A 53,988-nucleotide genomic window follows, 5' to 3' on the forward strand; every position below is an offset into this window, starting at 1 on the left:
GATTTGAAATAAATTTGGGTTCGCAAGTGCGGCAGTTGTCCCAATAACTCCGTCACTAAAGAAGTCGATCTGTGCATTAACAGGGTCGATATTGTTTCTCCATCACCAAACGCAACTACCCACTTTGGGGAGAGCCTCTCCATCTATCCTACAAAAAAGCAGGGTTAGCAGCACATGTTGCTGCTTAATCTTCAAGATTGATGGCGAGATTCCTCTGAGACCGGTTTACGGTAAGACAGCTCGCATATAGCTGCCCCAGAGTTGGGCGGCTTGAGTGCTACTGCCTTGAGTCGGAGAAGGTTGATCATTTCCTAACCAAACGCCAGTGGTTAAATTTTGTCGAGGAACATAGCCAATAAACCATAAATCCACAGCATCATCGGTGGTTCCTGTTTTTCCGGCAGCACCATAACCAATACTAGCAGCGCGTCCGGTTCCTTGTTGAACAACCCCTTGTAACCATTGGGTCATAGTTTGGGCAAGGCGAGGGGCAAAGACACTTTGATCGCGCCCCCCATCCGTTTCATAATCATAAATCACCCGACAGGTTTCATAATCATCGGGATCAGGACAATCACCCCCATCAAAAATTCGTGTAATACCGTGAGGAGGATTCTTCACGCCATTATTGGCAAACACCGTATAAGCCCCGGTAATCTCCAAAAGATTTACTTCGCTTTGCCCGAGAACCAAACCGGGCACAGGATTTAAAGTGGAATTAATTCCGAGGCGTTCTGCCATTTGCACCACTTGATTTAATCCCACATCTCGCGCCACCCGCAACGCGACAACATTTTCCGATTGAGCCAGTCCCCGCGCGAGACTAATTTCACCGGCACTCCGTTCACAACCGCGGTAGCGCTGTCCTTTCCAGGTGAAAGGAGAACAAGGATAGCGGCGAGAAATGCCTTGTTCTAGGGCAGCAGCATAGGCAAAGACTTTAAATGTGGAACCGGGTTGACGTTGGGCTTGGGTTACTCGATTGAACTGGCTTTCGGTGTAACTTTTCCCTCCCACTAACGCTCGAATGGCACCGGTGGTACTGTCTAGCGTCACCATTGCCCCTTGTTGGTACCCATAATCAGTCCCCTGATTATTAATATTCTCGCGGAGGCTCGCTTCTGCTTGTTGTTGTAAGTTTAGGTCAACGGCAGTTTCGACAATAAAATTTCCTTCGGCGGCGAGTTCTGATCCGAGTAATTCTTCTAATTCGAGGAGAACATGGTTATAGAAATAGGGAGCACGAATTTGAGAAAAGTTTTGCTTGGCTTTTGGGCTCACTTCAATGCGAGAACGACGGGCTCGTTGGGCTTCTTCTGCTGTGACCATACCGAGTTTTGCCATCCGATTAATCACGCGATCGCGCAATTGCACTGCTGTTTCATAATCTCGCACCGGATTATAGGCATTGGGAGCTGGCAAAATTGCGACTAAAGTAGCCGATTCTGACAAATTCAAATCACTCGCCGATTTGTTGAAGTAAAACTGGGCCGCATCTTCAAACCCGTAACTCCCCACCCCTAAATACACTCGATTCAAATAGGTCAGCAATAGGCGATCTTTGCTGTAAAAGGTCTCCAACTTCAGAGCAACGATCATTTCCTGGATTTTCCGTTTGGCGGTATTTTCTCGTCCCACATACTCGGGATAGAGACTGCGGGCTAACTGTTGGGTAATGGTACTTGCCCCTTGACGGATATCAGAAGCCGTGAGATTAACCATCAGCGCCCGTAAGATCCCAATGGGATCAACCCCGAAATGCCAATAAAAGCGTGTATCTTCTGAGGCAATTACCGCATCTGGGAGATAAGGGGAAAAGTCAGATAATTGTTTTAATTCGCGATGGGTGCCACTTTGCAAGGGACGTAAGGGGGTTTGTCCATCTCGAGAATAGACGACAACAGGACCTTGGACCCCAACGGGAAGGGGTTGCACAGAAAATTTTGTCCATTCCAAGCCAACAATCACAGCGAACAGAAGGACGACTCCCCCCACACCATAAAGAACAGTGGAAATTCCTTTCAATACTCGCGGTGGGGGATAATGATACCTAATTTCAACGGCATCCGCGACATCAGGGGGACCGAGGGTAAAGCGATCCCCGTGGCGGAGGGAAAAAGAAGATTGTTTGCGTTTGCCGATATAAATTCCGTTCAGTGAGCCTTCATCTTTAATCGCATAACCACCTGCCGGTGTCCGATTAATGGAAAGATGCACTTGCGAAATCAACGAGTTGCGGATGACGATGTCGCAACTGCGGGAACTCCGTCCTAAAAGATAGCGATCACCGATGAGGGGATGTTTGGTAATCTTTTGTTTTCTCCCATTTTTAATCCGTAATTCGGGAACGTTGGCACCAGGTTTTAAGGTGAGGGCTTGTGCTTGTACGGTTTGGATCGCTTGGGTCACCCATTGACTAACAGTTGCTGCCGGATCCGGTTCTGATTGTTTAGGCTTATTCATTGTTATTGGGTTCTCCATTTCTTGGGCGATGAGAACGTTGGAAAACTGGCAAATTAATCAAAATTAAACAGAAAATTCCGATATTAATCCAGATATCAGCAAGATTAAATACGGGAAATTGAATTAACCGAAAATCTAAAAAATCTACCACATAACCAAATAAAAATCGATCTAACCCATTACCGGCAGCCCCGGCTAAGACAAAACCATACCCCAGTTGTTCTAATTTCGGTAAGCGTGGACTCAGCCAAGCATAAATCATCAAGCCAATGGTAACCGCCAGCGATAACCAACGGAGCCATGACCCGTTCTCGGCAAAGAGACTAAACGCTGCTCCCCGATTAATGACATAGGTTAAATGAAAGACATCTTGCCACAGCGCGATCGTTTTTCCAATTTCAACAAAGGACTCAACAACAATTAATTTTGTTGCCTGATCGAGTAGGAAGCCAATAATTGCAACGAGCCAAAATAAGCGATTTTTCTTCATTAATAAAACAGAATATTGCGTAAACCAGATGCCAAAACAGCGACGGCACAAACTAAAACTAACTGTCCTCCCAAAGGTTGCCAAGAATATTGGGCAATTGTTGGCCATAAAAGAAGCGGTGCATCTAAAATGAATAACTTGACATAATGCAATCCCACTAAATACACAATCCCAAAGCTATGAATAATCGCTAACCCGAACAAACAACTCATTGCTAACCATTCCAGTTGTTTGTCTCTACGAAATGCCAAAACGCCACAAAACCAAGCACCGGGGATAAAGCCAAGAATATAGCCAAATGTTGGTTCCAGTAGATACTCAAGGCCTCCTCCATTTGAGAAAACCGGTTGCCAGAATAAGCCCATGGTGACATAAGCCAATTGTGAAAATGCCCCTGCCCGTTTTCCACCCAGACAACCCGTCAATAAAACAGCACCAATTTGATAGGTTATACCCAAAGAATGGATCTGAATGCCTTGTTGGGTCCAAGACCAGGGAAAATTCGTCATGAAGGCTTCAACAAACGTTCCGCCAATCGTCAAAATCAAACCAATTATTGCCCAGAGTAGTTCATTGCTTGGAGACGACACAGCCCATCCTCTAAAGAGTGACCAGCCAACAGTAACCATGAATTCATTGACGATTAACTGCTCACTGATCAGGTTGCATGATTAGTATTCACTTTCAAAACTTTACTCTATCATCTCCTTAACATTTACTCTTGCGAGTCAGCAGACAAAATGCTGTTTTGGGTCCGATCAGTGAGAATTTCATAACCCTCTACGGTGACAAGAACGGTATGCTCAAATTGTGCGGAGAGGGAGTTATCTATTGTCACTACTGTCCAGCGATCGCGCAAGGTGCGGGTAAATTTTGAGCCAGCATTGACAATCGGCTCAATGGCAAGCACCATCCCTGCTTTTAACTTCACATTGGGCAGTTGTGAGGTGCGCGTATTAAACACTGCTGGTGCTTCATGGAGATTACGCCCCACCCCATGACCGGTAAAATTTTCTACGACGCTATAGCCTCGACGGGTCACATAGTCCTCAATCGCACCGGCAATTTCTAACAATTGGGTTCCTTCCTGCACCTGTTTGATCCCTTCATACAGGGCGTTTTCGGCAATTTCCATCAACTCAAGGGCTTTCGGCTTGACTTGACCAATGGCAATGGTAATACAGGAATCGCCATGAAATCCATTTTTATAGGCCCCGGTATCGACTTTTAAAAGATCGCCATTGCGAATGACCTTTTTGGGACTGGGAATGCCATGCACTACTTCATTATTCAAACACACGCAAATGGAACCAGGAAAGCCATGATACCCTTTAAAGCTAGGTGTCGCACCCATTTCTCGAATCCGTTTTTCGGCATAGGCATCTAAGTCCGCTGTGGTCATTCCCGATTCTGCAATTTGTGAAATCTCCTGCAATACCGTCGCTACAATTCTCCCCGACTCGCGCATGAACTCAATTTCTTGAGCGTTTTTAATTTCAATGCCTCGATGACGTTTTCTTTGACGAGATGTTGTTGTTTGCCCTTGAGATGTTCTGGGAGAAAGCAGTTGGGTGAGGAAGTTCATAAATTGGCGATTGGTTAATTAGGACACAACTAAACTATTATAATCGGCGAACAATTTAATCTGAAATGGGTCAAAGATTACGCCTTCCGTTCATTATCTTAAATGGGACGATCTCTCTGTCCCATATCGTTTCATATCTTAATTCAGCAACGCCCAATTTTTTGAAAGCTTGTCTAGTTGCGCGATGTCCTTCGGACGGTAGCGGAGCCACATCGCGGTTTCTTTTTCTGAGGAAAAATTGAACGACGAGGTAAAATTCACAAAAAGGCAAGCATTAAACCTCGAATCCTTTCCCGTGTAAGCTTTCAGATTGATGTTTCCTGGTTGGAAAAATAGCAATACCTTGAAAGGGCTGGCCCTATGGTTTAAATAGCAGACAACATTTCTGAGTTATCTAAACTGGTAGATTTACCATCTACTGCAAATTTAGCTAATGCTTGAATTTCTCGGTTTCTTGATGTATTGCTGTTAATCTTGAAGTGATTTGCGGAAATGTTTAGCTTCATATTTACTTCCGATACTTCCAGCAAACATTCATCAATCCCATAGGATTTATAATCACGTAACCAAAACAAGACATCGGCTAAATGCCAAAGACAAAGAGAATTGCTGTAGTACGGAGAGGGTGAGGAAGCATCCTTTTTAAAGAGCTTCCTAACATTTTGTCGAGTACAGCCGATTAATTCAGCAATATCGCTAATTCCCACTAAATCAGGTTTTGCTTCCGAAAAAATCGCTTGGGGAATTACCATTCGCACATCATTAATTGCACTATGAATCGCTTTATAGGCGGTTTCTGCTTCACGGATAAAGTTGAGTGCTATGCTTCCTTTTTCACCGACTCCGATTAAAGCATCGTCGCAATTCCCCCCATAAAGGGCTTCCACATATTGATCGAAATCTTTCAAGTTAGGGAGGGTGAATGTCAGTGTGAAATCATATTCCTTCATTATCTTTATCCTCTTCTAAAAGCATCTATGGCGATTGATTATTGAAGATACATTTATCAACAACTCGACGAATTTGTTTGGCATGATTGGTAGGATTTCTGGGCGTACTGTGAATACTCATGATACAGAATTCTCCACAGCGACAGTCTTCACTGTTATATGGGCAATATAATTTTCCCCATGCGTGAGCTCCTCCAATTTTTATGCGCCAACCGTTTTCTTCTGCGTGCTGGATTGCAGCTCTAATATCAGGGTTAGGATGCTTTTTTCCCATAACCGCCTGTTTAACTATTAAAAGTTTATCTCTGGCGACTAATGGTTGTCAAGTGACAACCTAAAGATTGATCTTAAACTTAGTCGCAATTAAATCGCCAGAAGCTAGAGAATTCTTGAGTTATAGCTTTTGGTGTAGCTTCCAAGCGAGTTAAATTTCCCCTGCTTGTTAATTCCATTTTTACGAATGTGTTCGGATTGGCACTCTCGACACTGCATTACTTTACACGGCGCTCAATTTTTCCTTCGCTTATTCTAGTTCATAGCTCAGATCAGCAACGCCCTTTTAACTTTCATGGGGTAAATTTCATGGGATAAGCAATTGCTGACTCCCCTTTCCTGATTGTCCAAATAACCAATGACTAATGACACGCTTCTTCTAAAGTTTGGCAAGCGTTTCAGAAAGTTGATTCCAATCTTGAGTTGTATCAAGAGTAACCAGGTAAGCTTGTTCCCTTTCATTAAACGGGTCAGCATTTGCTTGTTGTTTAGCTAATAAATTAGCCGTGGCATCAGAAATATCCCCTTCTCGGTGGGTAAGGCGATCGCGCAATACCGCCATGGGGGCATCACAATAGACAATCTGCAAGGGTAAATGGTGCTTTTGGGCTTGAGCAATCACAGCTTTTCTTAAGTCTTGTTGGTCATATTTGGCATCTAAAATCACTGACCAGCCTTGTGAGGCTAATAAGACCCCCAATTTTAAAAGGCGATCATAAGTTTTTTGCGTCATTTCTGCGGTATAAATGTCGTCACTTCCAGTTTCATCCACAGCAATTCCTGCCAGATGTTTGCGCACTGCATCTGACCGTAAATGAATCGCTTGATGTTGTTTTGCCATTTGTCGCGCGATCGTCGTTTTCCCGGAACCGGATAACCCTGACATCATCCACAAACGCCCCGCTTGCGGTTGGGTATATTGCCACGCTAAGTGATAATACTTGCTCGCTTGTTCCCTGGCGTGTTGTTTTTCTTCCGCACTGACATGAGGATCCTCGAACATCAAAGAATTGACTTTGGCGCGGACATAAGCTTGTCGAGTGAGATAAAGGGGCAAAACTTGTACTCCTTCCCAGTCGCCCGTCTGTTCTAAATAATGGTTAAGAAAAACAGTAGCAAACTCCGGACAACCTCTAAATTGGAGATCCATCACTGTAAACGCCACATCATACATAACATCGACAAAACGAAACGGTTCATTAAATTCAATGCGATCAAACAGCTGCACTTTATCTTGCCACCAACAAATATTTTTCAGGTGTAAATCCCCGTGGCATTCCCGAATGAAACCTTGATCGATTCTGGCTTGGAATAGAGGCTGCTGGGTTTCTAAAAAGCGATCCGTAAACGCTTTGGTTTCCCGAAACTGTTGTTCCGTTTGGGTGATTCCAATATACTTTTCGGTCTGTTGGTAGTTATTGTTAATTGCTTGGGCAATCATTTCCGGTTTGCCAAATTGACGAATATAATCATCCGTTTTGGTTTGTTCGTGAAACGTTGCCACCCGTTTTCCTAATTTTGTGATCAAAAACTCCGATAATTGACCTTCTTTTTGCATCACACTGAGAAGCGCGGATTGTGGAAATTGACGCATTTTTAAAACATATTCCACAACCTCACCTTGACCGTTAATTTCTAGGGTATTTTTCTGTTGTGTGATGGGCAAAACATCAAGATAAATATCGGGCGCGATCGGTTGGTTTAAAGCTAATTCTTGCTGACAATAATACCGTCGCTTCTCAAATGTAGAAAAGTCTAAAAAACCTAAATCAACTGGTTTTTTTAGTTTATAAGCATACTCCCCCGTCAAAAAAATATAGGAAATGTGAGTTTGTAATTGTTGAATTGAATTATCAGTCAAATGAGGATAAAAATCAGGGTAACCCATTTGCTGTACTAAAGCATCATAGCTAAACATGATCTTGATTTATTATTGTCTACACTTTTGATCATAACAAGATTAAAACCAGTTTATGAAAAGTTTAAACAATATGTATTGCGAAACACTTGTAAAATTTAGTTATAAACTTCAGAGATAACTTCTATGTACTAATTTTTCTGAAATATAATTTTTTTACTAACCGAATTTAGGAAAGAAGCAAATGTTTAATGAGCAAGGATACATGATAAAACTTACTCAATCACTGGTTCTTTTTTTAGGGATCATAACTTTAGCTGGGGGGTGCGCTTCTCCAAATGCGGAGGAGTCTGCAACCGAGGAGTCTACAGCCGAAGAGTCTGCAACTGATGCTTCCCCAACAATGATTGAAATTGATGGTTCAAGTACGGTATATCCGATTACGAATGAAATTGCCCAAGAATACCAACTCATTTCTTCAAATCAACCTCAAATCAGAGTCAATGTTTCTGGAACTGGTGGTGGCTTTCGTCGATTTTGTGCCGGAGAAACAGATATTAATAACGCTTCACGCCCCATTAATACGGAAGAAATGACAACCTGTGAAGAAAATGGCGTGAAATATATTGAGCTACCCGTGGCTTATGATGCCCTAACGGTTGTGGTTCATCCAGAGAACGATTGGGTGAGTGAAATGACAACAGAAGACTTGGCTAAAATTTGGGAACCCAGTGCTGAAAATACCCTCATGCAGTGGAATGAAGTGAATTCCCAATGGCCCCGCCGTCCGCTCAATTTATATGGTCCAGGGGCCGATTCAGGAACCTTTGATTATTTTACAGAAGCCATTGTTGGCGAAGCTGAAGCGAGTCGCCAGGATTATATTGATAGTGAAGACGATATGTTAATTGTCCGCGGCGTGAGTGAAGATACTTACGCGTTGGGATATTTTGGCTATTCCTATTACGAAGAAAACCAAAAAGAACTGAAAGCCCTTGCCATTGATAATGGGTCTGGACCCGTAATGCCTTCGCGCGAGACGGTGCGGAGTGGGGAATATCAACCGTTATCACGTCCATTATTAATTTATGTTAATGCCAATTCTCTGGAGAATAAATCTGAACTGCAAGAATTTCTCGAATATTATTTAACCCAGGGGCGTCCTTCTGTGAAGATTGTGGGTTCGATTCCGCTTCCCGATGAAATTTATAATTTAGCCCTGAAACGAATGGAAAATAAACAAACCGGAACTGTTTTTGCAGGGAAAACGCCAATTAATTTCAAGATGGAAGACCTACTGCAAAAAGAAACCGAATCCACTGTTGAAGACCAATCTAATGAATGATTAATGGTAGACCCCCAGTTACGCTGGGGGTGACTCGCCTTATCTAATTTAGACTTGAGCAAGGACTGCCTTGGCTTCTTGCGGTTCTAAACGAGGACCATAGCTGGTGACCAAGCGTGCTGAAGCAGCGGAAGCGAGTTTACCGGCATCAGCATGATTCATGCCGTGAGTGAGACCGTAAAGAAAAGCACCGGCAAACATATCCCCTGCGCCAACGGTATCAACTGCCTTCACTGCATTCGGCGCAATTTCTAATAAATTCTCACCATCATAGACTAAGGAACCTTTGGCACCGCGAGTGATGACAAAGCCTTTACTGAGGGTTTTCAAGTAGTCTGCTGCCTCAGCTAAGTCTTCGGTTTGTCCCATTGTAAGCGCTTCCGTTTCATTGGAGAAAATTAAATCAATGCCATCACCAATGATTTCGAGAAAGCCTTCTTTGAAGAATTTTGCCATATTGAGGTCAGATAGGGAGAGAGCAACTTGATTTCCTGCACTTTGAGCAGTTTCTCGGGCTTTAATCGCTGCACTCTTGCCATTGGGATCGGCAACTAAATATCCTTCAATATACAGATATTCTGAATCTTTGATCGCGCTGGGCACTAACTCTTTTTCAGAAAATTGTGCGGAAATCCCGAGGTGAGTATTCATCGTCCGGTCCGCATCAGGGGTGACAAATACGAGACACTGTCCCGTGATTCCCGGTTCGTGGTCATGATGTTGTAAATTGGTTTCAATACCACAATCAACTAAATCTTGTAAATAGGACTGTCCCATTTCATCATTAGCCACTTTACAGGAATAGAAACACTTTCCACCAAACTGACTAATGGCGAACATTGTGTTCGCAGCGGATCCACCCCCACTTTTTTTGCCCATGTAGTTTTGGAGTTCATTGATCAACGCTTGTTGACGATCAGCTTCAATGAGGGTCATCACCCCTTTATCAATCCCCAGATTTTGCAGGAGATCGGGCGTGACTTTAAATTCAATGTCTAATAATGCGTTTCCCATACCATAGACGTTATATTTAGCCATACACTTTCTCTCCTTATATGATTTGTCAAACAGTCAGAGTAGGCTCCTTCAATACAGGAAGGTGTCATCTCTGATTTGCAGTTATGGGCTGCAACCTTGCTATCTTATCACCTACTGTACCGAGTTAACGGATCATGCACATTTTACTAGTTGATGATGAACGAGAATTAACCAACCCTCTTTCGCGGGTTTTGACACAAGAAGGGTATCAAGTAGATGTGGCGAATAATGGGGTGGTGGGAGAAGAGTTAGCAGCCAAAAATAATTATAATTTGTTAATTCTAGACTGGTTAATGCCGGAAAAATCAGGGTTAGAGTTATGTCGATCGCTGCGATCGCGCGGGGATCAAACCCCTGTTTTATTTTTAACGGCAAAAGATACGGTGGATGATCGCGTCGCGGGTTTAGATGTGGGTGCAGATGACTATATTGTTAAACCCTTTGAATTGAGAGAATTTTTAGCGAGAGTCCGCGCGTTAATCCGGCGTTCGGCTTGTGAAATCCCTGCAAGTTCGCGTCTAAAAGTTGCAGATTTGGAATTTGACCCTGAGAACCAACTGGCGTATCGCAATGGCAGAACCATTGAACTTTCAGAAAAAGAAGCGAAACTCTTACACTATTTCATGCAATTTCCCCAACAATTGTTAACCCATCAGCAAATTTATCAGCATCTTTGGGGTGAAGATAGCACACCAAGTAGTAATGTTTTAGCGGCTTTAGTCCGGTTGTTACGGCGCAAAATTGAAGTTCCGGGTGAGACCACTTTAATTCATACGGTTTATGGAAAAGGCTACCGCTTCGGAGAAATAGCAGAAGGATAATGGGTTTACCAAATAACGCGCAAGTCTAGCTGGAAACCCGGTAAAATCGGTTCCCCAGATAGAAAATCAGGACCGTTCAGAATTTCGACAGCTTGTTGTTGACGATAAATTTCGACTTGCTGATCCTCGCGATTGATCAGCCAACCTAACCTCGTCCCATTTTCAAGATACTCTGCCATTTTACTTTGCAGTCTCAACAAACTATCGTTAGGGGAAGGAAGTTCAATGACAAAATCGGGGCAAAGGGGAACAAATTTTTCTTGTTCGTCTCTGGTTAATTGTTGCCAACGGTGAAGGGAGATCCACGACGCGTCAGGAGAACGATTTGCGCCATTGGGTAGCTTAAAACCAGTGGAAGAATCGAAGGCAATTCCAGTGCCATCTTGATCCGCCCAGTTAAAGAGTTGTTGAATAATACGCCCGTTTCGATTTCCCGTTTCTCCACCAGTGGGAGGCATTACGATTAATTCTCCTTGCGCATTTTTTTCAAACCGAAACTGGGGATTGTTAATACAAAGTTGAAAAAACTGTTCTTCTGTAAAGTGAACTGAGTGGAGATCGAGGGTAATGGGATTCATGATCAGGACTTATTCTCGCAAAACATAACCGACACCGCGCACGGTTTGAATTAAACGGGGTTCCCCTTGGTCTTCGAGTTTCAATCTTAAGTAGCGAATATACACTTCAATGATATTAGAATCGCCCATGAAATCGTAGCCCCAAACTCGTTCTAAGATTTGGTCACGGGTTAAAACTTGTCGAGGATGGTTAAGAAGATAGCGCAAGAGTTCAAATTCTTTGGCAGTTAATTCAATAGCGCGATCGCCGCGATAGACTTCTCTTGTACTAGTATTCAGTTTGAGGTCTCCAAACTGTAAGACATCCGTTTCTTCTTCTTGAGTCCGGCGGAGATGGGCACGAACGCGGGCAAATAATTCTTCAATACTAAAAGGTTTGACCACATAATCATCTGCCCCTGCATCTAACCCTTCTACGCGATCGCTGATCTCGTCTTTTGCCGTTAATAAAATAACCGGAACGGTACTCCCGGTTTGACGTAAGCGGCGACAAATTTCTAAGCCAGAAATTCCTGGTAGCATCCAGTCTAAAATGAGTAAATCCGGTGTGGACTCCCGCGCTTGGGATAATCCGTCAAAGCCATCCGTAGCGGTTGTTACCTCATACCCTTCATACTGAAGTTCTAACTCAATGAATTGAGCCAGCTTGAGTTCATCTTCAACGATTAAAATTCGAGCAGCCATTGTTTCAGGAGAAGCAAATCGTAATAGCTAATCCTATCTTACGTCCTGAACTCAAGTCTGAAAATTTAATCTTCTGAATCATCATTTTTAACGGAGAGGGAGGGATTCGAACCCTCGAGGAGCCTGAACTCCTAGCGGTTTTCGAGACCGCCGCAATCAACCGCTCTGCCACCTCTCCAAGCTTCTCAATTCTAACTTGTCATCAGTAATTGTTCAACTCAAGGCTGGGTGAAGCTTTAACGTGGAAAAGGCAAAAAATTCCTTGTCTAAACTTCGGTAGCCTAAACTCACACGAACCGATCTAAGTTTCATCTGGCGCGATCGCGCACTTTAGCCACTCTCATTTTTGGCTTTCACGGAATCTTTGTCACTCCAATTCCAATTTCAGATAGCCAAAAACTAGAACCAAGACTCAAAATATTTCGTGATGCTATCCGTGCTATTGTATGGTTAATCACGGGACACAGTGGGTCCAGTTTGCACAATCCCGACTATCGCTTGTGAGAATAGTTGTCTGCACCCGTATAAATTTATGTCTTTGCGTATTGTTACCACCGCTACTTTCCTAACTGTGTTACTCTCGCCTTCGGTAGCACTGGCAGAAAATCTGACCGATCTCAATCGACTGTTATCGACTCAAACTTGCCAACGTTGTAACCTCATTAATGCTGGATTAGTTAGGGCTGATCTAGCAGGGGCGCAACTGCAAGGGGCAAACTTGGTTAATGCTAACCTCAGTCGTGCCAATTTAAGTGGGGCGGACTTAAGTGGAGCTGACTTAACTGGAGCATCGTTACATGGGGCAAACTTAACGGGAGCCAATCTCACCGGTGCCACGCTCAATCAAACCGATCTTCGTAACGCTTATTTAGAGAATGCTCAGCTGGAAAATACAACGCTAGAAAAGGCTTATATTCGGGGTGCAACTGGCGTTCCCACTACTGCCACCTCCGCCAAGCAATTTTACCGCATTGCTGCGGCAGAAGCAGAAGCCGGAAATTATGAAGGAGCCTTGAAGTATTGTAATCTAGCGATTAGTGTGGATAGCGAATATGCTCCTGCCTATTTAGGAAGAGGAGTTGCTCGTTTTCGTCTCGGAGATAACACTGGAGCGACTCAAGATGGCGAAGTGGCACTCGAATTATTTACGGAACAGGAAAATGCAACTGGCATCCAAGCTTCCCAACAATTTATGAAAGCGATGGCAATTGCTAGTCAACCCCGAGAAAATAATAATGGTAATGGCGGTGGTCTCAATCGGGTACTGACAAGCGTTGGTTCACTACTGATGCGATTTTTATTCTAAATTGCTCAAAAAAAACTCTGAGAAAGATAATTGTTGTCTCTCTCAGAGTTCAGATAATTCCAGTTCTAGCAACAGACTAAAGCACCGCCAATTAGGAGAAAAGGTAAACCTAAAAATAAACCAATTCCTGGGACTAAAACGGTAGGAATTGTTCCAAGAAGAATGAAGAGTAAGCCGGCGGCAAGGCGTAAAGGCTTGGTTATTAAACCGATAATTTTCTTCATTATTATTTGCTCCTTGTTATAATTATCAGCTTTTAATTTAACAAAAACGGATTGTGTCAGGTGTACTTCTCCTGGGAGAAAAAAATGGCAAACCTCAAGAATTGATAATTCTTAATTATCCCTGGTTTATTTGGGTAAGAGTTTGTCAAAATGGAGAATTGGTACCGATTTGCTTACTTGTCTTTAAAACTGAATCTTATGCAAGTTTCTTCTCAAGCGAGTCCTCAGCTTCGCCACGAAACGCCTGAAACCATTACCCTTGATGTGAATGGGATGAAATGTGCTGGCTGTGTCAGTGCAGTAGAACGCCAAATTGAACAGCGAGCCGGGGTGATTGCAGCGCAAGTCAACCTTGTCACCGCCACGGCAGTTGTCCAATATGAGCCAGATCAAGTTGATCCCGATGAAATTGCCGCGCAATTAACGGCAAAAGGCTTTCCCTCCCAGCTTCATGATACGAACGAAGATGAGGCTGCTGGTAATTATGAAGCCAAACGCCAACAAGCGGATCGAGAAAATTTCCAAAAACTCGCGATCGCAGCAATCCTAATCCTCTTATCGGGGCTCGGACATCTCAAGCATTTCACTGGCTTAGAGATTCCCCTTTTAAGCAATATCTGGTTCCATTGGGGATTAGCAACCCTCGCCCTACTCTTACCCGGACGAGAAATCATTATTGATGGCGCGAAGGGTTTATGGCAGCGCGTTCCCAATATGAATAGTTTAATTGCTTTAGGAACCCTCAGCGCCTACATTGCTAGTTGTGTTGCCCTCCTATTCCCACAACTGGGATGGGAATGTTTCTTTGATGAACCGGTGATGTTACTCGGGTTTATTCTCCTGGGGCGAACTTTAGAACAACGGGCGCGTGGGGAAGCAGGGGCGGCTCTCTCCGCACTGGTTTCCCTAAAACCCCAAACAGCTCGCTTGGTGAAGGAAACGACCCAGCAAGAGCCAAAAAGCATGGAAGTGCCGGTGCGAACGGTGCAAGTGGGACAATGGTTGCGAGTGCTTCCGGGGGAAAAAATTCCCGTTGATGGGGAAATTGTTACGGGAGAAACGACCATTGATGAGTCGATGTTGACGGGAGAATCGGTTCCTGTGGCTAAAGGAGAAAATGATGTTGTTAAAGCCGGAACCCTCAACTTAACGGGTGTCATTACCCTCAAAGCAACGCAAGTGGGTCAAGATACCACTTTAGCCAAGATCATCGCTTCGGTCGAAAATGCCCAGATGCGGAAAGCGCCGGTGCAAAAATTAGCGGATCGAGTAGCGGGCTATTTTGCTTATGGCGTCATGAGTGTTGCTGCCTTAACCTTCCTCTTCTGGTACGGGGTAGGAACGAATATTTGGACAGAAGTAACCGTGGAAACCAGTCCGTTACTACTCAGTCTCAAACTGATGATTGCGGTATTAGTGATTGCGTGTCCTTGTGCGTTAGGCTTAGCAACGCCCACCGCTATCTTAGTGGGAACCGGTATCGGTGCTAAACAGGGCTTATTGTTGAAAGGAGGAGATGTTTTAGAGAAGGTTCACCGTTTAGATACGTTGGTCTTTGATAAAACAGGAACCTTAACGCAAGGACAACCGCAAGTAACGGATTATTTGGTGGTTGCCACGCCCGATATTGAGCGAGAAACCTTATTACAGTTTGCTGCATCCGCAGAAGCGGGAACCCATCATCCTTTAGCCAGTGCAATTGTGAGTGCAGCAACCGAAAAAGGGATTGCCTTATTATCCGCAACTGAGGAAGAAACCCAAGCCGGATCAGGTGTGACAGCAACAATTGAAAGCCAAGCGGTTGCGGTTGGTAACGCCAGTTGGTTACAAAGTAAAGCAATTACCATCCCAGATTCCATTGCGCCTCGAATTCACCAGTTAGAAAGGGAAGGGAAAACCGTGGTTTATGTCGCGATTAATGGCGCTTTAGCGGGACTAATTGCTCTTAAGGATTGTTTACGTCCCGATGCCGTGGAAACCGTTTCTAAGCTGCAAAAAATGGGCTTTCAGGTCATGCTGCTCACTGGGGATAATGAGCGCGTTGGCAGCGCGATCGCGCAACAATTAGATCTTCCAACAGATCAGGTCCTTGCCCAAGTCCATCCGGAGGAAAAAGCCCAAGTCATTGCCACCTTGCAAGAAAAAGGACATCAAGTTGGAATGGTTGGCGATGGCATTAATGATGCCCCAGCCTTAGCCCAAGCAGATGTCGGCATTGCCATTGCCCAAGGCACAGAGGTTGCCCTAGAAACAGCTTCCATTGTTCTCATGCGCGATCGCGTTTCTGATGTTATCACTGCGGTACGGTTGAGTTTGGCCACCTTGAAAAAAATTCGTCAAAACCTCTTCTGGGCACTGGGGTATAACGTGATTACCATTCCCTTAGCGGCAGGGATTTTATTGCCCAAATATGACATTTTACTCAGTCCCGCGATCGCTGCTGGCTTTATGGCACTCAGTTCGGTTATAGTAGTCACTAATTCTGTGCTGCTTAAACAACAAAAAATTGAGGATGGGGCAACGGGCGAGATCTGTCATTAATAGCAAAATCCACGGCACTAGTTATGCTGAAGCTTGTGAAGCCATCCTGGCATGGGCCAAACAAAACGTCAGTTGTTATGTGATTCTGGCTAATGTCCATGTGGTCATGACGGCGCACTGGCGAAAAAGCTATCAAACTGTTGTCAACAAAGCTGCCCTCGTTACCCCAGATGGGATGCCTTTAGTCTGGGCCTTACGCTTACTGGGAATGAGAAACCAGCAGCGTGTCTATGGTCCAGACTTAATGTTAGCCTGCTGCGATCGCGCTCAAAACGAGCAAGTTCCCATTTATCTCTACGGTGCAACGCCTCGGATGCTTGAGAAACTAGAAAGGAATCTCAAGCAATGGTATCCTGACCTCATGATTGCCGGTTCTCATGCCCCGCCTTTTCGTCCCCTGACGCCGCAAGAAGCAAAAAATGAGATTAAACTCATTAACGAGGCTGGTAGCGCGATCGTTTTTGTTGCCTTGGGATGTCCGAAACAAGAGGAGTGGATGGCACAACAAGTCGGCAAAATTCAGGCAGTGATGATTGGGGTTGGGGCTGCTTTTGCCTTTCACAGTAAAGAAACTTCACAAGCGCCCCGTTGGTTAATGCCATTCGGTTTAGAATGGTTATATCGTCTAGCAACCGAACCGAGGCGACTGTGGCGACGATATCTCGTTAATAATCCCACATTTTTATTGTTATTTACCCTACAACTGATTCAATATTGGACAGTCTTTTTAATCGGATTCAAACGGGAAAAAAGTTAAAAATATGGGGTGGTTTACCAATCAAGAAGAATGGGCTCAAAAAAGACAACTATTTAATCTGTGGGCACCGTTTTACGATTTACTGTTGCCATCAGTTTTTTATCAAGCCCTTCATCTTAGACTCCTAGAATATGTGGAATTACCCCAAAAACCGTGGGTTTTAGATCTAGGGTGTGGCACGGGACGCTTATTGCAACGACTCGCCAAATCTTTTCCTCAACTGTATGGTGTAGGATTAGATGCCTCTGGGGAAATGTTACGCCAAGCCAGACAAAAGTCTCGTCGTTACGCACCTCGTCTCATTTATATCGAAGGAGATGCCGCACATTTACCGACTGCCACTGCTCAATTTGATGCTGTTTTTAACACAATTAGTTTTTTGCATTATTCTCAACCCAGACAAGTCTTATCGGAAGTTTATCGCACCCTCAAACCGACTGGAAAATATTATTTGGTAGATTTTGTTTGGGAAGGCGAGGAAGAGGAAGTGGAACGGGCAATGGGCAAGGGAAAAGTTCGCTTCTATCGTTTTTCCCAGCGCGAAAAGTTGGGAAAAGAAATCGGTTTTACCGCTATTGATCATAATTGGTTACTGGGATCAGTCGGACTCACAATTTTTACAAAACCAGAGAAACAAAATTGATTAAAAGTCAAGACGTTTTAAGCCTATTTTTTTACAAATTGTAAATTTTAGATCAGTTGCTAAAGTCGAGGACAACAGAGTTTCCGGTATTCATCCTTCTGAATGAATTCATCCTCAATTTTTTTTTGTAATAATGGAAGTAATAATAACTAAAACGCTTTTCATTAACGGACAAAGCGAATAAAAATTACCAAATTTGGCACAAACAAAAATTAATCAGGAATAAATTATTGATGAATTTTACTTTATTATCTCAATTGTTGCAACCGGCGCCAGTTGTAATGACAGCACTGGTAATGTTGGTGTTAGTAACCATGCCGATGTCCACCCTTTCTGCACAAAAGAATAAAGAAAAGGAAGCAGGTGATTCTGCCAACAATAGGGTGCTTCCGAACGGGATCTATCTTTATGGGCAATCTCAACAACCGGATCAAATTGGACAAGAATACATTGTTTTTGAAGTGAGTGGAAGCAGCTTGGTCGGCGCACTATACATGCCTCATTCAGAATTTAGCTGTTTCCAGGGAACAATGACCGCTAATGAAATAGAAATGACAGTTAATCATCCCTACGATAACACCCAATATCCTTACGCGATCGCGCTCTCAGCAACTTCTCCACTTGCCAGTCAAAATGAAGAAACCCAAGTGCCAGTGACGCTAAAAGGATATCATCCCCTAGAAGAAATCAGTACCAACGATGAAAGAATGCTGGCAACCTGCCAAAAAGAGTTCCAGTAAGTTGCCGAAACATGGGAAAATACACTAGATTGCAAAACCAACTCAGAGTCATGTTCAGAGCAACCCTTGCCCTAATTTTTTTAATCGCTAATTTTACCCTTTTTGGCTGTACCAGTGCTACCAGCGGGCTGCAAGGCTACACGAATAGCACCGCCGGATACAAATTTCTGTACCCAAACGGCTGGCAAGAAGTAAAAGTTGATAATAATACTGCGGGTGTCGATGTCGTTTTTCGCGACTTAGTCGAACAAACGGAAAATGTCAGTGTCGTTATTAACGAAGTCGGGGAAGAGAGAAAACTCGAAGATTTGGGAACACCGTCAGAAGTGGGTCAACGTCTCAAAAATACAATTGCGCCACCAGATTCGGAACGGAAAGGCGAACTCCTTCGTGCTGACGAACTGGAAAAAGAAGGAAAAACTTACTATCTTTTAGAATACCAAGTGACCTTCCCTGATCATCGACAACGACACAATATGGCAAGTGTTGCCGTTAGCCGCGGTAAGTTATTTACATTCAGTATTTCTACACCGCAAGATCGTTGGGAAAGTCTTTCCGAACGCTTTAATACCATTGCCGATTCGTTTGAAGTGTATTAACAATCATGCAGTTGGTTCTTGCTTCCGCTTCTCCCGCTCGTTTACGTCTCCTTCGTTGTGCTGGTATTGAACCGGTCGTCTGCAAAAGTGGCTTTGATGAATCACAAGTGCAAGTCACTGAACCCAGCGCATTGGTGACAGAACTTGCCACTTGTAAAGCCAAAACAGTTGCCCAAAACTATCAAGACAGCCTCATTTTAGGTTGCGATTCGGTTTTGGTCGTAGAGGGTGAAATTTATGGGAAGCCTGAAAATGCAACTCTTGCGATCGCGCTGTGGCAAAAAATGCGAGGAAAAGCAGGATCACTTTATACCGGTCACACCATTATTGATCAAAAACAAGATCAAATTGTCGTGCGTTACGGCTTAACCACTGTCCACTTCAGTTGGATCAGTGATCGCGCCATTACAGATTATGTTGCAACTGGAGAACCCCTCAACTGTGCCGGCGGATTTGCCCTCGAAGGTCGTGGCGGGCTATTTGTGGAAAAAATAGAAGGCTGTCATAGCAACGTCATTGGCTTAAGCCTCCCTTTATTCAGACAACTGCTAACAGAATTGGGCTACGGTATCAGTGATTTTTGGGAATGGGAGAAATAATTTCAACCACTAATTCAGGGATAACCGGACAAGCCGTATCCTCGTCTCATTCGGCGGAGAGGCGTTTGACAGGTCAATCAGGTTTCGCTAATATCTGAATATTACTTCAGATATTCATGTATTTTGAGATGGGACAAAATTGCTGTGGTGGCACTCATGAACATGACTCAAACCAGGGTTACACTGATGATCAAACCGAATTTAGCTGGCAACAGGAACTCATCCCCATTACGTTCTCTGGGGTCTTATTTTTAATCGGTTTAATTTTTCACGAAGCCCTCCGTAACACCCCTTACCACATTGCTGAGTATGTTGTCTTACTGCCGGCTTATGTGATGAGTGGTAGGAGTGTGATCACCAGTGCGGGGCGTAACATCCTCAAGGGACAACTCTTTGATGAAAACTTTTTGATGACCATTGCCACCCTCAGCGCGATCGCGATTCACAAAATACCGGAAGCGGTGGCGGTCATGCTGTTTTTCCAAATAGGAGAATTATTCCAAGGGTATGCCGTAGGGAAATCCCGTCGCTCGATTCAATCCGTACTGGAAGTACGCCCTGATAGTGCGAATCTCAAAACTGAAGAAGGGGTGACAACCGTTTCTCCTGACAGTGTTGAGGTTGGGGCGTTAATCCTCGTGCGGGCTGGGGAAAAAGTGCCTTTAGATGGCGAAATTGTGGAAGGGAACTCTCAACTTGATACTTCCGCCCTTACTGGCGAATCCATTCCGCAAACGGTTCAAGCAGGGGATGAAATTTTAGCTGGATCCATTAATCACGCTGGGGCTTTAACGGTGCGCGTGACCAAACCCTTTGCTGACTCCTCGATCTCTAAAATTCTCGATTTGGTGGAGAATGCCAACAGTAAAAAAGCAGAAACTGAGAAATTTATCACCACTTTTTCTCGTTACTATACCCCGGTGGTTGTTTTCTTATCCCTTGCGGTTGCAATTCTTCCTCCTTTGTTTGTCAGTGGCGCAACCCAAGCGGAATGGACGTATCGCGCCTTAGTGTTACTGGTTATTGCTTGTCCGTGCGGTTTAGTGATTAGTGTGCCCTTAGGTTACTTTGGTGGTGTGGGAAATGCCGCAAAAAACGGCATTTTAGTGAAAGGGGCAACCTTTTTAGATGCCCTCACGCAAGTGCAAACGGTTGTTTTTGATAAAACGGGAACCCTGACGAAAGGAAACTTTCAAGTAACAGACATCGTAACCTACAATGGTTTGAGTAAGCCTGAATTACTGGAATTAGCAGCGACCGTGGAATCCCACTCTAATCATCCCGTCGCGCAGTCGATTCGAGAAGCCCATGGCAAAGGAATTGATGATTCCACTCTGCAAAACTATCAAGAAGTTTCGGGACATGGCATTATTGCGGAAGTAAACCAGCAAGTCGTTTTAGTGGGAAATGATCGCCTCCTGCATCGAGAAAATATTCCGCATCAAGCAGAGGTTTGCCATTTGGAAGGGACGATCGCGCATACAGCAGTGAATGGGGAATATAGTGGACACATTATCATTGCTGATGAGTTGAAAGCGGATGCAGTAGAAGCGATTGCCAGCTTAAGAAGGAAAGACATTAAGGTGGTAATGCTCACAGGCGATAATGCCATGGTTGCTCGAAGCATTGCCCAACAATTAGGGGTAGATCGTTATCAAGCGGACTTATTACCGGAAGACAAAGTCACTGCTGTTGAAGCAATTCTCGAACAAGTTCATCGCCTTCATCGCCAGAAGACGAAAGTTGCCTTTGTCGGGGATGGCATTAATGATGCCCCTGTAATTGCTCGTGCGGATGTCGGGATTGCCATGGGCGGTTTAGGATCGGATGCCGCCATTGAAACCGCTGATGTAGTTATTATGACCGATGCGCCTTCTAAAATTGTACAAGCCATCGCGATCGCGCAGAAAACCCGTCAAATTGTTTGGCAGAATATCGGTTTTGCTTTAGGCATTAAAGGATTGTTTATCTTGTTTGGTGCGATGGGATTAGCAACCTTATGGGAAGCCATTTTTGCCGATGTTGGTGTCGCCCTAATTGCCATTTTCAATGCCGGTCGGATTTTAAGATTTAAGGCTTCATCAGATTCAATAATTGATTGATTTAATTTTTCCAAAAAGCAGATTGGTTTAATCCATTTATAATGATAGCATTACTAACAGAAACCAATTTAATCATTGCAACCGAAATTTTCCTAATCTTTTCCCTTCCTTTAGAATTAGGATTTTCTGACGCAATTTGAAAAAATTGGGAATTAAATAAACTGCTTCGAGAATGAAAAACTAATGATACAGCGCGTAGTGTCATACCATCAAATTAATCGTCAGTATCAGTTACCTTTGCTTGCTCAAATTCATCTTCTGAAAACTGAGAAGATTCCCTTGTGCCAGAAAAACTTCCCTGTGCTGTTTCCAAGTCTTCTTTCGAGACCGGTATTTGCGATGTCTTTTCTGATTTCAGCACATCGAGAGAAATTTGTAATTGGGGTCCTGACCTCGCCAATCGGATCACCATCCCATTTTTAACTAAGGCACGACTAATCCGTTTTCCTTCATAGAAGGTTCCGTTAGAACCCATATTAATCACTTCCCAGTCTTTTCCTTTCCGTCGAATTTCAACGTGATGACGAGAGATAACGGCACTGTAGAGAGTGACCTCATTATTCCTAGATCGTCCAATTCTGATGACAGATTTGGGTTCAAAACGCCAAGTTTGAACCGCAACAGAGTGTTGAGGATGCAGCAGGGTCAAAGTAATCATCGGGGTTTGGTTTTCCGATGAATTGTGAGAGGGTGGAGTTTTCTGCACGTTTTCGCCTTTATCGCCAGAATAAGTAGGTTGAAATGATGCCATTTTATACTGAGACTGTATTCTCGATGTTGGTGGTTGCAGTAAGCAAGGAGATTTCTCGGTAATTTTTTTTCTAATGTTCAAAGCTAAGTTAACTAAGGTTAGTCTTTACTCTGAACTTTCAACTCTAAAAGCCTGGAAACCCACAATTCAATCTGAACTTTAGACATTATACCTCAAAGTTCAATTCTCTCCTGCACTGCTTTCTAAGGTTTAATCAATAGTTAGAATACTCAACCTCCGCTCTCAGAAAACATAATTTCTAACTGGATCAGATTGGGGATCATGACATTTATTTGAAGATGATTAACACGTTGAAATAAATATTACTATTCTAATTAGTTTTTTTTCAAAAAAAAATGAGGAAATTACTTAATATCAGACGTATTTTTTTCTAAAGATAGCAAAGGAAAAAGTAACTAATTTTCCCCTAGAGATGAACCATTCGACTAGCAATGGGCATTCGCCAACCCGTACCAAAGGCGCGATCAGTCACCTTTAAGCCGGGAGGGGCTTGACGGCGTTTAAATTCTGCTTTCTGCACTAATTTAGTCACTTTTTGCACTGTTTCTACGTTAAAGCCGGCAGTAACAATTTGCTGGGGCGATTGATGTTCATGAATAAAACGGTGCAAAATTTCGTCAAGGATTTCGTAAGGCGGTAGCGAATCTTGATCTTGTTGATCGGGCTTAAGCTCAGCACTCGGTGCTTTCGTGATCACATTTTCAGGAATGATCTCTTGGTTTCGATTGAGCCATCGACATAGAGAATAGACGCGGGTTTTGGGAATATCGGAAATCACTGCAAGACCTCCATTCATATCACCGTATAAAGTGCAATAGCCCACTGCCATTTCTGATTTATTGCCGGTTGAGAGTAATAAATAATTAAATTTATTCGCGATCGCCATTAAAAGATTACCCCGAATTCTCGACTGTAAGTTTTCCTCGGCAACGCCAAATTCGGTTCCGGCAAATAAGGGCTCTAGAATTTCATCGTAGGCTGCCATGGCTGATTTGATTGGTAAAGTGATGTGACGAATCCCTAAGTTGTTGACCAGGGCTTCCGCATCAGTAACGGAACTCGAAGAACTATAAACAGAGGGCATCAAAACCCCGAGAACATTCTCTTCTCCAAATGCCGATCGCGCGATCGCGGCAACCAGAGAAGAGTCAATTCCCCCGCTCAAACCAATTACAACTTTTTCAAAGCCACATTTGCAGGCATAATCTTTGACTCCTAACACCAGCGCTTGCCAAATTTCTTCGTCTTCGTTTTCTAAAGCGGGTGCAATTTGGGTCGAGATTAAATCTTGTTGACGGGATGAAAATTCTGTAATGATTAAATCGTCTTGAAAAGGATGAGCGCGTGCCACTAATTTTCCCTCGCGATTGAGGGCGACACTGGTGCCATCAAAAATCAGGTCGTCATTAGCACCGACTTGATTGGCATAAACAATGGGAATGGCATAATAACAAGCACTATGGCTTAGCATCGCTTCTCTTAATTTTTGTTTGCCCGCACTATAAGGAGAAGCCGATAAATTAACAATCAGATCAGCCCCATGAGCCGCTAAATCTTCCAAGGGATTGTGAGCATAATTGCGTTTTCCCCAGAATTTTTCATCATTCCAAAGATCTTCGCAAATGGTGACGCCAATTGTAATTGGGCTGAAAATACCATTGGCTTGTTCCTCTTTAATCACAAAGCAATTACTTTGTTTTCCTGGTTCAAAATAGCGCACTTCATCAAAGACATCATAGGTGGGAAGTAAACGTTTATGAAAATAAGTAACTACCCTGCCTTCTTCGACTAAAGCAATCGTATTATGTAAGGGTTTTTCTCCTTTTTCCGCAGCGTGAGGATTAACTGTTGCCAATCCCACTAAAACCGTTAATTGGGGAGGGAGGGCTTGCGCTAAGCGCTCCAATTGCTGAGACATCTTAGTAATAAAACTGGGATTGAGAAGATGATCGCGAGGGGGGTAGCCACATAGAGAAAGTTCGGGGGTGAGTAATAATTGCGCTCCTGCTTGCACTGCTTTTTCGGCAGCATCTAGAATATTTTGAGCATTTTGGTTTAAATCACCAATGGTGGGGTTGAGTTGCGCGATCGCGATTTTCATCATTCTTCACTTTAAATAAAAACTAGCGGTTTATCTTTTAATAAGGCAAAAGCATCTTCATCAAAGCTATATAAAGTTGCCGGTCGTCCCGCACCGCGCGAGACTTTTAATCCGGTGTCAGTTAAAAAACCTAACTTGAGAAGGCGCGCTCGGAAGTTAGAATAATCAGAAAAATTTTCTCCTAAAACCGTCGTGTAAAACTGATATAAATCGTTTAAAGTAAACGTTTCTGGCAGCACTTTAAACGCGATCGGGCTGTATTCTAACTTATTTCTTAAGCGTTGATAGCCGTAATCTAAAATGCGATTATGATCAAAGGCTAGTTGTGGGGTTTCTTTCAATAAAGACCAAACTGCTTTTTGTCCCTCTTTCGTAATTAATTCGGTATCTTCATATCGAACTAAGGCAAAATAACTGACCGAGAGATACCGTTGATTATAAGAATTTTTAGCTTCTCGCGGGTCCCGTCCGGGTTCCCCAAAGGTATAAAGTTGTTCTAAATAGAGATTTTCAACGGCTATTTTTTCCGATAAAGTCCGATAGGCAGCTGCCTCTAAAGACTCACCCACTCGCACTAATGTCCCCGGTAAACTAAAGGAATGGGCAAACGGTTCATGCTGTCGTTCTACCAATAAAATTAAGAGCCGATTGGAGTGAGTATCCACCGAAAAAATGACATTATCAACACCAACTTTAAACTCAGCAAGAGAGGTTGTAACGGCAGTTAATTTTGAGTTTTCCATCTTAATTTCGCGGTGGGGATTGACAGCATCCGAATGAAAGAATCAGCAGCTCAAGAATATAATTGTTGCTCAAGAATATACTGTTTCACAGAAGAATCGACGACGTCTGGCTTACCGTTTTGGCGATAAGCGGTTGATGAAACCGGCGGGGCATTGAGATCAGCGACTTCATAAGTGCCACCCATTTGGAAAAGCCGATTTAAGTCTTCTTCATGAGGCGGATAGCCGGGACGAGGGATAATTAATAAGTTAACCCGCCGCAGCAATTCTTCACTGGCATACCAACGGGGAATTTGGGCAATTAAATCAGAACCAATAACAAAGGTCAACTCAACATCTTTCCCCCAATGGGCTTCCGCTTTTTTAACCGTTTCTAAACTCCTCGGGCTACTCAGTGTACTGTCGAGGAGGATATTGTCTTTCGGCGTTTCTAGGGAGGCAATCATCAACTCTAACATTTTCATGCGATGTTGAAGTGGGGTTTGATCAGATTTTAAGGGATTATCGGCTGCCCAAACAGCGACTTGATCGTAATGGTGAGAGAGCCATTCTAAAATGATCTTGTGCCCTTGTGTTGGCGGATCGGCACTCGTCCCAAATAAAGCAACTTGTTTCGGTTTTGGCATGATTTTCGGAGTTATATCTCGCTGGTTTTCAATTGTTGAAGTGGGGAAGAGATTTGCACCGTAAGAGGAGTGGGATCGTTTAATTGACGAGCGGCGTCGGGAAGAGTAAGCACAGATTGGCGAGCGCGATCGCGCAAGGTGGCTAAAGATTCTACCGGTACGATCACTTCCCCTTCTTTCATCACTAATATCAACAAAGGGGTTTCTCCCTCGGCTGCTGATTCTGACATTAACCCTAAGCGATCGCGCTGTATCTTGCCTTGTTCCCAACGTCGGAAGATTTGCTTCCGCCCCGGATAGGTTTCCTTGCTGGTCGATTCTTTCTGGGTTCCCCTCCCATCAATTTCTACCAGTTTATACACCCCATTAACGGGCGTTCCGGTGACGAGGTTCGTACCTACCCCATAGCCATCAATGATGGCTCCTTCGGCTAATAACCGTTCAATTGCCCACTCATCCAAATCGCCACTGGCAAAAATTGCCGTTTCTGGCAGCAGCGATCGGACTTTTTGCGATAATTGCGCCACATCCCCTGAATCAATCCGGACACCAGGGACGTGACGCTCTCCCGCTTGCACTTGCTGGGCAAGACGTTCAGCAGCAGCAACAGTATCATACGTATCGATTAATAGGGGCGCTTCGGGAAAATAGCGACTAAAGGCAGTAAATGCTTCATCTTCTCCGCCGCGCAGTGCCGCGATCGCCATAACCAGCGAGTGTGCCATCGTTCCACTGGGCACTTCCCCTAACTTTGATGCTGCTGCCACATTCGAGGTGGCATCAAAGCCTGCTGCTAAAGCCGCTCGTGCTGCCCAAAGAGAAGCTTGGGGGCTAAAAGCACGACGAGTTCCAAATTCCAATAGCTTTGCGGTTTCTCCAGCAACATCTCGGATCCGTGCTGCTCTCGTTGCAATCAAGGTTTGATAGTTCAGGGTATTGAGGAGATAAGTTTCTGCTAGTTGCGCTTGCCAGAGCGGAGCGTCCACTCGCAATAGGGGTTCGTTGGCAAAAACTGCTGTTCCTTCTGGAACTGCCCAAACATCTCCCGTGAAGACTTTTCCTTCCAGGATTGACCAGAACTCTTGAGGGGCATGATTAAAAAGCCCCATCTGTTGCAACTGCTGAATTTGCTCCCGAGAAAAGTGCAGTTGTTGTAAATATTGGAGCGCTTGCGCTAATCCCATTGCAATGAGATAGCCATAGGAAGGAGGTAAACGGCGAGCAAATAACTCGAAACTGGCTGGTTTTTCAGCAATCCCTTCCCCCACATAACACGCTCCCATGGTTAACTCGTAGAGATCGGTTAAAAAGCTGTAGTCTTCGGGAGACACAGTTAAAGCGGGTTCCGACATGACATTCTGCTTGGAGTATAGATAAATCTTAATTTTAATTATAGTGATTTTTACCAAAATTGGAAAGGTCTTTCCTCTCACTCGGGAGGCAGAAATACCAAGCTGATGTTTACTCGCTCGCTTGATTACTGTTACGGGTATTTTCTCTACCAAGCAAGCTCTATCACTAACACCAATGAAGTCTCTCTCGATATTGAACCGCGGAATGAGGAGGGACCCTGCGCGGGTTTCCCGCGCAAAGGAACGCCCGACGATCCGGTGAGCCACAGGCAAGGGGCTGTGTGCGGAAATGAATTCCGCACCTTGAAAGCCCCGCTCCGGAATCAAATTCCGGAGAATGGCTCACTCTACCAACACAGCAGTTCTTTAGCAGAAGGAAAAAAGGATAGCCAATATTAACGAAAAAGGCTCTCCTAGACTAGATATACTAATTTATACATTGATAGCAGCTCAATCCCTAGTCAATTCAGGGGGGGCAACGAAACAAAAATTAAATTTTAGAAAAATTTAATTTTTACAATTCTGTGAAGCTTACCATGCAAGCTTTTTGGGCGTTATTTGCTATTATTTTGTCATAACCACCCTAGGAGAGCCACGAAAAATAGTATTACGGATGATCAAATGCAAGCAAAAAATTTCTGGTGGCTTTCGTAGTGTAGAAAGTGCCCAAAATTTTGCTAAGCCGGTTCCTGCACGTAACATCGCGCAACCGATTACCGATACTGCTGCGATTTGAAAGCAGGAGGAATACCACAAGACAGAGCATCAAGCGTTTGGATCAAACCACTCAATCCATAATTGCTTATTTTTAATCACATTTTAGTTTTGATCAAAATTATGTTTGATAGTTATGGTGCCTTATCGTAAGGGGTTACGCGATCATTGGCGATTATTTTGGAATCACTCGCGATATTTTCTATAGTGACTTCCGTGGAATAAATAATCAACTATTGCTTCTTGTATAGCTTCTTTTGAGTAACCATGTTGCTTACACTCTTTTAATAAAACATTAATTAAGTCTTTATACGGAGGAATATCATCGAAATGAGCATCAACCTTTTTGTAAATTTCGTGCTTTTTTCCTAAAAATGAAGCATTAGCCATTAGATTAACCTCAGTAAAAGTACTGGTATAGTGGAATAAGAACATTTTTATCATTGATTTTAATCAAATTAAGTAACTTTTTTTACGTATTAACACGAAAAATTAAGCTATAATTAAACAGTTTCTTTTTGTGTTGGTCCCGATGGCTGCGACCCCGCTTATGTTCATAAGGAATGGTTTGCCCATCACGAGTGCGAAGGGCATCCACTCGCCCTCGTAGTCGTAACGCCTTGCTGTCCAAATAAAGGTCTTCCCACTCTTCTCCTTCTTGTTTTTCTAACTCGGCATGGAGTCGCCGCCCGGCAAAAACCGCATCATATTGGGTGTAAAGTTCTTCCACTTCTTCGAGGTAGTTAAGTTTGAAGGTATCCAAAAACGAAGAACAAATGACCAATGACTAATGACGAGTAAGTTAAGATAGGTTTACAGAATGTAAGTGAAAAAGCCCTTCTGGATTAAAAAGAAAAGATGAACTCACCGATCCGAGCTGTGCAAGCCCCTTATTATGGAGGCGGAAATACCCGTACTCCTCCACCCGATTTACCCTCCCTTCTATTAAAAGAGCGTATTGTTTATCTCGGTTTACCTCTTGTTTCCCCTGATGAGTATAAAGAGCAACTGGGCGTTGATGTAACAGAATTAATTATTGCCCAGTTGCTATATCTGCAATTTGATGATCGGGAGAAGCCGATCTATATGTATATCAACTCCACTGGCACTTCTTGGTATGGCGGAGAATCCATTGGCTTTGAAACCGAAGCCTTTGCCATTTGCGATACCATCAACTATATTTCACCGCCGGTTCACACCATCTGCATTGGTCAAGCCATGGGAACCGCAGCGATGATTCTCTCTTCAGGCACAAAAGGTTATCGTGCTAGCCTTCCTCACGCGACGATTATTCTGAATCAACCCCGTCAGGGTGCCCAAGGACAAGCCACAGATATTCAAATTCGCGCGAAGGAAGTGTTGGCTAATAAACAAGCCATGTTGGAAATTTTGTCCAAAAATACCGGTCAACCGATCGAGAAAATTTCTAAAGACTCTGACCGGATGTTCTATCTGAGTCCCCAAGAAGCCAAAGAGTATGGACTCATTGATCGGGTACTCGAAAGTACAAAAGAACTTCCTTCCACAGCCGGAGTGCTCAGTTAAGCTGATTTAGAACACTTTTCAGGAATGATCAATTCCTAGACTCAATAACCCATAACCCGTAACAAATCACGAACAAAGGATAAAGTTTATGCCCATTGGTGTCCCTAGAGTTCCCTATCAGATGCCCGGTCAACCCTACAGTGATTGGGTCAATATTTACGATCGTTTGTATCGGGAGCGCATTATTTTCCTCGGTCGCGGAATCAACGATAGTTTAGCGAATCAAGTGATCGCAGTAATGCTTTACCTGGATTCCGAAGACCCCAGTAAACCGATCTATCTCTACATTAATTCCCCAGGTGGTTCAGTCAGTGCAGGCATGGCAATTTATGATACCATGCAGCATATCAAATCGGAAGTAGTGACCATTTGTGTTGGCATCGCTGCTTCGATGGGGGCATTCCTATTATCCTCAGGAACGAAAGGTAAACGTCTCGCCCTTCCTCACTCCCGAATCATGATTCACCAACCGATGGGAGGAACCCAGGGTAGACGACAAGCCACCGATATTGAGATTGAAGCCAGAGAAATTCTTCGGATCCGGGAGCAACTTGACCGAATTATGGCTGAGAATACCGGTCAGACGGTAGAGAGAATTAAAAAAGATACGGACCGCGATTACTTTATGTCTGCGGAAGAAGCCAAGGAGTACGGCATTATCGATCGCGTGATTGAAGATAAAAGCGTCTAGCGATTTCTTTTGTTGCTTACCCAGTAGAGGGTAGCCGAGCGGTTACCTTCTACATTCGCGCTAACGCGTTTAATTTAGCAATTTTGTCCTGGCTTAAACCGTCCAGTTCTTCTAGACTCAGCCATCCTTCTTTCACCAACTGGGAAAAAATAAAGATTAACATCGACTCGCGATCGTCATATTTGCCGTCAATTTCATGCCTCTTGGAACTGAGAAAATCATGTAGACGCCACATATCGTCCAGAGTTGCGATTGAAGCACTAGCACTACGAACTGTTTCGATCAACGTTTCTATTTCGCGCGATCGCGCTTTTTTCAAAGCAACCTGAGCAAGTTCTTTTTCTGCACTAGACCACTGATTTTCAGTCGTTGACATAATTCCATCTAAATGTGTGAACAGACTTATAGCTTATCAAAGGCTGTCTGAGAGTGTCTATGGCTTCAATTAGCATAACTAATGGAGTGAACTACTCACATCCGCTTACGCTGAGATGTGAGCTTCCTACCCAACAAACTGCGAAACCGTAGAAGTCTTTCGACCTCTGCTATCTCGACTAACATCTGGGCGATAGGCGATCTCCCCCGTTCCAGAGGATAAAATACGCAGTCCTTCCTCTCTTATATTCTTGGCAGCATTGATGTCGCGATCATGCTGAGTTCCACATTTTTCACACTGCCAATTTCTAAGATCAAGAGTCAGGTTTCTTACTTGATTTAGACATACATTACAAGTTTTAGAACTAGGGAAGAAACGATTGATTTCTTGATATACTTTTCCTTCCCATTCACATTTGTATTTCAACAGGGTACAGAATTGACCCCAACCTACTTGACTAATTGCCTTTGCTAAATTGTGGTTTTTGACCATGTTCTTGACTGCTAAATTCTCAACACACACAACTTGGTTTTCGTTTACTATCCTGCGTGATAGTTTGTGTTGGAAATCTAACCGACAGTCTGCTATTTTTTTGTGAACTCTAGCAACTTGTTTTCGGGTTTTGTTTCTGTTGTTAGAACCTTTTTCTCTTCTGGATAAACGTTTTTGTTTTGCTTTTAGATTTTGCTCGTGTTGGTTGAACCATTTAGGATTTTCAAACTTAGAACCATCGCTGGTAATAGCAAAATGATTGATGCCCAAATCGATGCCAATTCCTTTTCCATCTGCTGAGTTTTCAGGGGTTTCCTTTCCGTCTTCTACTAAAATAGAAGCCTAATAATGTCTTTGACAATTTTGGGAAACAGTTACAGTTTTAATTGTTCCTTTAATGTCACGATGGATTTTAGCGTAAACTACTCCTATCTTTGGAAACTTCAGACCGTTATCTTCTAAGGAAACATTTTGAGGATAACTAATTGACTGTTGGTGATGTTTAGCTTGGAAATTAGGAAAAGAAGTTCTACCTTCAAAGAAGTTGACGAAAGCCCGAGAAAGATTAAGAGCCACCACCTGTAAGCATTGAGAATAAGGTTCTTTCATCCATTCATATTCTTTCTTGAGATTAGTAATCTCTTTTTGAATAGCGAACCTAGAGAGTCCTTTTCCTGTTGCTTTATCAGTCTCATTGGTTAAATTGAGAGCATAGTTCCAAGCGAACCGACAACACCCGAAACTCTGAGCCAGATGCCGTCTTGGTTCTGCTGTAGGATAGATTCTTATCTTTGTTGCTCTTAGCATTACCAATAAAACTTTTGATGATAAATTTATTGTAGCATAACCTTGTCGGCTTGTGTCGTAAGTTCGCTATCATCCCCAATTCGCTGACGCTGAAATTGGGGACTTCTCGCTCACCTTAGTTAAAGCCCAGATCAAACTTACGCTTCATCGTCAACAACATCAGAGAATTCATCATCTGAAAGCTGATAATTGCGGGCAGTTTGGTCATCAACCAAATCTCCATTACTTTGAATTTCAGCAATATCAGGCGGTAGTGGATAAATACTATTTTGAGCCGGATTGGGCTCTTCATCGATTAAAGAACGTCCGAAGGATTCCTCATGGACACTAAAGCCAGTTCCAGCCGGAATCAAGCGTCCGATAATCACATTTTCCTTCAAGCCTCGTAGCCAATCCGATTTGCCTTCAATTGCTGCCTCAGTCAAGACCCGGGTTGTTTCTTGGAAACTGGCAGCACTAATGAAACTATCGGTATTCAAGGAGGCTTTCGTGATGCCTAACAAGTTCGGCTTGTATTCCACAGGCGCACCACCAATGATATACATCGTTTCATTGTCTTTATGGACATCCCGTAACTCGGCAAGTTCTCCCGGTAAGCGAATCGTGTCACCACCATCTTCCACTTTCACCTTCGATGTCATCTGGCGGACAATCACTTCAATATGCTTATCGGAAATATCAATGCCTTGCGACTGATAAACTCCTTGCACTTCATCAACGAGGAACTGCTGCACTTTTTGCAGACTTAGTAACGCTGCTTCGTGCATTCCTTGTTCTTCCAGGTAGTAATCAAAGAAGACTTCTAGAATTTCATGGGGATTAGCGGGACCATCCGTCAGCGGTGTACCGACATCGACCCATTGTCCGTCAGTAATGAGCATACTTTGTCCTGTACTAATGGGATAATCGCTAATTACCCCATCCGCTTCAATGATTTTCACATCAACAGTTTCGTCGTCTTTGTATTCCACTTGTGCCGTACCAGCCCGACGCGCTAAGATACAAGCTTCGCGAGGCTTCCGTGCTTCTAAGAGTTCTTCAATCCGTGGTAACCCTTGTACGATATCCCCGGTTTTCGAGCGTTCGTAAATCAAAAGAACTAGGTTATCGCCGCGTTGGACAAGGCTACCATTTTCCACATGGAGAACCGCGCCATTAGAAACGCGATAGGGACGAGCATTCCGTAAGATAATCGCATCATCTTGAACGGCGATGACTTTCCCTGATTCTGTCGCAACCACATCTCCAGCAAGGGGATGATTGGCAACCACTAAATCGCCTTCCTCAACTTGCGGTGCTTCTGTAATGGGAATTGTGGTTTTATCAGCTTCTCGAACCACTAAAATCCGACGAATGGCTTCTGCCCCTTCCCGGATCCCACGTACTTCTCCGGCTTCTCGGCACTGAATTTCGGTACGGGCGACGACTTCACCCGGGGGAATTTCTTGCCCATCTTCAACTAAGATCCGAGTTTGCGGACTGCCACTGAAGGAATCGTTTTCATTTTCTCGACGAATGGCAAGGGATTCTAAGATCACCATTTGCAAGACATAGGTATCTTCTTCGTCTTCTCGTTCGGGTAATTCGATATCGACACTAATCGGTAAGGCATCTTTATTGGCGGTGGCGTCTTCATCCTCAATGTTGAGGACTAACTGCGTGCGCATTAATTCTAAGCCATTGACCGACTTCACCCGTTCTCCATCCTTATAGAAGAGACGCTGGGAAGCACGGAGTTCGATTTGTACATCCCCTGACTCATTAATCGAGGTTTGGGAAGGAATATCCGGTTCATCCGGAATGGTATATTCAATGACGGGGCGCAGTAGAATGGCATTCCCTTCTGGGGTTTCCACATATTGCACATAACGCAATTCTTCAGCCGTTAAGCCGGGGATAATTTCTTCACCGGGGTGGACTAATTGGTCAGTGCCACAGGTGGGTTCTTGATCGCTGAGATGAATTTCTCCCGATTTAATGACAATTTCCCGTAAGATGTCATTTTTCTGCACTACTTCCACAACACCGGAAGATTGACAATACATATTTTCGACAATCTCAGCACCGGCTTCCACATATTCCCCATCTTCAACCCGCAGTAAGCCAATATCTTTATTGATTTCGTGGCATTCTTCAGGGATCCAGAGGAGGGTTCCCCCTTGAATCACTTCGTAGCCATTTTTCGCTTTACCGCGTTTTTCCACTTCAACGCCTGCATATTTGACAATGCCGCCGGTTTCCGTGTGATAGGTGTCGTCCATTAATTCGGCAATGACATCCCCATGTCGCACTTTGCTACCCGGGGTAGCTTTGAGGGCAAACCGTTGGTTATTTGCCGAGTAAATGACATATTGTTCACCGCTGCCAATGCTGGAACGACGGATTTGGGCTTGATCGAGCTGGACAGAAGCGGTAATGATTTCAATTTCTCGCTTCCCACTGCCGAGACGAACGACGCCGCCTTTACTGGTAACGAGTTTGGTTTCGGCAAGGATATCGCCAGGTTGGACTTTGGAGCCATTTTTAACCACCGGTTCCGCACCGGGCAGTAAGTTATAGACTTCTCCCGAAAGGACCCAGAGTAAGCCCCCCCGTTGGGCAGTGCGAGTCATGTTGCCCTGACGATCAGTTTTTTCTTCGGGAATGAGATCTTGGAATTGGACTTCTCCTGCTAAATCTGAACAAACGTCTTTGGTTGCTTTTTCCGTGGAACGTTTTTTCGGCGTGGCAACTTCTACAATCAGTTGTCCCGCTTGCACGGTCTCGCCGTTGTTTGCCATCAGGAGAGAACCCGGAGTAACGGTGATCGTTTTTTCTTCGCCATCGGCTAATTTGATGGAAATTTCGCCGGAGACTTCGACTTGTTCTCGTTCTTCGCCATGACGGGTCCGCACTTTCCGAGTACGTAGTTTTTTCGGAACCATTACGGTTCCTTCCCCGGGTGCCGTCACTTGTTGCGCAATATCCCCCGTAAAAACACCGCCCGTGTGGAAGGTACGCATAGTTAACTGGGTTCCGGGTTCACCAATGGATTGGGCGGCAATAATGCCAACCGCTTCTCCTTTATCAACCCGCTTACCGTGAGCAAGACTCCAACCATAACAGCACTGACAAACGGATCGCGCGGCTTCGCAAGTCAGCGGCGATCGCACCATCACTTGGCTCACGGCTTGGGCAATCTTTTCGCCAAGGGGTTCATCGACTTCCTGATTCCGGCGTGCGATCACTTCCCCTGTTTCTGAATCAACCACATCTTCTGCTAAGGTGCGACCAAATAAGCGATCTTCTAGAGGAATTAGCGTTCGTTCCCCGTCCGTCATGCTGGTTAAGGTAATGCCCCGTTCAGTGCCACAGTCTTCTTCCCGCACAATCACATCTTGGGACACATCCACCAAACGACGAGTCAAATATCCTGAGTCAGCAGTCCGGAGTGCGGTATCCACTAAGCCTTTTCGTGCCCCATAAGAGGAAATAATATACTCGGTAACGGTTAAACCTTCCCGGAAGTTGGTTTTAATCGGGAGGTCAATAATTTCCCCTTGCGGATCCGCCATTAGACCGCGCATCCCGACGAGTTGGCGCACCTGAGACAAATTACCTCGCGCCCCGGATTGAGACATCATATAGACGGAGTTTAGGGGATCAGTGGCTTGGAAGTTCCGGACGACTTCATCTTTCAGGGCTTCAGACGTGACATTCCAGGTATCAATCACTTTCTGGAAGCGTTCTACCTCAGTAATTTTTCCAATTCGATACCGTTCTTCGGTATCCGCGATCGTGCTTTCTGCCGATTCCAACATCTCCCGTTTACTGGGAGGCACTTGTAAATCTTCCACACTGATGGAAACCCCAGCTTGCGTGGCGTAACGGAACCCCATGTTTTTGAGTTCGTCGGCCATTGCAGAACAGCTGGCACTCCCATAATTGATGAAAGCCCAATGAATTAGCTTTTTCAGTTGTTTTTTATCGACAACTTGGTTCCAGAAGATTTTTTGGGGTTGATTATTACTCATAATTCAATGTAATGGCGACGGGACAATGGGCAAAGCGGGAATTAGCGGTTCACTTTAAGCGTTCACCAGAGAACTCCCCAATAACGCATCCTGAATTGTTTTGTTGTAAATAATGCGACCGGGCGTGGTCCGGATATATTGACTAATGACTTCTCCCTCAGCGGTTTCCTTCACCCGTCGATTGGGATAGAGTTTGATGACGCTACCATCCTCACGTTTCTCTTCTTCTACAGGTTCAGCTTCTACTGGATCTTTGACTTCACCGTCAAATCGCACCCAAATATAAGCGTGGAGTTTTAAGTAGCCCTGTTCATAGGCGCGTAACGCATCTTCTAAACTGGCGTAATAGCGCTTATCTTGGGGGTCAACGGTGGGATTTTCAGCCGTAAGATAGTAACAGCCTAAAACCATATCTTGGGAAGGGGCAACAATCGGTTTGCCGGTTGCCGGCGATAAGATATTATGACTGGCTAACATTAATAACCGGGCTTCCGATTGCGATTCCAGGGAGAGAGGAACGTGAACCGCCATTTGGTCACCGTCAAAGTCGGCGTTAAACGCCGGACAAACCAGTGGGTGCAGTTGAATCGCACGGCCTTCCACTAAAATCGGTTCAAAGGCTTGAATTCCTAAACGGTGCAGGGTCGGTGCGCGGTTCAGCATCACGGGGTGACCGGCAATTACTTCTTCTAAGACATCCCAAACCGCTGGATCGTTGCGTTGGATGCTTTTCTTCGCTGATTTGATATTGTTGACCACCCCATTGCGAATCAAGCGGTGAATGACAAAGGGTTGGAACAGCTCGATCGCCATTTCTCGCGGTAAGCCACACTGATAAATCTTCAGGTTAGGACCGACTACAATCACCGACCGTCCAGAATAATCGACCCGTTTGCCAAGGAGGTTTTGGCGGAAACGACCTTGTTTCCCTTCAATAATGTCGGATAAGGATTTTAAGGGACGGTTATTTGCGCCAACAACAGTGCGTCCGCGACGACCATTATCAATTAAGGCATCCACTGCTTCTTGCAGCATTCGTTTTTCGTTCCGGACAATGATTTCCGGGGCGAGAATTTCTTGTAAACGGGCAAGACGATTATTACGATTAATCACCCGGCGATACAAGTCATTCAAGTCTGAAGTGGCAAACCGCCCGCCATCCAATTGCACCATGGGTCGTAAATCGGGCGGAATCACAGGAATATAGCTCAGAATCATCCACTCGGGAGAAGAACCAGTGGCAATAAAGTGGTCGATAACCCGTAACCGTTTAATTAATTTGGCCCGCTTTTGCCCTTTAGCGTTGGCAATTTCTTCCCGTAGGGTTTCTGCTTCTTCCTCTAAGTTGAGGTCTTGCAGCAGGCGTTGAATGGCTTCTGCACCAATCCCCACTTCCACACCCATTAACTCACTGTCTTCTGCAAACAGTTGGTCTTCAATCTCCAGCCACTGTTCTTCGGTGAGCAGTTGTTTGTACTCCAGATTTCCCGCGTTACCCGGTTCGAGCACAACATAGGAATTAAAGTACACAATCTGCTCCACATCTCGCAGGGGCATATCTAAGAGGATACTCAAGTAGCTGGGAATTCCTTTCAAATACCAAACGTGAGTGACGGGTGCAGCCAGTTTAATATATCCCATGCGATGGCGACGAACTCTCGATTCGGTGACTTCCACGCCACAGCGTTCGCAGACAATCCCCCGATGACGCACCCGCTTATATTTTCCGCAGTGGCATTCCCAATCTTTAGCAGGACCAAAGATCCGCTCGCAAAAGAGCCCATCCATTTCTGGCTTGAGCGTGCGATAGTTAATGGTTTCGGGTTTAGTCACTTCCCCAACCACTTGACCATTGGGTAAGTTACGCTCTCCCCAATCACGGATCCGCTCTGGGGAAGCAATGCTAATTTTAACGTAATCAAACTGTTGCTCAGGTTGTTTGGATTGTGTCATGGAGATTCTCAATGATTGGAATTAGAGGACGATTCTATTCAGCGTCTTCAGTCGTTGGAGTGGCTTCAACCGGGACAATATCTTCTCGGGATAAGGATTCATAAGTGGGACGAGAGGGTGTCCGCCGGCGTTCGCTATCTGCCATTAAGTCCACTTCTAAATCTTGACTGGTGCCATCTTCATTAGTGTCAACGCGGTGGACGGAAATGTCTAAGCCTAAAGACTGTAATTCTCGCATCAGGACCTTGAAAGATTCCGGCGTTCCAGGTCGAGGAATCGGTTTTCCTTTCACAATGGCATTCAACGCTTCGTTACGCCCTTGCATATCGTCTGATTTGACAGTGAGTAGTTCTTGCAAGGTATAGGCAGCCCCATAGGCTTCCAATGCCCAAACTTCCATTTCTCCAAAGCGTTGTCCCCCTTGTTGAGCTTTGCCACCAAGTGGTTGTTGCGTGACCAAGGAGTAAGGACCAGTAGAACGAGCGTGAATTTTATCATCCACCAGGTGAACCAGTTTCAACATATAGGCTTGTCCTACGGTAATCGGGCGGTCAAAGGGCTCTCCCGTTCGTCCATCATAAAGGGTAATTTTACCCGGATGATTTTCGTTATAAATCCAGTTTTTTCCAGGACGGTTGGCAGCTTCTTTGAGCTTAGCGTCAACGGTATCTCGGGAAGCTTGTTCCCCATACATTTCGTCAAAGGGCGTGATTTTAAAGCGAGCATTGAGGTTTTCACCAGCCCAGCCCAGAAGGCATTCAAACACCTGTCCTACGTTCATCCGTGATGGTACCCCTAGGGGATTCAGCGCCACATCAATGGGACGACCGTCAGGGAGATAGGGCATATCTTCCACAGGGAGGATGCGGGAAATAATTCCTTTATTGCCATGTCGCCCTGCCATTTTGTCGCCGACTTGAATTTTCCGTTTTTGGGCAACGTAGCAGCGAACCACCATATTTGCCCCAGGCGGTAATTCATCGCCTTGTTCCCGGGTGAAGACACGAACATCAACGATGCGACCTTTTTCGCCATTGGGAACGCGCAACGAGTTATCCCGGACATCGCGTGCTTTTTCTCCAAAAATCGCACGGAGCAGTTTTTCTTCCGGAGGTTGATCCGATTCCCCTTTCGGCGTGACTTTTCCGACGAGAATATCTCCGGCTTCGACCCAAGCGCCAATGCGGATAATCCCGCGTTCATCGAGTTGTCGCAGGGCATCTTCTCCCACGTTGGGAATTTCCCGCGTAATTTCTTCAGGTCCCAGTTTGGTTTGACGCGCTTCAATTTCGTATTTTTCAACGTGGATACTGGTGTAAACGTCATCTTGAACGAGACGCTCACTGACTAGGATGGCATCTTCGTAGTTATAGCCTTCCCAAGGCATATAAGCAATGAGAACATTCTGACCCAGGGCAATTTCTCCCCCTTCTGTTGCCGAACCATCGGCGAGAACTTGTCCGGGAACCACGTCTTCTCCGGCAAAGACAAGAGGACGTTGATTCAAACAAGTATCTTGGTTAGACCGTTGGTATTTTTGCAGGGGATATTCCAGAATTTGTGGTTCTTGTTGGGCTTCAGCGGTTGCATCTCCTTGCAGTTGCGGTTGTTCCCCTGGCGGAGGACTGACTTTGATGCGGACAACGGTAGCATCCACATAATCCACTGTGCCGTAGGTACGAGAGACCACAACCATCCCAGAGTCACGGGCTGCTTGGGCTTCCAACCCAGTTCCCACCAAAGAACGTTCTGGACGTAATAACGGAACCGCTTGACGCTGCATATTTGACCCCATCAGCGCTCGGTTCGCGTCGTCGTGTTCTAAGAAGGGAATGAGTGAGGTTGCCACTGAGACAATCTGTAAGGGAGAAATGGCAACATAGTCCACTTCTTTGGGACTGGTGGTGGTAAATTCTTGACGATACCGGACGGCGACAGTGTTGCCAAGGATATATCCTTCTTCGTCAGTGGCAATGTCACCCGGGGCCACCCGTTTATCATCTTCTTCATCAGCAGTGAGATAAACCGGATCGCGATCGCGCAATACCCGACCCTCTTCCACGGGATAATAGGGCGTGGCAATAAAGCCAAAGTCATTCACTCGCGCACAAGTGGCCAAAGACCCAATTAAACCAGCATTCGGACCTTCTGGTGTCTCTACCGGGCAAATCCGTCCGTAGTGAGAGGGATGAATATCCCGCACGGCAAAGCCCGCCCGTTCCCGGGTTAACCCCCCGGGTCCTAAGGCACTAATCCGGCGTTTGTGGGTCAACTCAGCTAAGGGATTGGTTTGATCCATAAACTGCGACAACTGAGAGGAACCAAAGAACTCTTTAATGGCTGCTACCAAGGGCTTGGGATTGACCAGAGAGGTAGGGGTCAAAGACTCGGCTTCAGAAACCGTCATCCGTTCCCGAATAATCCGTTCTAAGCGGTTTAAACCCACCCGCACTTGGTTCTGCAGCAGTTCTCCCACTGAACGCACCCGACGATTTCCCAAGTGGTCAATGTCATCGGTGCTACCGAGGTCAAATTCGAGGTTCACGAGATAATCAATCGCTGCCAAAATATCTTGCGGGGTGAGAACGCGCACTGTTTCTGGTGTGCTTAAATTAAGCTTGCGATTGAGTTTGTGACGACCGACTCGTCCCAAATCATAACGTTTGGGGTCAAAGAAGCGAGAGTCTAAAAGTTGTTGTCCCCCGGCAACGGTTGGCGGTTCTCCGGGACGGAGTTTGCGATAAAGTTCTAAGAGGGCTTCTTCTTCACTGGGATTCCCTTCTTTATCTAACGTTTTTTGATAGTAGTCAGGATGACGCAAACCGTCGTTAATTTCATTATCTTGTAAACCAATCGCCTTCAGAAGCACTTGCGCACTCAGTTTCCGGGTTTTATCGATGCGCACCCAAACTAAGTCGTTTTTGTCGGTTTCAAACTTCAGCCACGCCCCGCGGTTAGGAATCAGCGAAGCAGAGTAAGTCCGGCGGTTATTTTTATCGGTTTCCGGTTTGTAGTACACTCCGGGGGAGCGAACGATTTGGTTAACAATCACCCGTTCAGCACCATTGATAATAAAGGTTCCCCGTTCTGTCATTAGGGGTAATTCACCGATAAAGACTTCTTGTTCTTTAATTTCCCCGGTTTCTTTGTTGATTAAGCGGGTGGGAACATACATTTGGACAGAATAGCTACTATCCCGCCGTTTCGCTTCGTCAACATCGTATTTCGGCTGTTTGAGTCGGAAGTTTTCGCCAATAAAGCGGAGTTCAAGTTTTCCGGTATAGTCAGAAATGGGGGAAAAGCTATCTAACTCTTCAATTAACCCCTTTTCTAAAAACCAACGGAAGCTGGCGCGTTGAATCTCAATTAAGTCGGGTAGCAGATTGGTGGCTAGATTACTCATTGATTAATCTTATATTTTGGCTTTGGCGATTCAGGTGGATATCCCTGCGATTGCGGATCAGGGACAATAATTTTTTAGATTTCCCTTAAGACAGACTCGGCAGGGAAAAGAGTGTACGAGCGTTTTCGGTGGTGGTTTGCGCTAACGTCTCCAAGGGGGTATTCCGGATTTTAGCGACGGTTTCCGCAACATAGCGCACATAACTCGGTTCATTACGTTTTCCTCTTTTGGGTACGGGGGCGAGAAAAGGACAGTCGGTTTCAACTAACAGCCGATCATCAGGAACAATTTTTACTGATGCTTGCACTGACTTGGCATTCTTAAAGGTCACCAATCCACTAAAACTGATGTAAAATCCGAGGTCAAGACACTGTTGGGTTTCTTCGGGAGTTCCCGCCCAGCAATGCATGACCCCTTTCACCGCTCCCTTTTCTTGTTGAAATTGGCGAACCAATTCCACCAGATCGGAGGCGGCGTCTCGACAGTGGATGATGACGGGTTTGTTTAGGCGTTGCGCGATCGCGAGTTGTTCCCAAAACGCCGTTTTTTGTTGAGTGACATTTTCTGCCTTATAAAAATCGAGCCCAGTTTCCCCTATGGCAACCACTCGCGAATCCGACTGCGCCAGTTTTTCAACTTCAGCAGCCAGTTCTGGGGTCCAACTTTGAGCTTCTAGGGGGTGTAACCCCACGGCAAAAGAAACTTCGGGAAATTGATCGGCGATCGCGCTGATTTGCTGAAATTCTTGCGGTTCAACACAAGAATGAACCAGTTGTACGACCCCTTGTTCTTGCCAACGGGCTTTTAAGTCGGCCAATTCAGCTTCAAAAACATCAAAGTTGATGTGAACATGGGTATCAATTAGCTGCATTACCAATCTCTGCTGCTTAACCTCATTGACTTATTGTCAGTCAAACCTCTTCCTCAATTGATATGAGAAGAGGTTATCTCTGATCGGGTTTATTCACTACTCTCTCACGTTTTTCCCAAATTTTAATCTTGCTTACAGGAGAGTTAGGCCCTTAAGCGGGGGTTGCTTTTTTGAGAGCTTTGGCTAAACGGGCTTTCTTTCTCGCGCCATTATTTTGGTGCAGTGCTTTGACTTTTACTGCTTTATCGATTTTGCTATAAGCCGCTGACATGGCTTGCTGAACCTGTTGCTCTTTTTCGGAACTGGGATTGCTAGCATACTCATCAACCGCTGCAAAGTACTTTTTCATCAGGGTTTTAACCGCTGATTGATAGGACTTATTTTGGAGACGGTTGCGTTCTGCGATTTGAATACGCTTCTTTGCGGATTTAATATTTGCCACGGTTATCCTTCAAAGAATAAATAATTTAACTTTGTTGATCTAATCTATAAAATTTCCGCTTGCTTGAGCTGTCAAGATAACGGAACTATGATTATAACACGCTTTGCCTAAAATTGTTGTAAACTGAAGAGAAATGCTTAAAAAATCAAATTGACGCTCCTATTCAAAAATATAACATTTCTTTTCTGGCTTTGGGAACGGAGGTTCAGAAAAATTCAGGTTAAGCTAGATAAAGGAAAGCTGGGCAATTAGAATCATACCATCGTTTCATCGAGTCTCCCAGCCCCTGCATCTCACCAAGACAGATCACGCTCTGTCTTTGATTCAGGGTCGAACGATAAACGAGGGTAGTCGCTTAGAGGGGTATTTGGGCTCCATGCTGCGGATCATCAATCAAGTCGCGGAAGCAACAACAGAACTGCAACGGATTTCTCGCCGAACCCACGATCAACAAATCGCGGGGAAAGAAGAGGCAGTGCATGAAATTATTCAAACGGTGAGAAAACAAGGGGATCAAGCACTGCTCGATTACACAGCAAAATTTGATCAACTGACCCTAACCGTCAATCAATTACGAGTCAATGGCTCAGAATTGGATGCTGCTTATCAAAAAGTCTCAAAAGAATTAATCGACGCGATCGCGCTAGCGAGACAACAAATTGAAGCCTTCCATCGCCAACGCACCCCTAAATCCTGGGTTGAATTTGGTGAAAACCAAACCGTATTAGGAAAACGCTACACGGCGGTTGACCGGGCCGGGTTATATGTCCCCGGCGGACGCGCCGCTTATCCGAGTACCGTTCTCATGAATGCGGTGCCAGCGAAAGTAGCGGGGGTTGAGCGACGGGTGATGGTAACGCCCCCGGGTCCCGATGGCAAAATTACGCCGGCGGTATTGGTCGCAGCGCAAGAAGCAGGGATTGAAGAAATCTATCGGGTGGGGGGTGCGCACGCGATCGCCGCTTTGGCCTATGGGACAGAAACGATTCCAGCAGTGGATGTGATTACCGGTCCGGGGAATCTCTATGTCACCTTAGCCAAAAAAATGGTTTATGGTACGGTTGGCATTGATTCTTTAGCCGGTCCTTCTGAAGTACTGATCATTGCCGATCACAATGCCAATCCAGTTTATGTGGCAGCTGATTTATTGGCACAAGCAGAACACGATCCCATGGCAGCAGCTATTCTGTTAACCACAGAAGAAAAATTAGCGCACCAAGTCCAGCAAGAAGTGCAAAAACAATTAGTGGATCATCCCCGGCGCACGTTAACGGAAAAAGCGATCGCGAATTACGGAGTCGTTGTTGTGGTGAATTCTCTCAACGAAGCAGCCGAATTATCAAATTTATTTGCTCCAGAGCACTTAGAGTTAGAAGTAGAAGAACCCTGGGAAATGCTGCATCTCATCCGACACGCGGGGGCAATTTTTATGGGACATTCTACTCCAGAAGCGGTGGGAGATTATTTAGCCGGTCCTAATCATACCTTACCCACTTCTGGCGCAGCCCGTTATGCCTCTGCTTTAGGGGTGGAAACGTTTATGAAGCATTCGAGTTTAATTGAATATTCACATACTGCCTTAGATAGGGTATCGCAAGCAATTCAGACCTTAGCCCAAGCTGAGGGATTACATTCTCATAGCGAATCAGTGCGCTTACGTCGAGAAAACAATCAAGAACAGTCGTAATTAATGACTAGTGGCCAGTCAGCGGTTATCATCTAGGAAAAAGGGTAAAGGTGCCAGGGCAATTTTCGCTCTACCTTTCCCCTTTCTTTCCTTTAAACTGACGGAAAAGGCTTAGGATGCTCCCAAATTGGGAGGGCAAACGGTCAATCTGAGCCATGATTGAGTCATTTGATAGCAATGATTCATTGTTAATTATTAGTTTTAATTCTATCTTAGTTATGCCAGTAGAAACTGATTTTTTAGCTTCACTCAATGCGTCGCAGCGTCAAGCCGTTCAGCATTTTTGTGGTCCTTTATTAGTCGTTGCTGGGGCAGGATCTGGGAAAACTCGGGCGCTGACGTATCGAATTGCCCATTTAATTTTAAATCACCGGGTTAACCCAGAAAATATTTTAGCAGTTACTTTTACGAACAAAGCGGCTAAAGAAATGAAAGAGCGGATAGAGCTCATTTTTGCCCAACGCTTAGCCCAAGAAAGAGAAGGACAACGCTTAGAATTACTGCCGGAACATCAACAAGTGAAGCTGCGATCGCGCGTTTATAAAGATATTACCAAACACTTGTGGATTGGCACGTTTCACAGTTTGTTTGCTCGCATTTTAAGGGACGATATTAATAAATACCAAGATCCCAAAGGGTATCAATGGACGAAAAATTTTACGATTTATGATGAGTCAGATGCCCAAAGTTTAGTAAAAAATATTGTTACGAAGCAACTTAACTTAGACGATAAAAAATTTAATCCCCGCTCTCTTCGCTACAGTATTAGTAATGCCAAAAACCAAGGCTTGTATCCTGAAGATGTGCTGGCGCAACAGCCGAATTATCGAGGCAGAGTGGTTTCAGAAGTTTATCAAGCGTATCAAGGGCAACTGGCTGCCAACAATGCCCTTGACTTTGATGATTTAATCTTAATTCCCACGCGACTTTTCTCTCAAAATGAATCGGTTTTAGGATACTGGCATCAACAATTCCAACATATTTTAGTGGATGAATATCAAGATACCAACCGCATTCAATATCAAATCATTAATCTTTTAACCACGAATGGGGAACCGAAGAAACAGGAAATGAATTGGAATAATCGGTCAATTTTTGTCGTTGGCGATGCCGATCAATCCATCTACTCCTTCCGCATGGCAGACTTTACCATCTTACTGGAATTTCAAGAAGATTTTGGCGATGGTTTGCCCGATGATGATACCCGCACCATGGTGAAGTTGGAAGAAAATTATCGATCGCGTGAAAATATTTTAGAAGCAGCGAATATTCTCATTGAAAAAAATAGCGAACGTATTGATAAAATCCTCAAACCGACGCGCGGGTATGGTGAAGAAATTTATTGTTATAAAGCGGAAAATGAAATTGAAGAAGCCCGCTTCATTCGCAATCAAATCCTGAATTTAACGCGCGAAAATCCCGAATTGGGATGGGGGAGTTTTGCCATATTATATCGGACGAATGCCCAATCTCGCGTGTTAGAAGAAGCCCTCCGCGCTGATATTCCTTACCATATTGTCGGTGGTTTAAAGTTCTATGATCGTAAAGAAATTAAAGACGCACTGGCTTATTTACGACTACTAACAAATCCCAATGATACGGTTAGCTTACTGCGCATTATCAACACACCACGGCGCGGCATTGGACAAAAAACCCTGGATCAACTCATTAGTGCATCGCAAGAACTGAATGTTCCCTTATGGGAAATTATTAGCGATGAAACCTCTGTCAATACCTTAGCCGGACGTGCTGCAAAAAATGTCAATGAATTTGCCCAAGTGATTAAATCTTATCAAGCGAGCGTTGAACATCTCCCCGCAGCCGAACTTTTAGATGGAATCTTAGAGGCTTCCAACTATCGACAAGATTTACAAAATCAAGGAACAGAAGAAGCAGAGACTCGACTGGAAAACTTGAAAGAGTTAGACAGTGCGATGATGCAGTTTGCCGAGGAAAATGAGGATAGTAGTTTAGAAGGCTTTCTCGCCAATGCGTCTTTAGCATCTGATTTAGATAACTTGAATGAAGGAGAAGAAAAAGTTTCTTTAATGACCCTCCATTCAGCAAAAGGGTTAGAATTCCCTGTGGTTTTCCTAGTGGGATTGGAACAAGGCTTATTTCCTAACCGACGTACTTTAGATGACCCCGCAGCGCTAGAAGAAGAACGAAGATTGTGCTACGTAGGGATTACCCGCGCCCAAGAACAACTCTTTTTATCTTATGCCCAAGAACGCCGTTTGTGGGGATATCGAGAACCGGCGATTCCTTCCCAGTTTCTGGGCGAACTTCCCGATGAATTGGTAAGTCATAGTTCTCCGCCGCTTAAAGCCCGTCGTCAGCAGCAACCACAAGCGAAACAGAAAAAACAACCGCAAGCCACTTCTCATAGTTGGCAAGTGGGCGATCGCGTTTTTCATGATACCTTTGGCGAAGGCAACGTGACTCATGTTCTTGGCAGTGGGAAGAAAACGAATCTCGCCATTGAATTCCCAGGCTTAGGGCGTAAAATCATTGATCCCAATATTGCACCCTTACAACCGCTTTAAATTTATAGCAATTTGTAACAATTCATATCGTTTTTTGCCCAAAATACTGCACAGTAGTGAGAGAGTATTCTCTATTGAGAGGAGATTATCAATCATGCCATTATCAGAAACCCAAGTTTTAATTGCTTTAGTTGTTGCTTTAGTTCCGGGTGTACTTGCCTTTCGTTTGGCAACAGAACTTTACAAATAACATGATGGTTGGCTGAATCCACTAGTCAACCTTTGATCCCGCCTGCAGCATCGTTCTGTAGGCGGATTTTTGATCGTCAATTATGATCGCTGATGAAAGAAAACGGGTAGCATAGGGCTAAAAAGTTACTTTCTTTATCGTATTATGCCTGCTGTACAAGTCACTCCTACTCCTCCCGTTCCCAAAGACGTTTCTTATCGTTCAAAAAAAGCTTCTTCGCGCCCAAAAAAGAGAACACGTCGTCAGTTACCGCGTCATCGCGGTTTAACCCTCGAAATTAGTACAAAGGTTGTAGTGAATCTTGTCATGATCGCTGCTGCAACGACTGCGATTAGTAAACTGATTCCGAATTACCAAACTCAACGTTTGCGCCTCGAAGAAGTACAAGAAGAGGTAGCGCAAACGCAAGCCCGTGTCGATGAATTAAACCGCGAATTTACTCATAATTTTGATCCCTATCAAAGCGAGATCATCATGCAGGAACAAACCAATCAAATTAAACCCAATCAGCGTCATATTGTTTGGTTAGAACCGAATAATGAATAATGTACAATGGATAATTGGTCTGTCTCTTAGCTTCAATTCGCCCTTAATCTCGGTTCAGATTAGGAAATGGAATAGGAGCAATTCTTGATCGAAATGGAGTGAATGATTAGACAGATTTAACTCCTCAATCAATTGTTGATTTTACATTATTAGTTAATTTTTCATGTCTGATGCTGCCCCTGTCTTGTTATTAGTTGACGGTCACTCACTAGCGTTTCGTGCCTATTATGCTTTTGCGAAGAGTCGAGACGGGGGATTAAAAGCCTCAGATGGCACACCGACAAGTATCTGTTTCGGCTTTCTCAAATCCTTGTTACTGGTGTTAGAAGCGGAAAAACCAGAAGCAGTCGCGATCGCGTTTGATTTAGGGTTACCCACCTTTCGTCATGAAGCGGATGCCACCTATAAAGCCGATCGCGCTGAGACGCCAGATGACTTTATCCCTGATTTAGCCAATTTACAAGAAATTCTCGCTGCCCTAAACTTGCCAGTGGTAACCGCGCAAGGGTACGAAGCCGATGATGTGTTGGGCACCCTTGCTAGGCAAGGAAAGGAGCAAGGATACATTACTAAAATTATAAGCGGCGATCGCGATTTATTTCAACTCATTGATGAAACCCAACAAATTAGCGTTCTTTATTTAGATAAATCGGTTTTAAAGGGAGCGAAAACCATCCGTGAATATCACAGCACAGATGTGGAAGAAACCCTAGGCATTCAACCGCAGCAAGTGATTGATTATAAAGCCCTGTGTGGGGATAAATCGGATAATATTCCGGGGGTGAATGGCATTGGGGAAAAAACTGCCGTTAAACTCCTCCAGCAATATGGAACCCTCGATCAAATTTATGAGCATATTGCTGAAATTAAAGGGGCAATGCAAAAGCGATTAACTACGGGAAAAGAAGATGCAGAACATTCCCGTTATCTGGCAACGATTAAAGATGATGTGCCTTTAGAGATTCGTTTTGATGAGTTTAAACTGAAAGGAATTAACGTCGCGGAACTTAAACCGCTACTGGCAAAACTTGAACTCAAACAATTTTTAAAGCAACTCGATTATCTCCAACAGCAACTGGGGGGAAATAGTAGTTTAGAAAGTGACGCAGAAGAAGAAATAGAAGATGAAAGTCTCTGGTTTTTCAGCGCAGAAGAAACAAAACAGCAACAAAAAAACTTAGTAACCGTCCAACCGGAAATTATTGATACGCGAGAAAAACTGGACAAGTTAATTGCCATTTTAGACCAACATCAAGATGCTGCTTTTCCGGTGAGTTGGGATACTGAAACCACCGCTTTAAAACCGCGCAATGCAGAACTGGTTGGGATTGGTTGTTGTTGGGGAAATGAGGTTAATGAAACCGCTTATATTCCGATTAATCATAAGCAAGGAACGGCTTTAGATGCAGCAGACATTACAGCAGCTTTATCTCCTATTTTAGAAAGCGAAGACTATCCCAAGACGCTACAAAATGTCAAATTTGATCGCTTGATGTTGCGTCATTTTGGAATCAAATTAAAGGGTGTGGTCTTCGATACAATGTTAGCGAGTTATGTTTTACATCCCGAACGGAATCATAATTTAAGCGATTTAGCCGCCCGATATTTACCGGATTTATCAACCCAAAGTTATCAAGAATTAGCGATTCCTAAAGAGGGTACGATTGCTGATTTAGATGTGGCAACGGTTGCTGAATATTGTGGGATGGATGCCTATGTCACTTACCAACTGACGCAGTTATTAGCAGCCGAATTAAAAGTAATTCCGAAATTAGATCAATTATTTCGAGAGATTGAACTCCCCTTAGAACCGGTTTTAGCGGACATGGAATATTGGGGAATCCGAATCGATACCGCTTACCTCGAAACCCTATCTCAAGAATTAGGAAATAAGTTAGAACGCATTGAAACCGAAGCCTATGATTTAGCGGGAGAAACTTTTAATTTGAATTCTCCTAAGCAGTTAAGTGAAATTTTATTTGAGAAACTGCAATTAAGCACGAAGAAGTCTCGGAAAACGAAAACGGGTTATTCTACTAATCATGCGATTCTCGAAAAATTACAGGGCGATCATCCCATTATTGATCTAATTTTAGAACACCGTACCCTTGCCAAATTAAAATCAACTTATGTCGATGCTCTTCCCAGTTTAGTGAATCCAGAAACCCAACGCATCTACACTGATTTTAATCAAGCCATTACAACAACCGGAAGACTTTCTTCCTCGAATCCCAACCTACAAAATATTCCCATTCGGACTGAGTTTTCTCGTCAAATTCGTCGGGCGTTTCTCCCAGAAGATGATTGGCTACTCGTCTCTGCAGACTATTCACAAATTGAACTGAGAATTCTCACGCATTTGAGTCAAGAACCGATCTTACTGGATGCTTATCAAACCGGAAAAGATGTCCACCGGCTGACAGCACAATTACTGTTTGAAAAAGAAGACGTTACTGATGAGGAAAGACGCCTCGGGAAAACCATTAACTTTGGTGTCATTTATGGGATGGGGGCGCAACGGTTTGCCAGAGAAGCAGCTGTCAGTAATCAACGGGGGAAAGAATTTATTGAAAAATATCAAGCCCGTTATCCCCTGGTGTTTGCATATTTAGAAAATCAGAAAAAACGCGCGATCGCGCAAGGTTATGTAGAAACATTACTCGGACGCAGGCGCTATTTTTACTTTACGGGTTCGCCCCTCGATAAACTCAAAGGAAGCGATCCGGATACCATTGATTTAAACGAAATAAAAGTGGGCAAAGATGAAAGCGAAACCCTCCGTGCAGCTGCTAATGCACCGATTCAGGGGTCAAGTGCGGATATTATCAAGATTGCCATGGTCAAACTCAATGAACTCTTAAAACCCTACCAAAGCCGTTTATTACTCCAAGTTCATGATGAGTTAGTTTTTGAGATTCCTCCCCAGGAGTGGGAAGAACTGCGCCCACAAATTCAAGCAACCATGGAAAATGCCGTTGCTTTAAGTATTCCCCTAGAAGTGGAAATGAATGTGGGGAAAAACTGGATGGAAGCTAAGTGAAATCCTGAAACCTTTGTAAGGGCGGGCGTTATCGCCCGTCCCCTGTAGCGACTGGTTAGTGGGTTCTTTCAAGCCACTTAACGTAGAACAGCTCGGGATCTCCCTCGTCGAGATTGTATATCGTGCCGCTCGGTTCGTAAGACATGCTCTGCATCAGCTCTTGCATTGGCTTGTTAGATTCATTGGTGGATGTGAACAACTTGTCGGTCTCGCACATCTTCTCAAGATGTTTGACCAGGGCCGTAGCTACACCTTTCCGTCTGCTGGCCCTGTCCACCATCAGCATCGAGATGAAACCGTTTGAGAAGAAGGTGTATTCGAGCACTGCATAGCCAACCACAACTTCGTCAATGAGAGCAACAATGGCTCGCCCTGCATCAACCCAGTTGCGAATGTGTTGCCTGCGGCTGCCTTTCTCGGCGGCCATATGGTCAACCGCATACATGGCCACCACATCAGATTCTGTTGCGTCTCGTATCTTCATATAGCGCTACGGATTAACATTAGGACATAAGTTATGGTTTTAAGAACTGATACTATCACACGACCACCGAAACAAAATGTCCTAACCTCATTGCGTACTGCTATATCATTCCCGCTAACGGACTAGCTCAACCGCAGCCGCTTCGCGCCTCGGTTAGCTCTTTTCGCTGCATTCGGCTGTCGGTTGCAGCGAAGTGTTGCTGTGGCTGGCGACAATTTTAGTATTCCCAAACAGTAATATTAATGGCTCTTCTAGAGTGAGTATGATAAGTTAATACCAATTAAAAAGGAAGAATAGAGACAATCATATAAAGTGATATTCCCCTAAACCTTGCTAAATTTTGACTTAAAGCAGCCATTGATGGTAAAAGAAAATAAACTATTGCTTCATCAAAGTCACTTTTTAATAAAATGCCGTCTAACTCATTATTACATTTTATCGCTAACGTCATTAATTTTGAAGGATTTAAGGCAACTAATTATCATTTCATCAGTGAGGAAGAACTGCTCATTGTTGTAGAAAATCAATCCCGTATCGCGTCGATCCGTTTGTGATTGGGGATTGGGAAGATGTACAATCGGTTCGGTGGTCCACACCGCTTCATTACCAATGACCACACCACATTCATTCGCACCCATTTCTGCGCCCCACATCCACTTCGGTTGGGAAATAATCACAGCGAGGGTCTGTTCGACTTGAGGAATGGTGATGTAGGTACACTCAACAGAGGTTTGAGTGGTATAGCTTTAAGCAGGAATGACAATTGCCTCTTGAATTTCTCCTGCTGGACGATCACTATTCTTCCCAAAAATTACCTCTCCTGCTTTCGTCACATCGGGTAGAGCCACCAGAGAATCACACATTCTTCTTCCTCCTGCTATCATTGATTCTCTCGCCATTTAAACTAAGATATACTGACTTGCCAACTCTGAAACAACTCCCCAGAAGAGGTTTTGACAATTTTTCCCCCTGCTTGGCGCACGAGACATTGCCACTCACTCAACGGCGTTAATAACACTTCTGCACCTAAATAAGTTTCCAAAATTGCCCAATCTTCAGCGAGAGGACTTTCAGGATCAATCACATCAAAAATGAAGCTGCCCTTGGGTTTGAGTACGCGCTTGACTTCAGCTAGAACCAGTTTCCAGTAATCGAGAGGATAGTAACAACTCCAACCCGTAGCAATCACACCATCAAACTGGCTGTTTTCGTAAGCTAAGCGATGACCCGCACCTAATTTTACCCCGCGAAACAGTTTGGAATTGAGTTGGGGTCCCCGACTCATTAAGATCTCCCGTGCTGCGGTACTCACTTCCTGTCCATAAAAAAATGCATCCCACTCGTACCAAGGATAAATCAAAAAACTCAAACCACAACCAATGTCTAACCAGGCTTGCTTTTTCTTTGGAGTTTTTAATTCCCAAAATTTAGAAGCAATACGGTTTTGGAGACTTCCCTCCTGCCATTGCTTAAAAATAGACATCGCTTCGACTTCTACCGGGAGAGCAAAATTTTCTTGACGGTATTCGCGATTAAATCTCTGAGTCGTATTTTCAATTGCGCTTTGCCAATCTTTGGGAATACTGGATGAGAGAGAGTGAGGAGAAGATAAATTTTGCTGTTCTTGTTCTGATTTATGCTTTGCCAATGGGTATGTTTTCCAATTGTTGTGTTACCTTAATTGGGGAGTCCAATGCTTAGTTCGGGTGGGCGAACACACTACAATTAAAGCAGATCCCTTGAATCAATAACAAGCGGGCGCGATGCGTTGTCACGCTCGGTCGGCGACCTACGCGAAATTACTAACATCCCTTACAGCAACTATTTACCTGAGTTTTCTCCGAATCTCCTCTGGAAGCTGAAAGCGACCCTCTGGATCAGGATTGAAATCAACAACATCAACCACTACCTTCAGATTGATGCTACCGTAAACGTAAGGAAAGAGATCCTGTACTCCCTCACAATTTTCGTACTGAACTTTAGGTGATGCCATGTGTGGGAATAGGAAATTCAAGTTTGTAGCGCGTCAAAGATTACGATCGCGCCTAGAACGAAGTTCGTGTCGAAGATATCGCGCATCAAAAACGCCTCATCGAACTGCTAGAAGAACAGAAATCTATTAGCAGCCATTTTGACACATTGAGACTTAATGATGATGAACGTTTCTAACGCTCCTTCTCAATAGGAAGTAGAATTAGTCAAGCCTAACTTTTGTCAGTTAATCACGATCCAAGCATAGATAGCAAATACTAAGAAGCCTATACCGATGAGATTGCTTTTCTGTTGGGCTAGCCAGTTTTGTGATATGTATCTCATATAGTTGAAAGTAGAACGACGTTCTTGAGCCAGTTCTGCCATTAGTTCTGATACTCTGCGATCTACTTCTTCGTGTGAGATTTTATCTTGCTGATAAGCGGATTCTAATTCGTCTAGTTTGCGCCAATATTCTTGAGTTGCCTTAAAAAGATTTGGAAACATAAATCATTAATTCGGACTAGATTTGCGGAGAAAGAAGTAACCATTCTTCTAGAAGTGATTACCTTGTCAAAGTGAATCGACTAAAAGTCAAGTTTGATGTGAAACTAACTGGTTTGATGAATTTTTTAAATTGCTTTACTTTAAAAAGTGTAACAAACTATCAACTTTTATAACAATGACTTGACAATAGGGAATAAGTCGTAATGACCGAACTCGGGAGATAGAGCGACAAGGATGATGCTGCTCCCTTGTTGGGGTGTTATAGCAGTACGCAAGGATGTTAGGACGTTTTAAGTGAATTGGTAGTACGACTGTCTCGGTTGCTAGCTTTTTGTAATGTCCTAACCTGAACCAGTAGCGCTATAGCCCTCTTTCAAGAAACATCAGCAGAAAAGGTTAATTTAGGGACAAGTTCAAGACCGAGGGACTCAGCTTTTTTCTGAAGTTTTTTGAGCATTTGCTCCTGGTATTTTTGTTCGTAGTAGTCCACACCCGGGTCAGAATAAGATTCACCCGTGGT

At 44.3% G+C, this 53,988-nt stretch carries 42 protein-coding genes, 1 tRNA gene and 4 pseudogenes; 18 read left to right on the forward strand and 29 right to left on the reverse strand.

Annotated elements, in window-relative coordinates; all coding sequences use genetic code 11:
• Positions 1-225: 225 nt before the first annotated feature.
• From GVY04_14040 to GVY04_14070, 7 genes and pseudogenes are all read right to left on the reverse strand, one after another.
• Positions 226-2,463, reverse strand: a complete 2,238-nt coding sequence (locus GVY04_14040) for a PBP1A family penicillin-binding protein (protein ID NBD17212.1) — start codon at positions 2,461-2,463, stop codon at positions 226-228.
• Entirely contained in the window at positions 2,456-2,953 is a 498-nt protein-coding gene (locus tag GVY04_14045; GenBank protein ID NBD17213.1) for a lipoprotein signal peptidase, read from the reverse strand. The genes GVY04_14040 and GVY04_14045 overlap by 8 nt, the downstream gene beginning before the upstream one ends.
• Positions 2,953-3,543 carry a biotin transporter BioY gene (locus tag GVY04_14050; GenBank protein NBD17214.1) on the reverse strand — a complete coding sequence of 197 codons (591 nt, stop codon included), beginning with the start codon at positions 3,541-3,543 and terminating at the stop codon, positions 2,953-2,955. Before GVY04_14050 ends, GVY04_14045 begins: the two co-directional genes overlap by 1 nt.
• Positions 3,544-3,668: 125 nt before the next feature.
• Positions 3,669-4,538 carry a type I methionyl aminopeptidase gene (map, locus tag GVY04_14055; protein NBD17215.1) on the reverse strand — a complete coding sequence of 290 codons (870 nt, stop codon included), beginning with the start codon at positions 4,536-4,538 and terminating at the stop codon, positions 3,669-3,671.
• A gap of 470 nt (positions 4,539-5,008) precedes the next feature.
• Positions 5,009-5,488, reverse strand: a pseudogene (locus GVY04_14060) (DNA-binding protein).
• Positions 5,489-5,513: 25 nt separating this feature from the next.
• Positions 5,514-5,762 (reverse strand): hypothetical protein, encoded by a 249-nt coding sequence (locus tag GVY04_14065; protein ID NBD17216.1) that lies wholly within the window; start codon positions 5,760-5,762, stop codon positions 5,514-5,516.
• Positions 5,763-6,140: 378 nt separating this feature from the next.
• Positions 6,141-7,679 (reverse strand): AAA family ATPase, encoded by a 1,539-nt coding sequence (locus GVY04_14070; GenBank protein NBD17217.1) that lies wholly within the window; start codon positions 7,677-7,679, stop codon positions 6,141-6,143.
• 184 nt (positions 7,680-7,863) lie between these two features.
• On the opposite strand from GVY04_14070, the gene pstS reads away from it, so the two are divergent.
• Positions 7,864-8,964, forward strand: coding sequence for a phosphate ABC transporter substrate-binding protein PstS family protein (gene pstS, locus GVY04_14075; GenBank protein NBD17218.1), 1,101 nt, complete (start codon positions 7,864-7,866; stop codon positions 8,962-8,964).
• A 48-nt stretch (positions 8,965-9,012) separates the two neighbouring features.
• On the opposite strand, the gene GVY04_14080 is transcribed toward pstS, so the two are convergent.
• A complete protein-coding gene (locus tag GVY04_14080) occupies positions 9,013-10,002 on the reverse strand; it encodes an adenosine kinase (protein NBD17219.1) in 990 nt (329 codons plus the stop codon).
• A gap of 134 nt (positions 10,003-10,136) precedes the next feature.
• Here GVY04_14080 and GVY04_14085 point away from each other — a divergent pair, with 134 nt between their 5' ends.
• Positions 10,137-10,823, forward strand: a complete 687-nt coding sequence (locus GVY04_14085) for a response regulator (GenBank protein ID NBD17220.1) — start codon at positions 10,137-10,139, stop codon at positions 10,821-10,823.
• Between the two features lie 5 nt (positions 10,824-10,828).
• Here GVY04_14085 and GVY04_14090 read toward each other — a convergent pair whose 3' ends face one another.
• From GVY04_14090 to GVY04_14100, 3 genes are all read right to left on the reverse strand, one after another.
• Positions 10,829-11,401 carry a Uma2 family endonuclease gene (locus GVY04_14090; protein ID NBD17221.1) on the reverse strand — a complete coding sequence of 191 codons (573 nt, stop codon included), beginning with the start codon at positions 11,399-11,401 and terminating at the stop codon, positions 10,829-10,831.
• A gap of 9 nt (positions 11,402-11,410) precedes the next feature.
• A complete protein-coding gene (locus GVY04_14095) occupies positions 11,411-12,085 on the reverse strand; it encodes a response regulator (GenBank protein NBD17222.1) in 675 nt (224 codons plus the stop codon).
• A 91-nt stretch (positions 12,086-12,176) separates the two neighbouring features.
• Positions 12,177-12,263: transfer RNA gene (locus tag GVY04_14100), tRNA-Ser, on the reverse strand.
• Positions 12,264-12,617: 354 nt separating this feature from the next.
• Between GVY04_14100 and GVY04_14105 the strand changes: the two genes are divergently transcribed.
• The 8 genes from GVY04_14105 to cadA all read left to right on the forward strand — a co-directional run bounded on the left by GVY04_14105 (position 12,618) and on the right by cadA (position 21,596).
• Positions 12,618-13,391 carry a hypothetical protein gene (locus tag GVY04_14105; protein ID NBD17223.1) on the forward strand — a complete coding sequence of 258 codons (774 nt, stop codon included), beginning with the start codon at positions 12,618-12,620 and terminating at the stop codon, positions 13,389-13,391.
• A 422-nt stretch (positions 13,392-13,813) separates the two neighbouring features.
• Positions 13,814-16,156 carry a heavy metal translocating P-type ATPase gene (locus GVY04_14110; GenBank protein NBD17224.1) on the forward strand — a complete coding sequence of 781 codons (2,343 nt, stop codon included), beginning with the start codon at positions 13,814-13,816 and terminating at the stop codon, positions 16,154-16,156.
• Positions 16,128-16,913: a WecB/TagA/CpsF family glycosyltransferase gene (locus GVY04_14115; protein NBD17225.1), complete on the forward strand. Its 786-nt coding sequence runs from the start codon at positions 16,128-16,130 to the stop codon at positions 16,911-16,913. The genes GVY04_14110 and GVY04_14115 overlap by 29 nt, the downstream gene beginning before the upstream one ends.
• Before the next feature lie 4 nt (positions 16,914-16,917).
• The gene (locus GVY04_14120) at positions 16,918-17,556 is read left to right on the forward strand and encodes a methyltransferase domain-containing protein (GenBank protein NBD17226.1); all 639 of its coding nucleotides are present in this window, start codon (positions 16,918-16,920) and stop codon (positions 17,554-17,556) included.
• Between the two features lie 233 nt (positions 17,557-17,789).
• Entirely contained in the window at positions 17,790-18,296 is a 507-nt protein-coding gene (locus GVY04_14125) for a hypothetical protein (GenBank protein NBD17227.1), read from the forward strand.
• A gap of 50 nt (positions 18,297-18,346) precedes the next feature.
• On the forward strand, positions 18,347-18,895 hold the full coding sequence (locus GVY04_14130) for a photosystem II oxygen evolving complex protein PsbP (protein ID NBD17228.1): 549 nt from the start codon (positions 18,347-18,349) through the stop codon (positions 18,893-18,895).
• A gap of 5 nt (positions 18,896-18,900) precedes the next feature.
• Positions 18,901-19,494, forward strand: a complete 594-nt coding sequence (locus GVY04_14135; protein NBD17229.1) for a septum formation inhibitor Maf — start codon at positions 18,901-18,903, stop codon at positions 19,492-19,494.
• Between the two features lie 128 nt (positions 19,495-19,622).
• Positions 19,623-21,596 (forward strand): cadmium-translocating P-type ATPase, encoded by a 1,974-nt coding sequence (gene cadA / locus GVY04_14140; GenBank protein ID NBD17230.1) that lies wholly within the window; start codon positions 19,623-19,625, stop codon positions 21,594-21,596.
• Between the two features lie 214 nt (positions 21,597-21,810).
• Here the strand turns inward: cadA and GVY04_14145 are convergent, their stop codons facing one another.
• From GVY04_14145 to GVY04_14165, 5 genes are all read right to left on the reverse strand, one after another.
• The gene (locus GVY04_14145) at positions 21,811-22,254 is read right to left on the reverse strand and encodes an FHA domain-containing protein (protein ID NBD17231.1); all 444 of its coding nucleotides are present in this window, start codon (positions 22,252-22,254) and stop codon (positions 21,811-21,813) included.
• Positions 22,255-22,774: 520 nt separating this feature from the next.
• Positions 22,775-24,469 (reverse strand): NAD+ synthase, encoded by a 1,695-nt coding sequence (locus tag GVY04_14150; GenBank protein NBD17232.1) that lies wholly within the window; start codon positions 24,467-24,469, stop codon positions 22,775-22,777.
• Between the two features lie 11 nt (positions 24,470-24,480).
• Positions 24,481-25,212: an NUDIX domain-containing protein gene (locus GVY04_14155; GenBank protein NBD17233.1), complete on the reverse strand. Its 732-nt coding sequence runs from the start codon at positions 25,210-25,212 to the stop codon at positions 24,481-24,483.
• 50 nt (positions 25,213-25,262) lie between these two features.
• Positions 25,263-25,838, reverse strand: a complete 576-nt coding sequence (locus GVY04_14160) for a nicotinate-nucleotide adenylyltransferase (protein ID NBD17234.1) — start codon at positions 25,836-25,838, stop codon at positions 25,263-25,265.
• Positions 25,839-25,849: 11 nt separating this feature from the next.
• Positions 25,850-27,190 (reverse strand): nicotinate phosphoribosyltransferase, encoded by a 1,341-nt coding sequence (locus GVY04_14165; GenBank protein ID NBD17235.1) that lies wholly within the window; start codon positions 27,188-27,190, stop codon positions 25,850-25,852.
• 105 nt (positions 27,191-27,295) lie between these two features.
• Here GVY04_14165 and GVY04_14170 point away from each other — a divergent pair, with 105 nt between their 5' ends.
• Entirely contained in the window at positions 27,296-27,589 is a 294-nt protein-coding gene (locus GVY04_14170) for a hypothetical protein (GenBank protein NBD17236.1), read from the forward strand.
• Between the two features lie 501 nt (positions 27,590-28,090).
• Here GVY04_14170 and GVY04_14175 read toward each other — a convergent pair.
• Both GVY04_14175 and GVY04_14180 read right to left on the reverse strand, forming a co-directional pair.
• Positions 28,091-28,294 (reverse strand): hypothetical protein, encoded by a 204-nt coding sequence (locus GVY04_14175; protein ID NBD17237.1) that lies wholly within the window; start codon positions 28,292-28,294, stop codon positions 28,091-28,093.
• 85 nt (positions 28,295-28,379) lie between these two features.
• Positions 28,380-28,688 (reverse strand): annotated as a pseudogene (locus tag GVY04_14180) (Dna2/Cas4 domain-containing protein).
• A 74-nt stretch (positions 28,689-28,762) separates the two neighbouring features.
• Between GVY04_14180 and GVY04_14185 the strand changes: the two are divergent.
• Together GVY04_14185 and GVY04_14190 are read left to right on the forward strand one after the other, a co-directional pair.
• Positions 28,763-29,449 carry an ATP-dependent Clp protease proteolytic subunit gene (locus GVY04_14185; protein NBD17238.1) on the forward strand — a complete coding sequence of 229 codons (687 nt, stop codon included), beginning with the start codon at positions 28,763-28,765 and terminating at the stop codon, positions 29,447-29,449.
• Between the two features lie 88 nt (positions 29,450-29,537).
• Positions 29,538-30,140, forward strand: a complete 603-nt coding sequence (locus GVY04_14190) for an ATP-dependent Clp protease proteolytic subunit (protein NBD17239.1) — start codon at positions 29,538-29,540, stop codon at positions 30,138-30,140.
• A gap of 49 nt (positions 30,141-30,189) precedes the next feature.
• On the opposite strand, the gene GVY04_14195 is transcribed toward GVY04_14190, so the two are convergent.
• From GVY04_14195 to GVY04_14225, 7 genes and pseudogenes are all read right to left on the reverse strand, one after another.
• A complete protein-coding gene (locus GVY04_14195) occupies positions 30,190-30,516 on the reverse strand; it encodes a hypothetical protein (protein ID NBD17240.1) in 327 nt (108 codons plus the stop codon).
• A gap of 126 nt (positions 30,517-30,642) precedes the next feature.
• Positions 30,643-31,815, reverse strand: a pseudogene (tnpB, locus tag GVY04_14200) (IS200/IS605 family element transposase accessory protein TnpB).
• Positions 31,816-31,952: 137 nt separating this feature from the next.
• Positions 31,953-35,828 carry a DNA-directed RNA polymerase subunit beta' gene (locus tag GVY04_14205; GenBank protein ID NBD17241.1) on the reverse strand — a complete coding sequence of 1,292 codons (3,876 nt, stop codon included), beginning with the start codon at positions 35,826-35,828 and terminating at the stop codon, positions 31,953-31,955.
• Positions 35,829-35,882: 54 nt separating this feature from the next.
• Positions 35,883-37,781: a DNA-directed RNA polymerase subunit gamma gene (locus GVY04_14210; protein ID NBD17242.1), complete on the reverse strand. Its 1,899-nt coding sequence runs from the start codon at positions 37,779-37,781 to the stop codon at positions 35,883-35,885.
• A 34-nt stretch (positions 37,782-37,815) separates the two neighbouring features.
• Positions 37,816-41,184, reverse strand: a complete 3,369-nt coding sequence (gene rpoB, locus GVY04_14215; protein NBD17243.1) for a DNA-directed RNA polymerase subunit beta — start codon at positions 41,182-41,184, stop codon at positions 37,816-37,818.
• Positions 41,185-41,269: 85 nt separating this feature from the next.
• Positions 41,270-42,055 carry a YchF/TatD family DNA exonuclease gene (locus GVY04_14220; GenBank protein ID NBD17244.1) on the reverse strand — a complete coding sequence of 262 codons (786 nt, stop codon included), beginning with the start codon at positions 42,053-42,055 and terminating at the stop codon, positions 41,270-41,272.
• A 151-nt stretch (positions 42,056-42,206) separates the two neighbouring features.
• On the reverse strand, positions 42,207-42,497 hold the full coding sequence (locus tag GVY04_14225) for a 30S ribosomal protein S20 (GenBank protein NBD17245.1): 291 nt from the start codon (positions 42,495-42,497) through the stop codon (positions 42,207-42,209).
• A gap of 376 nt (positions 42,498-42,873) precedes the next feature.
• Here GVY04_14225 and hisD point away from each other — a divergent pair, with 376 nt between their 5' ends.
• From hisD to polA, 5 genes are all read left to right on the forward strand, one after another.
• Positions 42,874-44,184 carry a histidinol dehydrogenase gene (gene hisD / locus GVY04_14230; GenBank protein NBD17246.1) on the forward strand — a complete coding sequence of 437 codons (1,311 nt, stop codon included), beginning with the start codon at positions 42,874-42,876 and terminating at the stop codon, positions 44,182-44,184.
• Positions 44,185-44,402: 218 nt separating this feature from the next.
• Positions 44,403-46,730 (forward strand): DNA helicase PcrA, encoded by a 2,328-nt coding sequence (gene pcrA / locus GVY04_14235; protein NBD17247.1) that lies wholly within the window; start codon positions 44,403-44,405, stop codon positions 46,728-46,730.
• A 94-nt stretch (positions 46,731-46,824) separates the two neighbouring features.
• Complete coding sequence (locus tag GVY04_14240; GenBank protein ID NBD17248.1) at positions 46,825-46,920, forward strand: photosystem I reaction center subunit XII; 96 nt, start codon at positions 46,825-46,827, stop codon at positions 46,918-46,920.
• Positions 46,921-47,064: 144 nt separating this feature from the next.
• Entirely contained in the window at positions 47,065-47,466 is a 402-nt protein-coding gene (locus tag GVY04_14245) for a hypothetical protein (protein ID NBD17249.1), read from the forward strand.
• A 163-nt stretch (positions 47,467-47,629) separates the two neighbouring features.
• Positions 47,630-50,506, forward strand: coding sequence for a DNA polymerase I (gene polA, locus GVY04_14250; GenBank protein ID NBD17250.1), 2,877 nt, complete (start codon positions 47,630-47,632; stop codon positions 50,504-50,506).
• A 55-nt stretch (positions 50,507-50,561) separates the two neighbouring features.
• Here polA and GVY04_14255 read toward each other — a convergent pair whose 3' ends face one another.
• The 4 genes and pseudogenes from GVY04_14255 to GVY04_14270 form a co-directional block, all read right to left on the reverse strand.
• Positions 50,562-50,990, reverse strand: a complete 429-nt coding sequence (locus GVY04_14255) for a GNAT family N-acetyltransferase (protein NBD17251.1) — start codon at positions 50,988-50,990, stop codon at positions 50,562-50,564.
• A 578-nt stretch (positions 50,991-51,568) separates the two neighbouring features.
• Positions 51,569-51,853 (reverse strand): annotated as a pseudogene (locus GVY04_14260) (peptidase C69).
• 41 nt (positions 51,854-51,894) lie between these two features.
• Entirely contained in the window at positions 51,895-52,473 is a 579-nt protein-coding gene (locus GVY04_14265; protein NBD17252.1) for a methyltransferase domain-containing protein, read from the reverse strand.
• Positions 52,474-53,204: 731 nt separating this feature from the next.
• Entirely contained in the window at positions 53,205-53,468 is a 264-nt protein-coding gene (locus GVY04_14270) for a hypothetical protein (GenBank protein NBD17253.1), read from the reverse strand.
• Positions 53,469-53,988: the final 520 nt, after the last annotated feature.

The sequence above is a fragment of the Cyanobacteria bacterium GSL.Bin1 genome, from assembly GCA_009909085.1.
Classification (GTDB): domain Bacteria; phylum Cyanobacteriota; class Cyanobacteriia; order Cyanobacteriales; family Rubidibacteraceae; genus Halothece.

Excerpts from the sequence above, each read along its gene's own strand:
- GVY04_14155 (NBD17233.1), bottom strand. The coding sequence starts at position 25,212 with ATGGAAAACTCAAAATTAACTGCCGTTACAACCTCTCTTGCTGAGTTT.
- GVY04_14095 (NBD17222.1), bottom strand. The coding sequence starts at position 12,085 with ATGGCTGCTCGAATTTTAATCGTTGAAGATGAACTCAAGCTGGCTCAA.
- cadA (NBD17230.1), top strand. The coding sequence starts at position 19,623 with ATGGGACAAAATTGCTGTGGTGGCACTCATGAACATGACTCAAACCAG.
- GVY04_14135 (NBD17229.1), top strand. The coding sequence starts at position 18,901 with ATGCAGTTGGTTCTTGCTTCCGCTTCTCCCGCTCGTTTACGTCTCCTT.
- GVY04_14210 (NBD17242.1), bottom strand. The coding sequence starts at position 37,781 with ATGACACAATCCAAACAACCTGAGCAACAGTTTGATTACGTTAAAATT.
- GVY04_14270 (NBD17253.1), bottom strand. The coding sequence starts at position 53,468 with ATGTTTCCAAATCTTTTTAAGGCAACTCAAGAATATTGGCGCAAACTA.
- GVY04_14080 (NBD17219.1), bottom strand. The coding sequence starts at position 10,002 with ATGGCTAAATATAACGTCTATGGTATGGGAAACGCATTATTAGACATT.
- GVY04_14160 (NBD17234.1), bottom strand. The coding sequence starts at position 25,838 with ATGCCAAAACCGAAACAAGTTGCTTTATTTGGGACGAGTGCCGATCCG.
- GVY04_14255 (NBD17251.1), bottom strand. The coding sequence starts at position 50,990 with ATGAAGATACGAGACGCAACAGAATCTGATGTGGTGGCCATGTATGCG.
- GVY04_14130 (NBD17228.1), top strand. The coding sequence starts at position 18,347 with ATGTTCAGAGCAACCCTTGCCCTAATTTTTTTAATCGCTAATTTTACC.
- GVY04_14185 (NBD17238.1), top strand. The coding sequence starts at position 28,763 with ATGAACTCACCGATCCGAGCTGTGCAAGCCCCTTATTATGGAGGCGGA.
- GVY04_14175 (NBD17237.1), bottom strand. The coding sequence starts at position 28,294 with ATGGCTAATGCTTCATTTTTAGGAAAAAAGCACGAAATTTACAAAAAG.
- polA (NBD17250.1), top strand. The coding sequence starts at position 47,630 with ATGTCTGATGCTGCCCCTGTCTTGTTATTAGTTGACGGTCACTCACTA.
- hisD (NBD17246.1), top strand. The coding sequence starts at position 42,874 with ATGCTGCGGATCATCAATCAAGTCGCGGAAGCAACAACAGAACTGCAA.
- GVY04_14065 (NBD17216.1), bottom strand. The coding sequence starts at position 5,762 with ATGGGAAAAAAGCATCCTAACCCTGATATTAGAGCTGCAATCCAGCAC.
- GVY04_14190 (NBD17239.1), top strand. The coding sequence starts at position 29,538 with ATGCCCATTGGTGTCCCTAGAGTTCCCTATCAGATGCCCGGTCAACCC.
- GVY04_14090 (NBD17221.1), bottom strand. The coding sequence starts at position 11,401 with ATGAATCCCATTACCCTCGATCTCCACTCAGTTCACTTTACAGAAGAA.
- GVY04_14195 (NBD17240.1), bottom strand. The coding sequence starts at position 30,516 with ATGTCAACGACTGAAAATCAGTGGTCTAGTGCAGAAAAAGAACTTGCT.
- GVY04_14070 (NBD17217.1), bottom strand. The coding sequence starts at position 7,679 with ATGTTTAGCTATGATGCTTTAGTACAGCAAATGGGTTACCCTGATTTT.
- map (NBD17215.1), bottom strand. The coding sequence starts at position 4,538 with ATGAACTTCCTCACCCAACTGCTTTCTCCCAGAACATCTCAAGGGCAA.
- GVY04_14110 (NBD17224.1), top strand. The coding sequence starts at position 13,814 with ATGCAAGTTTCTTCTCAAGCGAGTCCTCAGCTTCGCCACGAAACGCCT.
- rpoB (NBD17243.1), bottom strand. The coding sequence starts at position 41,184 with ATGAGTAATCTAGCCACCAATCTGCTACCCGACTTAATTGAGATTCAA.
- GVY04_14170 (NBD17236.1), top strand. The coding sequence starts at position 27,296 with ATGTTTACTCGCTCGCTTGATTACTGTTACGGGTATTTTCTCTACCAA.
- GVY04_14265 (NBD17252.1), bottom strand. The coding sequence starts at position 52,473 with ATGTCTATTTTTAAGCAATGGCAGGAGGGAAGTCTCCAAAACCGTATT.
- GVY04_14220 (NBD17244.1), bottom strand. The coding sequence starts at position 42,055 with ATGCAGCTAATTGATACCCATGTTCACATCAACTTTGATGTTTTTGAA.
- GVY04_14120 (NBD17226.1), top strand. The coding sequence starts at position 16,918 with ATGGGGTGGTTTACCAATCAAGAAGAATGGGCTCAAAAAAGACAACTA.
- GVY04_14240 (NBD17248.1), top strand. The coding sequence starts at position 46,825 with ATGCCATTATCAGAAACCCAAGTTTTAATTGCTTTAGTTGTTGCTTTA.
- GVY04_14150 (NBD17232.1), bottom strand. The coding sequence starts at position 24,469 with ATGAAAATCGCGATCGCGCAACTCAACCCCACCATTGGTGATTTAAAC.
- GVY04_14165 (NBD17235.1), bottom strand. The coding sequence starts at position 27,190 with ATGTCGGAACCCGCTTTAACTGTGTCTCCCGAAGACTACAGCTTTTTA.
- GVY04_14125 (NBD17227.1), top strand. The coding sequence starts at position 17,790 with ATGAATTTTACTTTATTATCTCAATTGTTGCAACCGGCGCCAGTTGTA.
- pstS (NBD17218.1), top strand. The coding sequence starts at position 7,864 with ATGTTTAATGAGCAAGGATACATGATAAAACTTACTCAATCACTGGTT.
- GVY04_14105 (NBD17223.1), top strand. The coding sequence starts at position 12,618 with ATGTCTTTGCGTATTGTTACCACCGCTACTTTCCTAACTGTGTTACTC.
- GVY04_14145 (NBD17231.1), bottom strand. The coding sequence starts at position 22,254 with ATGATTACTTTGACCCTGCTGCATCCTCAACACTCTGTTGCGGTTCAA.
- GVY04_14040 (NBD17212.1), bottom strand. The coding sequence starts at position 2,463 with ATGAATAAGCCTAAACAATCAGAACCGGATCCGGCAGCAACTGTTAGT.
- GVY04_14115 (NBD17225.1), top strand. The coding sequence starts at position 16,128 with ATGGGGCAACGGGCGAGATCTGTCATTAATAGCAAAATCCACGGCACT.
- GVY04_14085 (NBD17220.1), top strand. The coding sequence starts at position 10,137 with ATGCACATTTTACTAGTTGATGATGAACGAGAATTAACCAACCCTCTT.
- GVY04_14045 (NBD17213.1), bottom strand. The coding sequence starts at position 2,953 with ATGAAGAAAAATCGCTTATTTTGGCTCGTTGCAATTATTGGCTTCCTA.
- GVY04_14245 (NBD17249.1), top strand. The coding sequence starts at position 47,065 with ATGCCTGCTGTACAAGTCACTCCTACTCCTCCCGTTCCCAAAGACGTT.
- pcrA (NBD17247.1), top strand. The coding sequence starts at position 44,403 with ATGCCAGTAGAAACTGATTTTTTAGCTTCACTCAATGCGTCGCAGCGT.
- GVY04_14205 (NBD17241.1), bottom strand. The coding sequence starts at position 35,828 with ATGAGTAATAATCAACCCCAAAAAATCTTCTGGAACCAAGTTGTCGAT.